Source organism: Bradyrhizobium sp. LeoB3 (assembly GCF_055456055.1).
The window spans coordinates 1-57,671 of sequence record NZ_JBVBEF010000051.1; the positions used below are offsets into that span (position 1 = coordinate 1).

The window sequence follows — 57,671 nt, forward strand, 5'->3', positions numbered from 1 at the left end:
CCAAGGCTTCCTCCTAAAAGAAAGCCTTGAATCACGTTCCATCTGATTTGAGAATCCCAAGAGTCCACACGACCTAGGGCATGATGCCATTTGGTTGGATCGGAAGCGAGTTCACTTCACCTCTCCCGCTTGCGGGGGAGTTCGGCGCACCCGGATCGGCGCTTCGCGCCGTCCGAGTACAGGCTCCGCGCCGGGTGGGGGCTCTCTCCACACGCTCGGACAGCGTGAATTGTGGAGAGAGCCCCCACCCCAGCCCTTCCCCGCAAGCGGGAGAGGGAGCGCAGCGCACATCGCGGGCGCAGTTCGACCTGATCTCGTCATGCTCTAGCTAGCCGGTTCCGGCAGGTATTCGGAGAATGAAATGAAAGTGATCGGACTCGCAGGCTGGAGCGGTGCCGGCAAGACCACCTTGCTGTCGCGCGTGATTCCGCATCTGCTGGCACAGGGCCTGCGCGTATCCGTGATCAAGCATGCCCATCACGAATTCGACGTCGACGTGCCCGGCAAGGATTCCTGGGTGCACCGCCAGGCGGGCGCGACCGAGGTGCTGGTCTCCTCAAGCCGGCGCTGGGCCTTGATGCATGAGCTGCGCGGCGCCGGCGAGCCGCGGCTGGCCGAGCTGCTCGCCAAGATGTCGCAGGTCGATCTCGTCGTGGTCGAAGGCTTCAAGCGCGAGCCGCTGCGCAAGATCGAGGTGCATCGTGCCGCCAACAACAAGCCGCTGCTGTTCCCCGATGATCCCGGCATTGCCGGGATCGCGACGGATGCGACGATTGAAACCCGGCTGCCGACCGCCCACCTCGATGATGTCGCCGCCGTTGCAGCCATGATGCAGCGCGCCGCCGTTGCGGTGGACGAAATCCTGGCGAAGAGCGAGACCTGAAATGGCGCAACTGTCCGACGATTGCTTTGCCTTCAGCGGGCCGATGATGTCGGTCGATGAGGCCGTGCGCCTGATCGCGACTCGGGTGACGGCGATAGCCGATATCGAGACCGTCGCGCTCGCGGAGGCCGACGGGCGCATCCTCGCCAATGAGATTTTGGCGCCGTTGCCGCTGCCGCCCTTCACCAATTCCGCCGTCGATGGCTATGCGGTCGCAAGCCGCGATCTTCCCACAGGTTCGGAACAGGCGTTTCCCATCAGTGGACGGGTGCAGGCGGGCACTGCTGCGAATGCGCCGGTCGAGCGCGGTCATGCTGTGCGCATCTTCACGGGCGCGCCGATGCCTGACGGTGCCGACACCGTGTTCATGCAGGAGGACGTCCGCGTCGAGGGCGACAAGGTCGTGTTGCCCGCCGGCCTGAAGCCGGGCGCCAATGTGCGGCCGGCCGGCGAGGACATCCCGCTCGGCCACGCCGCGTTGCAGGTTGGAAAGCGGCTGCAGCCGCAGCATGTCGCGCTGGCCGCCGCGTTCGGTCTTGTCAGGCTCGAGGTGATCAGGCGGATCCGCGTCGCGGTGTTCTCGACCGGCGATGAGCTGGTTTCTCCCGGCGAGCGCCGCGCCGGGCCGCAGCTTTTCGATTCCAATCGCTTCATGCTGATGGCGATGCTGCGGCGACTTGGCTGCGAGGTCAGTGATCTCGGCATTCTGCGCGACGAGCCTGCGAGCCTCGCACGCGCGCTGAAGGACGTCGCAGGCCAGCACGATCTGATCCTCACCACCGGCGGCGTCTCAACTGGTGAGGAGGATCACGTCAAGGCCGGCGTCGAGAGCGTCGGCCGCCTGGTGCTGTGGCGGATGGCGATCAAGCCGGGGCGTCCGGTCGCGATGGGCATCATCGGCGGCACGCCGTTCATCGGCCTGCCGGGCAATCCCGTCGCGAGCTTCGTCACCTTCGTTCACGTGGTGCGGCCAACCATCCTGGCGCTGTCCGGCGGCGCGCCGGAGCCGCTGGTGCCGATGCCGGTGCGGGCCGGCTTCACCTACAAGAAGAAGGTCGGGCGCCGCGAATATGTCCGCGTCAATCTGCGTAAAGCGCCGGATGGTATGCTCGAAGCGATCAAGTTTCCGCGCGAGGGCGCGGGGCTGTTGTCGTCGCTGGTCGACACCGATGGCCTGGTCGAGCTTGGCGAACACATCACACACGTCGAGCCCGGCCAGACCGTCGGATTCCTGTCCTATGCAAGCCTGATCTGAAGCCTTCGCGTAGCGATTGACGCTGTGCGAATGCTTCGCCATGGTCGGAAACATGACGACGACAAAACTCGATCTCACCGGTCTCAAATGTCCGCTGCCCGCGCTCAAGACGCGCAAGGCACTGAAGGCGGTCAAGCCGGGTGATTTTCTCGAAGTGCTCTGCACCGATCCATTGTCGGTGATCGATATCCCGAACCTGATCCGCGAGACCGGCGACAAGGTCGAGATCACCGAGCGGAGCGAGAGCCGCATCGTGTTTTTGATCGAGAAGACAAATGGGACGATAGAGAAAATCAATGATGCCTCGTCCGCATAGCAACAATAGCCGTGCGCTGCAATAATCGCTCTGGTTGATACCTACCTTTTTCCTATCGACACATTTTAGCCCTTCTGTCCCAATTGAACCTCTCCGCGGTGTCGCGGAGATCAACGACGCTCGGGCTACACACGAGCGACTCCGGGCGGGGCACGTCTTCATTTATCAGGTTGGCGCCGTCACTGAGCATATTGTGTCGCGTCGGGGGTTGGGAATTCCGAAAAGCGCTTGATGATCTCTGGCGCACAGAAAGAAGTCGTGGAGCGGCAGCGCCGGTTTCCGCGACGACAATTTGGTTGGGTCAACGAAAGCGAGCACGCTCGATTGAAGAGCGGCCGCAGGGAGGATCGGATGACGACGATTAGCAGCACCGGCAATGTGGCCGGCGCGGGGCTTGGTTTCCTCGACAAGGAGCACACGATTGCGACGGCCGGCTTCAACCGTTGGCTGGTGCCGCCGGCCGCACTCTGCATCCATCTGTGCATCGGCATGGCTTACGGCTTCTCGGTGTTCTGGCTGCCGCTCTCGCGCGCGATCGGATTGAATGCGCCGAAGGCCTGCCCCGACATCTCGCTGTGGCAGGAATTGTTCACCACCACCTGCGACTGGAAGGTGGCGAGCCTGGGGTGGATGTACACCCTGTTCTTCGTGCTGCTCGGCGTCTCCGCCGCGATCTGGGGCGGCTGGCTCGAACGCGTCGGTCCGCGCAAGGCCGGCTTCGTCGCGGCACTGTGCTGGGCCGGCGGACTCGTGATCGGCGCGCTCGGCGTCTACATCCATCAGCTCTGGCTGATGTGGCTGGGCGCCGGCGTGATCGGCGGAGTCGGCCTCGGGCTCGGCTATATCTCGCCGGTGTCGACATTGGTGAAATGGTTTCCCGATCGCCGCGGCATGGCGACCGGCATGGCCATCATGGGGTTCGGCGGCGGCGCCATGATCGGCGCGCCGCTTGCGAACCTCTTGATGAACTATTTCAAGACACCGACCTCGGTCGGCGTCTGGGAAACCTTCCTGGCGATGGGCGTGATCTATTTCGTGTTCATGATGATCGGCGCCTTCCGCTATCGCATTCCGCCGACAGGCTGGCAGCCTGAGGGCTGGACGCCGCCGGCCAAGGCCAACAAGATGATCTCGACCAACAACGTCCATCTCAAGGACGCGCACAAGACGCCGCAATTCTGGCTGATCTGGTGGGTGCTCTGCCTCAACGTGTCAGCAGGCATCGGCGTGATCGGCATGGCCTCGCCGATGCTGCAGGAGATCTTTGGCGGCAAATTGATCGGGCTGCCTACCATGGGCTTCAACCAGCTTGATGCGTCGCAGAAGGCGCAGATCGCCGGCATCGCGGCAGGCTTCGCCGGGCTGCTGTCACTGTTCAACATCGGCGGCCGTTTCTTCTGGGCGTCGCTGTCGGACAAGATCGGGCGCAAGAACACTTACTATACGTTCTTCCTGCTCGGCATTGCGCTCTATGCGCTGGCGCCGACCTTCGCGGCGATGGGCTCGAAACTTCTGTTCGTGCTCGGCTTCGGCATCATCCTGTCGATGTATGGCGGCGGCTTTGCGACCGTGCCGGCGTATCTCGCCGACATGTTCGGAACGCAGTTCGTGGGCGCCATTCACGGCCGGCTGCTGACGGCGTGGTCGACCGCCGGCATCATCGGCCCGGTCGTCGTGAACTATATCCGCGAGTTCCAACTCGCTGCCGGCGTTCCGCGCGACCAGCTCTACAACACCACGATGTACATCCTCTGCGCCATGCTGATCGCGGGCCTGATCTGCAACTACCTGGTCAAGCCGGTCGATGCGAAGTGGCACATGAGCGAGGCGGAAGTGGCAAAACTGCAGGCGGCGAGCGCGAGTGCGGATGCGGCCGGTCCGCATGGTTCCTACGGCATCGGGTTCGGCGGACTGGATGCCAAGGCCGCGCTGTTCTGGGCCTTTGTCGGCATTCCCCTGGCTTGGGGCGTCTGGAAGACGCTGGAGAGCGCGGTCAAGATCTTCTGATTGAGCTTGGCGCCGCGGGCGATGCGTTCGCCCGCGGCGCCTTTTTTCATCCATTCAATTCAACGAATAGAACAAGGGAATTTTCGCGATGTTTCGTATCGGAACTGGTGCCGCCGCCGCGTTGTTGATCATGGGTGTACTGACTGTAGCTTCCGCTCAAACTACCGCGCCCGCGCCTTCCGCGCCTGCTGCTTCGAGCGAGGCGAAGCCTTCCAGGGCGAAGCTGACGGCGCAAAAGCTCAAGGACATGAAGGCCAAATGGAGCGCCAACAGGGGCAAGTTGAAGACCTGTCGCCAGGAGGTCAAAGCCAAGGGATTGGCGGGCGACGACCGCTGGTTCTACATCGAGGACTGCATGGGTAAGACCTGAGGACAGGTTTGTCGCGGGGGAAACGGAGCGGGGGCATGCGCCGGCGGCATGCCCCTTAAATGCTTCTTCGGACGCGATAATTTTCTCTTGGCATTGGTCTTGGCATCTGGCATGCCAAAGATTAGAGTTGATCTAAAGCGTGGTAAGAACGGATGCTTCAATGACTGTCCATGACGTGCATGAGGTTCGCGCGTTCGAGCACCCTGGCGCCGGGCGGCGCAAGGCCAAGGCGACGCCGAAGGGACGCCAGATCGATCCGACGGCCGCGCATGACGTCGAGCAGTTGCTCGGCGACCGGCCGCGCCGGCGCGACCTGCTGATCGAATTCCTGCACCTGATCCAGGACAAGTACCACCAGATCTCCGCCGCGCATCTCGCCGCGCTCGCGGACGAGATGAAATTGTCGTTCGCGGAAGTGTTCGAGACCGCGACGTTCTACGCGCATTTCGACGTGGTGAAGGAAGGTCAGCCGGATGTCGCGCCGCTTACCATCCGCGTCTGCGACTCGCTCACCTGCGCGATGCTCGGCGGCGAAAAGCTGCTGGAGCAATTGCAGGACTCGGCCGGTCCCGGCGTCCGCGTGGTGCGCGCGCCCTGCGTCGGCCGCTGCGACACCGCGCCGGTCGCGGAAGTCGGCCACAACTTCGTCGATCAGGCGACGGTCGAGAGCGTGCTGGCGACGGCGAAGGCTGGCGAGACGCACGCGCATCTGCCTGATTATGTCGGCTACAACGCCTATGTTGCCGGCGGTGGCTACCGATTGCTGAACCGGCTGCGCGCGGGCGAAGTGTCGAACGACGAGATCCTGAAGGCGCTCGACAACGCCTCGCTGCGCGGACTCGGCGGCGCGGGATTCCCCACCGGGCGCAAATGGCGCGCGGTGCTCGGCGAACCCGGGCCGCGGCTGATGGCGGTCAATGGCGACGAGGGCGAGCCCGGCACGATCAAGGATCGCTATTATCTCGAGACCGATCCGCATCGCTTCCTCGAGGGCATGCTGATCGGCGCCCACGTGGTCGAAGCCGCCGACGTCTACGTCTACATCCGCGACGAATATCCGGCGGTGCGCGAAATCCTCGCGCGCGAGATCGCAAAGCTTCCGGCCGGCGGTCCACGCCTGCATCTGCGTCGCGGCGCCGGCGCTTACATCTGCGGCGAGGAATCCTCGCTGCTCGAGAGCATCGAGGGCAAGCGCGGATTGCCGCGGCACAAGCCGCCTTATCCGTTCCAGGTCGGGCTGTTCGGCCTGCCGACGCTGATCAACAATGTCGAGACATTGTGGTGGGTGCGCGACATCGTCGAGAAGGGCGCCGACTGGTGGAAGAGCCACGGCCGCAACGACCGTCAGGGTCTGCGCAGCTTCTCGGTCTCGGGCCGCGTGAAAAATCCCGGCGTGAAGCTGGCGCCGGCCGGCATCACCGTGCGCGAGCTGATCGACGAATATTGCGGCGGCATGGCCGATGGCCACACCTTCCATGCCTATCTGCCGGGCGGCGCCTCCGGCGGCATCCTGCCGGCGACGATGGACGATATCCCGCTCGACTTCGGCACATTGGAAAAATACGGCTGCTTCATCGGCTCGGCCGCGATCGTGATCCTGTCGCAAGCGGACAGCGTGAAGGCGGCAGCGCTCAATCTGATGCGCTTCTTCGAAGATGAGAGCTGCGGGCAATGCACGCCTTGCCGCGTCGGCACGCAGAAGGCGGCGATGTTAATGGAACGGCCGGTGTGGAACCGGGCGCTGCTCGAGGAACTGGGCCAGGCGATGCGCGATGCGTCGATCTGCGGTCTCGGCCAGGCCGCCTCGAATCCCCTGACCTCCGTGATTAAATACTTCCCCGACGAGTTCAAGGAAGCTGCGGAATGACGACGATCCAGTTCGAACTCGACGGCAAGCAGGTCGAAGCGAAAGCAGGCGAGACCATCTGGCAGGTGGCAAAACGCCAGGGCCAGGAGATCCCGCATCTCTGCTATTCGCCGGCGCCGGACTATCGCCCCGACGGCAATTGCCGCGCCTGCATGGTCGAGATCGAAGGCGAGCGCGTGCTCGCCGCCTCCTGCAAGCGCACGCCGTCTGTCGGCATGAAGGTGAAGACGGCCTCTAGCCGCGCCGTTGCCGCGCAGAAGATGGTGATGGAGCTTCTGGTCGCCGACCAGCCGGCGCGCGAGACCTCGCACGATCCCGATTCGAAATTCTGGCACTGGGCGGAGAAGACCGGCGTCACCGAGAGCCGCTTCCCGGCGGCGGAGCGCTGGGAGGGCGATGCCAGCCACCCGGCGATGCGCGTCAATCTCGATGCCTGCATCCAGTGCGGCCTGTGCGTGCGCGCCTGCCGCGAGGTGCAGGTCAACGACGTCATCGGCATGGCCTATCGCAATGCCGATGCCAAGATCGTGTTCGACTTCGACGATCCGATGGGAGAATCGACCTGCGTCGCCTGCGGCGAATGCGTGCAGGCCTGCCCGACCGGCGCGCTGATGCCCGCCGTGATGCTCGACGAGAAGCAGACCCGCGTTACTTATCCCGACCGCAAGGTGGATTCGCTCTGTCCGTTCTGCGGCGTCGGCTGCCAGGTGACCTACCAGGTCAAGGACGAGAAGGTGATCTATGCCGAAGGCCGCGATGGCCCGGCCAATCACAACCGGCTCTGTGTCAAGGGCCGCTTCGGCTTCGACTATATCCACCATCCGCATCGCCTGATGAAACCGCTGGTTCGGTTGCCGAATGCAAAGAAGGACCCCAACGATCAGGTCGATCCGGCCAATCCGTTCACGCATTTCCGCGAGGCGAGCTGGGAAGAGGCGCTCGATATCGCCGCGCGCGGCCTCGTCAAGATTCGCGACGAGAAGGGCGTGAAGGCGATCGCCGGCTTCGGTTCTGCGAAGGGATCGAACGAGGAAGCCTATCTGTTTCAGAAGCTGGTGCGCACCGGCTTCGGCTCCAACAATGTCGATCACTGCACGCGGCTGTGCCACGCGTCATCAGTGGCGGCGCTGACGGAGGGCCTGAATTCCGGCGCGGTGTCGGCGCCGTTCTCGGCGGCAATGGATGCCGAGGTGATCATCGTGATCGGCGCCAATCCGACCGTGAACCATCCGGTGGCCGCGACCTATATCAAGAACGCGGCCAAGCGCGGCGCGAAATTGATCGTGATGGACCCGCGGCTGCAGTCGCTGTCGCGCCATGCCGATAAGCATCTCGCCTTCAAGCCGGGAAGCGACGTCGCGATGCTGAACGCGATGATCAACACGATCATCACCGAGGGCCTGACCGACGAGCAGTACATCGCCGGCTACACCGAAGGTTTCGACGAGCTGAAGGCCAAGATCGTGGACTTCACTCCGGAGAAGATGGAGCCGATCTGCGGTATCCCGGCCGAGACCTTGCGCGAAGTGGCGCGGCTCTACGCCCGCGCGAAATCCTCGATCATCTTCTGGGGCATGGGTATCAGCCAGCATGTCCATGGCACCGACAATGCGCGCTGCCTGATCGCGCTGGCACTGATCACCGGCCAGGTCGGCCGTCCCGGCACCGGCCTGCATCCGCTGCGCGGCCAGAACAACGTGCAGGGCGCGTCCGATGCTGGCCTGATCCCGATGTTCCTGCCGGACTACCAGCCTGTCGGCCGCGTCGATCTGCGCGGCAAGTTCGAGGAGCTCTGGCAGAAGAGCCTCGACCCGGTCCGCGGCCTGACCGTGGTCGAGATCATGAACGCGATCCATGCCGGCGAGATCAACGGCATGTATATCGAGGGCGAAAATCCCGCGATGTCCGATCCCGATCTGCAGCACGCGCGCGAGGCGCTTGCCATGCTCGATCACCTCGTGGTGCAGGATCTCTTCGTCACCGAGACCGCGTTCCATGCCGACGTGATCCTGCCGGCTTCGGCGTTTGCGGAGAAGTCCGGCACCTTCACCAACACCGACCGCCGCGTGCAGCTCGCGCGCGAGGTGATCAAGCCGCCGGGCGACGCGCGGCAGGATCTCTGGATCATCCAGGAGATCGGAAAGCGCATGGGCCTGCCGTGGAACTACAGCGGTCCGGCTGATGTCTTTGCCGAGATGGCCGAGCTGATGCCTTCGCTGAAGAACATCACCTGGGAACGCCTGGTGCGCGAGGGCGCGGTGACCTATCCGGTCGACGACCCAGATAAGCCCGGCAATGAGATCATCTTCACCACCGGTTTCCCGACCGAAAGCGGCCGCGGCAAGATCGTGCCGGCGCATGTCATCCCGCCGGATGAACTGCCCGATGCCGAATATCCGATGGTGCTGTCGACCGGCCGCGTGCTCGAGCACTGGCACACGGGATCGATGACCCGCCGCGCATCCGTGCTCGACCAGATCGAGCCGGAGGCGGTCGCCTTCATGTCGCCGAAGGACATGCGGCGCATGCAGCTCTGGCCCGGCGATTTCATCCGGCTCCAGACCCGCCGCGGCGCCGTCGAGGTGAAGGTGCGCTCCGACCGCGACGTGCCTGTCAACATGGTGTTCATGCCGTTCTGCTACGCGGAAGCTGCGGCCAACCTCTTGACCAATCCGGCGCTCGATCCGTTCGGCAAGATTCCGGAATTCAAGTTCTGCGCCGCGCGCGCGGAAAAGGCCGAGCTCCGCTCGGCCGCGGAGTAGGCGCTGCCGCCTTTATGCCGCTTCTATGCGGGATGGCGGCTGCGCAGCAGCGAAATGACACGATGGGCCAAGTGCGGACATCTGGCCGCAGCACGATTGGCCGATGGATTGATCTATCTCAAGGCTCTTTCCGAAACGCGGGCCCAGCTTACCTTCGCAAGGCAGCGACAATCGGGAGGTGAAGCATGTACCGGCATATTCTCATTCCGACAGATGGGTCGGAACTGGCGGAGCATGGGGTGGCGCATGGGTTGGCGTTGGCGAAATCCCTTGGAGCCAGGGTATCTGTCATCTTCGTTGTGGAACCGTTTTCAGAGATGTCAGGGCGGTTCCTTGAAGCAGTCGCAACATATGCCGAGCTGCGCAAGGAGCAGGCCACGAGCGCGTTGGATCGCGCGGCAAATGCAGCCAAGGAGGCCGGTGTCTCCTGCGAGACGATTCAAGCAGAGAACGGGCAACCCCATCAAGCCATCATCGCAGCAGCCGAGGACAAAGGCTGCGACCTCATCGTCATGTCATCGCATGGACGCAGCGGGCTTTCCATGCTTCTCATCGGCAGTGTGACAAACAAGGTGCTGGCGCACGCGAAAACCCCCGTACTGGTTTGTCAGTAGCGACAAGTCGCCGGGGCGCACCAGGCCAGTAGGGTCGAACAATTTACGGCACCCGCAATTCGACCTGAGACACTTGTTGGGACACTTGGGTTCAAATACAGGCAGCATCCCTTCCTCCTATAGGAACGGATCGCCTACTCAGGACGCTTCCCGAACGCTGAAGAGGCCTGCCTGTATATCCGTTCTGGGTCATTCGCGTCGATTGGGCGATGCCGCAACCGCGTCCGGTCTCCCCCTTAGCAGCAGGCGCCTTGGCGGCCGCCTCTGGCCACGAACGCACCGCCGCGGGACCCCGCGGCCTTACTTCGAGGCTTTGGTGATCTTGTGCTCCAAGTGGCCGGTCTCATGATCACGGCGGAGCTGGCTCAACGATGTCTCGTTCAGCTTAAGTAGAACCTCGCGGAGCTTCTCCGTGTCAGGATACCCAGCCGCGAAACTCTGGCCGTACACCTTGCGCAACGTGCGAATGAGGGTGTTTCCGTGTTTGGCGCTGATTTCTCCGTCCTTGTTGCGGTGGCGATTGTCAAGAGTTGCCTTGCTCATGCTGCCCTCCATTGTGTCCGCGCCAACAGCATCCACCCGCCGAGACCAAATCGCAACAACGCGTGCTCGGGAGATACACTTTGCGCTCCATAGCTTTTGGTAGTAGCGGGCGATTGGCTCGCGGAGCGCTTGTTTAGCTGGTCCCGCCTCCGTTCAATGCGACCACGGATACTAAAGGCATGTTCGGGAGGTATTAGGTCAAGGTTGCTGACGCGCTCTTAGACCGCGAGTCCCTCTGCCACGGCGCTCTTTTTTGCTTTCACCAGCCTGGGCCGGGAGCAACAGGATACATTGCATTACGGCAAGCTCCACGCTAGAGCAGCCGTAACTTCTAGAGGTAAACACATGTCATATGCCTATAAGCTGAATGAAGACGTTCACCACCAGCCCCAAGGCCCGCGAGGACGTGCCTCAACTGAGGCGCCAATGATTTATACCATCGTTCAACTTATGCCCATCGAGGCAGATGGACGTCTTAGATACCGCATCAAGAGCAAGTCGGAGAATATCGAGCGAGTCGTTACGGAAGATCAGCTTTCGTATTCTCAGTGATTTAGCGCGCTTGATGACGGTAGGAGCCTAGTCGTGCTGAATGATCGAGAAAATATCCTGCGTGCGCTCCGCGAGAAGCCGCTCAAAGTGTACGAGGTCATGAAACGCGCCAATGTCGTGAATGAAGAAGCTTGCCAATCCCTCCTGTTGAAAATGCGAGACGAAGGCCTGGTGAAGTTCGATATCAACAAAGGGCGATGGCGCATCGGATGATTCGTGAATCGCGGGCGACCGTCCAGCGTTGATCACAGAAGACTCGCTGCGGCGATTAGGAACACGTTCAGACTTGAAGGACTGAGCGTCCCGCAGCACCCGATGGCGGCAGATCAGCCGCGACGATTCTTCCTTGCCTTCTTTCCGAATGCGGCTTTCGCAGGCGACGCGTTTGCCGGCTGCCGCTGTCCAGCATGGCCGGACTTGTTCCGGTGTTTCTTTTTCTTCCCGAAACCCGGCTCGCTGGCAAATTTCGACCCGCTTTCGCGGTGAGGCTTGCCGCGTTGCTTCTGTCCTGTCGCGTCACGAGAATTGTCGCTTCGACGAGCATTGTGATCGAAGTCGCCGGCTTCGCGCCAAGGCGAGTGTGACTGCTTTTCCAAAGGCGCCTGATCTGGGGGAGTGTCTGCCAGCGGCTCGATGCGGATGTTGTCTTCCTTATCCGGACGTCGGATCTTGGCGGCGAAGGATCCTGCGACCCGCTCGGAAATTTCGAACTCGGTGGTGGTGTCCAGAATCCGGATGGCGCCAATGTCACGCTTGTCGATGCCGCCACGACGGCAAATCATCGGCAAGAGCCAGCGCGCTTCTGCATTCTTTTTTCGTCCGATGGCGGCCCGGAACCATACGCTGGCCTCCGCCATGCCGTGACGCGACGATGATCTTCCCGTTTTCGATCGGGGCCCGGTGGGGCGTTCATCGCCGCGCGATGTCCGGATGTGTTCTCGACCGCGGTCGTCACGAGGTCGGCTGCGATCCTGGCCGGGATCGAGAATGTCTTCGGGCGAAGGAAGCCGCGCGCGATAAAGCCGCGCGAGCGCCGCGGCGATATCCTCGGCCGACCGCTCGGCAAGCAATGCCCGCGCCAGCACCAGATCGTCGGCGGTCGTCTCCTCGGTGAAAACGGCATCCGTGAGCATACGTTCATGATCGAGCCTGCGGATTTCATCGGCCTGGGGAGCCGTGCCCCAGACGACGTCAATGCCGGCCAGATTCAGCAGCAGTTCCGCGCGTCGTTTTCGGGCGGGCGGCACCAGCAGGATGCTCACGCCCTTGCGGCCCGCACGACCGGTGCGGCCCGAGCGGTGCTGCATGACCTCCGCGTCCTTTGGCAGATCCGCATGAATGACGAGGTCGAGGCTCGGCAGGTCGATACCGCGCGCCGCCACGTCGGTCGCCACGCAGACGCGGGAACGTCCGTCGCGCAACGCCTGCAGCGCCAGGGTTCGCTCGTTCTGCGTCATTTCACCGGAGAGAGCGACCACGGAAAACCCACGCTCGAGCAGCGCCGCCTGCAAATGCCTGACCGCATCTCTCGTGTTGCAAAACACAAGTGCGCTCGGCGATTCGAAAAAGCGCAATACGTTGACGACCGCGTGCTCGACATCATCAGGAGCAATCCGGATGGCGCGGTACTCGATATCGGCATGACCGCCTTCGTCGCCCGCGACCTCGATCCGGGAGGCCTGTTGCTGGTACTGTTTTGCCAGCGCAACGATGCCGCGCGGAAAAGTCGCCGAGAACAACAACGTGCGGCGCGTATCCGGCGTGGTCTTGAGGATGAATTCCATATCCTCGCGAAAACCGAGATTGAGCATTTCATCGGCCTCGTCGAGGACGACAGCCTTCAATTCCGAGATGTCGAGATGGCCGCGCCGCAAGTGATCGCACAATCGGCCGGGCGTCCCGACCACGATGTGAGCGCCCGCGGCAAGCTCGCGCTGTTCGCGGCGCGGATCCATGCCGCCGACGCAGGAGACGACGCGCGCATCCGCGTATTGATAAAGCCATGCGAGTTCGCGATGGACCTGCAAGGCGAGTTCGCGCGTTGGCGCGACGATCAAGGCAAGCGGCGCGGCCGCCCGCTGAAACCGCTCGACGCTGCCCAAAAGATCCTTTGCAATTGCCAGCCCGTAAGCGACGGTCTTGCCTGAGCCGGTTTGGGCCGAAACGAGAAGGTCGCGGTCGACAGCTTCTGCCGCAAGCACGGCGATCTGGACAGGGGTCGGCCGATCGTAGCTGCGCTCGGCTAAAGCTCGGGCGAGCGGCGGACTTGTGGTCGGGAATGACACGAGATGGAAACCTTTGTTGGCTCAGGCGCAGAACGTCGAGCCGAGTGACTTGAAGCTGCGTGCCCGGCAGACGGCACAGCCGCACGCGCGGCGATCTGATTCAGATGCTTTACGCCAAGAGAAGCCAGATCGCTACCCCAGGATGAGGTTGACGGTCAGGGATGAGCCGGCGCGACTTCCGCTCCGGGTCATTTTCGACCGGCTCTATCGGCTTTGCCTGCGATGTAATGTCCGTTTGTCCCCAAAGCAACCAATGCCGGGACTCAGCCAAGAACCAGCGTTTGGCCGGATGCCCGTGCTTCAAACATCCCTACACAACTTGCGACGACCGCTTCGTTCGCTGGTGGCGCACCGGTGCGGCGGGCAAAGTATCCCGCACGCCAGACCATTCTTCGTCGTCGAGTTCGGCGATCGCCTTCCTGACCTCGGCCTTGGCGGCGTCGTTCAACTGAACGATCGGGAGGCGCGTATTCGGCTGGATCAACCCAAGCAGCGACAGCGCATACTTCAGCGCCGCTGGATGCTCGGTGGCGAGCAACCCGGCAATCGGGACCAGGCGGTTGAACAGATACCCGGCCGATTGCGGTCGTGCTTCCTTGAGGCTTGCAAGAACCGCCTGGCACAGTTCCGGTACGAGGTTCGCGACTGCCGAGATGCAGCCGTGTCCACCGACGGCCATGAACGGCAGCGTGGTCAAATCGTCGCCTGACAGCAGGCGGAAATGCGGCGGCAGCGACGTGCGTATGCGGACCAGGCGTCCGACATCGCCGCTGCTGTCGCGCAATCCGATGAACTGCTCGGATTCAGCTAGGCGCTCAAGCGTTGCGTCGGAGAGTTCGCGAAGGGTGCGCGAGGGAACGTCGTGCAGGATAACCGGAAGCGCGGTCGCCTCGGCCACTGCGCGGAAATGCGCGAGGAGTCCAGCCTGCATCGGCTTGTTGTAATAGGGGACGACCGAGAGCACGGCATCGGCGCCGGCGGCCTCCGCCTGCCGCGTCAGTTCGACGGCGCGGTCTGTTGCGTTGGATCCGGCGCCGGCGATGATGCTGATACGGCCATGCGCGACCTCGACGGCGCGGCGAACGAGGCCGGCCTTCTCTCCCGTCGTCAGGGTCGGCGCCTCGCCCGTGGTCTCGCCGACCACGATCGCACTGGCGCCGGCTGCGATCTGACGCTCGCATAGTTGCACAAAGGCGTCGAAATCGACTTCGCCATCTTCGTCGAACGGCGTCGGAAGGTCGGGGATGTAGCCCGCGAGCCAGTCCTGTTTCATGTGTCGTCCTTCGGAATAGGCACCGCATTCAATATCTGGCGGCGCGTGAGCGCGTGCCGGGGAGTGGAGCATTGCTGCGCGGTGCCAATCCGCGCCACAGCCAGTTGTTGACCTTGGGCTTTCTGATGCTCGGCGGCGCCGTATCGATTTCGATTTCGACGGCGCTTGCAAATGCCCGCTTCAGGCGCGGATTCTCGATCCGCTCAAGATACTGACGTAAAGCGGCATCGGCGGCGTCGTTCTGCCGTGGAATGGCGCTGCAGAGGTCGGCACTGATCTTGCGGAAGAAGCTGAAACTCGGCTGCTCCTCGGAGCTGTGGCCGCCGCGATCAATCTCGGCGGCTATCGCCATCACGTTCAACCGATCGGCATTATCGAGCGTTACGGCAAAGCGCAGAAGCGCCAGTTGCCAGGCGCGCAGCAGTCTGTTGTGCCATTCAACCGGATCCTGCGATTCCATTGGTAACGCCTTCCCAGCCGCGCAAATGCTTCGCGGTTCACGCCGCTCTTTCCATTTGCACGAAACCCTGCCGGTGAGCGGCAAGCACGAGGCCGCGTTGGCACCTCACGCCTGCCTCGATCCGGAAGCCCATCTGCTCCAGCCTCCTTCGGATGTTGAGGCAGAATTCGCCTTCACGAGAGTCGATCAGGATCGCAATGGTGGCGTTCGTGCTGAGGAACTGCGAGACTTCCAGGAGCGCCGCCTCGATCGCCGCCAGGGATTTGTCTCCCGTGAGCAGGCCGATGCTGTGCTGTCTCCTGGGCACCCGGCAGGTTGCGGTTGTCGCGACCTGAACGAAGCCGCGCCTGCGCAGCGAAAGATAGAGCTCCATGGCTCCGCTTCCCGCGATGATCGTGCGGTGCAGGTTGGACAGGTGCGTCAGCGTAATCATCGTATCGACGACCTGGTCGCGGTCGGCAACTAAACAAGGCTGCATCATCTGACTCCTCCTGAATGTAGGCCGCGAATCGGATCAGGCGACGCGTCGCGCGGCTGTTGCTTGTGACGGCGCGGCGGAGGAACTGCGGTTCATGTCAAGTTCGAATTCGCGCGACAGTTCGACGATGGTTTCTGGATGATGCCCGTTCTCGAACAGCGCGTATTTGACTGCCTGGGAGCGATTGACGAACAGCCCGCCGTAGAGACCGTTCTGTTCCTGGGCGACCCACTGGCCGCGCCGGTTCCGTCCGATAAAGACGATAGGCGAAGCAGAGCTACACGATGGAGGTTCGTCGAGTTTGATGTTCACGAGTTTCATTTTTGTGATTCCTTCACGAGACTTGGTAACGCGTTCAATATCTTTGCGGGTGGATATGAAATCGAGGAGGGCGGGCAATCGATCTCATAAGAGACCTATAAGATCGCGAGGACTGTCGCGGGATCACCGGCCGGTTGCCGAGGCGAGCGCGCAAAGCGCGGCATAGGCTGCCATCTCGTCCCAATGGTTGAGATCGGCATCCATGAATTGCTCCCGCCGTATCAGGGCGATGACGGCACAGAGCACGGTGGACATCCAGAGCAGCGCGATGAAGCTGCGGCCAAAGCCGATGCTCCCGAACAGCGCGAAACCGCTCAGGATCAGCAACCGAAACACAAATCGAACCAGGACCTGGGCGGATTTCAGCTTTTGCGGCAGGTTTGGCAGTGGCTGCACGGCGCTGCTCGCTCAGGCGAAATTGTCGCTCAGCATCGGCTGGTAGAGGCCGTCGGCATGACGTTCGACGCTCGGCACGCTGGGCCGGCTCGACGGCGCAGTGATCCGCTGTGCCTCGACGAACGCGCTCAAGATGGCGAGCGCCAGATCGGCATGATGGGTCTCGATCGATTGATCGAGCCAGTCCGGCAGTTCGCGCTCGCGCGATAGCGCGCAGTACCATTCGCCGTCGTCATAGGCGAGGCGACGAACCTGCCATTGCGGCAGTTTGAGGTCGAGCAGCGCCAGCGCTGCATCGGTCCACGCGCCGAGTTTGATCAGTGCCTCGACGCGCGCCGTCTTGTCGCGTTGCCCCTGCGAGGGAAAGCGTCGGCAATAGTCGCGGATGAGGTCGGACATCAGTTCGACTGTCACGCTACCGGCGTCCCGCAGCCGAAGGCCGAAGTCGGCGGTCAAGGGTTCTGAAAGCAGTGACATGGCGAGACCTATCAATCATGCGGTTTGACGAAATGCCGCAGGTCAAACGTGGTCAAAACGCCATTTGAAAACGAGATGGGGCGGCGGCCGGAAATATAGGGATTTCATAAAGATGGACGGGGCGCGCGATGCCGAACCTCACGCGTCGTCCCGACAAACGCCAGGACCCAGATCACCATTCTGTGTTTGGAAGCGTGCTGTGGCGGCCCCACCTCTTCGATACCGATACCGGAGGTTGTGGGTCCCGGCTAGGCCAAGGGCTCGCCGCGGCGTGCAAGCCTGAGAAGCGGATCTTTATAAGATTCCTATAACGACGCCGCAGCCTACATCTCGAAAACCTATGCGGCGGGTGGCACCTCACCTCGGAACCAAAACGGGCCGTTTGTTGGCCCGCTATGCATAGGAGCCTCCAATGCTTGATCTCGTCATGCTGGTGCTCGCCGCGGCATTTTTCGCAGCCGGCATAGGCTACGCCTACGCCTGCGAAAGGCTGTGAGGGGGCGCGCCATGATTTTCGACTATTCGCTCGCCGGCCTCGTCTCGCTCGGCCTTCTCTTCTACCTCACCTATGCGCTGCTGCGCCCTGAGCGGTTTTGATCAAAGCCATGTTCATGCTCGGCCAGCTTCTCGTGGCAGATGCGGCGCTGACCACCCTGCTCGTCGGCGTGCTTGCCGTGCTGCTGCGCTCAAAGCCCATTCGAAAGGTTTAATGCCATGACCGCCATCGGCTGGTTCCAAATAATCCTCTTTTGCGCCGTCGTCGTCGCGCTGGTCAAGCCGCTCGGCTGGTACATGACGCGCGTCTTCAACGGCGAGGCGACTTTGCTGTCGCCGGTGCTGCGCCCGGTGGAGCGCGGGTTCTACTGGATCAGCGGCGTCGACGAAAGGCGCGAACAGCACTGGCTGACCTATACGGTCGCGATGCTTCTGTTTCATATCGGCGGCTTCCTGATCATCTACGGCGTGATGCGGCTGCAGGCCGTGTTGCCGTTCAATCCGGCGGACCAGGCCGCCGTTGCCCCGGATCTGTCGTTCAACACCGCGGTCTCCTTTCTCACCAACACCAACTGGCAGAACTACGGCGGTGAAAGCACGGTGTCGTACCTGGTCCAGATGCTCGGCCTGACGCACCAGAACTTCCTCTCGGCTGCGACCGGCATGGTGCTCGCTGTGGCGTTGATCCGCGGCTTCGCCCGCGCCTCTGTACGCACGATCGGCAATTTCTGGGTCGATATCACCCGCTGCACGCTCTACATCCTGCTGCCGATCTGCATCGTCTATTCGCTGTTCCTGGTGTCGCAGGGCATGCCGCAGACGCTCGGGCCCTATGTCGACGCAACCACGCTCGAAGGCGCCAAGCAGACGATCGCCGTCGGTCCCGTAGCGTCGCAGGTCGCGATCAAGATGCTCGGCACCAATGGCGGCGGCTTCTTCAACGCCAACGCCGCGCACCCCTTCGAGAATCCGACCGCGCTGTCGAACTTCGTGCAGATGCTCTCGATCTTCGTGATCGGCGCCGCGTTCACCAACGTGTTCGGCCGCATGGTCGGCAACCAGCGCCAGGGCTGGGCGATCCTCGCCGTGATGGGCGTGCTGTTCATCGCCGGCGTTTTTGTCTGCTACTGGTCCGAGGCCAACGGCACCACCGCGCTGCAGGCGCTGGGTCTGTCCGGCGGCAATATGGAAGGCAAGGAAATCCGCTTCGGCATCGTCGCGTCCTCGCTGTTCGCCGTCGTCACCACCGCGGCGTCCTGCGGCGCCGTCAATGCCATGCATGACAGCTTCACCGCGCTCGGCGGCATGATCCCGCTGATCAACATGCAACTCGGCGAAATCATCGTCGGCGGCGTCGGCGCCGGTCTTTATGGCATGCTGCTGTTCGTCGTGCTGGCGATCTTCGTCGCCGGCCTGATGGTCGGCCGTACGCCGGAATATGTCGGCAAGAAGATCGAGGCGCGCGAGGTCAAGATGGCGATGCTCGCGATCCTGGTGCTGCCGCTGATGTATCTCGGCTGGACCGCCGTCGCCGTGGTGCTGCCGTCCGCGGTTGCTTCGATGGCCAATGCCGGCCCGCACGGCTTCACCGAGGTGCTCTATGCCTTCACCTCGGCGACCGGCAATAACGGCTCGGCCTTTGCAGGTCTCACCGGCAACACCTTCTTCTACAACCTCACGCTCGCCAGCGCGATGTTCGTCGGCCGCTTCTTCATGATCGTGCCGGCAATGGCGATTGCGGGTTCGCTGGCGCAGAAGAAGTCGGTCCCGCCGTCGGCCGGCACGTTCCCGACCACCGGCGGCCTGTTCGTCGGTCTCGTCGTCGGCGTGATCCTGATCATCGGCGGCCTCACCTTCTTCCCGGCGCTGGCGCTCGGACCGATCGTCGAGCATCTCGCCATGAACGCCAACACCCTGTTCTGATCGAATTAATTGGAGTCACATCCATGGAAACCATGAAACTGCAAAAGCAGGTGAGGGCGTCGACCATGCTCGACCCCAAAATCCTGGTACCTGCGATCAAATCGTCCTTCATCAAGCTCGATCCGCGGCTGATGGCGAAGAACCCCGTGATGTTCGTGGTCGAGATCGTCGCCGCGCTCACCACGGTGATCTTCCTGCGTGACCTCGTCACCGGCGCGGAGAACATCGGCTTCACTTTCCAGATCATCCTGTGGCTCTGGTTCACGGTGCTGTTCGCCAATTTCGCCGAAGCCGTCGCCGAGGGCCGCGGCAAGGCGCAGGCGGATTCGCTGAAGAAGACCCGCACCGAGAGCCAGGCCAAGCTGCTGGAAGGTTCGGGGCGGAACTACCGCCTCGTCCCCGGCACCACGCTCAAGGTCGGCGACATCGTTCTGGTCGAGGCCGGCGACATCATCCCGTCCGACGGCGAGGTGATCGAAGGCGTGGCCTCGGTCAACGAAGCCGCGATCACCGGCGAGTCCGCGCCCGTGATCCGTGAATCCGGCGGCGACCGTTCGGCGGTGACCGGCGGCACGCAGGTGCTGTCGGACTGGATCCGCGTCCGCATCACCGCGGCGCAGGGCTCGACCTTCATCGACCGCATGATCCGGCTGGTCGAAGGCGCCGAGCGGCAGAAGACGCCGAACGAGATTGCGCTGAACATCCTGCTGGCCGGCCTCACCATCATCTTCGTGTTCGCGACCGTGACGATCCCGAGCTACGCGGCCTATGCCGGCGGCTCGATCTCGGTCGTGGTGCTGGTGGCGCTGTTCGTGACGCTGATCCCGACCACGATCGGCGCGCTGCTCTCGGCGATCGGCATCGCCGGCATGGACCGCCTGGTGCGCTTCAACGTGCTGGCAATGTCCGGCCGCGCGGTGGAAGCCGCCGGCGACGTCGACACGCTGTTGCTCGACAAAACCGGCACCATCACGCTCGGCAACCGCCAGGCGACCGCGTTCCGCCCCGTGCGTGGCGTCACCGAGCAGGAGCTTGCCGATGCCGCGCAGCTCGCCTCGCTCGCCGACGAGACGCCGGAAGGCCGTTCCATCGTCGTGCTGGCCAAGGAGAAATACGGCATCCGCAGCCGCGACATGCATGAGCTCGCCGCGACCTTCGTGCCGTTCACCGCGCAGACCCGCATGAGCGGCATCGATGCCGGCTCGTCCGCGGTCCGCAAGGGCGCGGTGGATGCGATCCTCAACTATATCGGCGGCGGCACCGCGCAGACGCTGGCGAGCGGCAATGCTGTCCGCGCCCTCCAGGCCAATGTCAACACCGACGCCGCGCGCGAACTGCAGAGCATTGCCGACGAGATCGCCAAGGAAGGCGGCACGCCGCTCGCCGTGGCCAAGGACGGCCGGCTGCTCGGCGTCATCCACCTCAAGGATATCGTCAAGGGCGGCATCCGCGAGCGCTTCGCCGAGCTGCGTCGCATGGGCATCCGGACCGTGATGATCACCGGCGACAATCCGATGACCGCGGCGGCGATCGCGGCCGAAGCCGGCGTCGACGACTTCCTGGCGCAGGCCACGCCCGAGGACAAGCTCAAGCTGATTCGCGACGAGCAGGCCAAGGGCAAGCTGGTGGCGATGTGCGGCGACGGCACCAACGACGCGCCGGCGCTCGCGCAGGCTGACGTCGGCGTCGCCATGAACACCGGCACCCAGGCCGCGCGCGAAGCCGGCAACATGGTCGACCTCGATTCCAACCCGACCAAACTGATCGAAGTGGTCGAGATCGGCAAGCAGCTCCTGATGACCCGCGGTGCGCTGACGACGTTCTCGATCGCCAACGATGTCGCGAAATATTTCGCAATCATCCCGGCGATGTTCCTGGCGTTCTATCCGCAGCTCGGCGTGCTCAACATCATGGGCCTTTCAAGCCCGCAGAGCGCGATTCTGTCGGCGATCATCTTCAACGCGCTGATCATCATCGCGTTGATCCCGCTGGCGCTGAAGGGCGTGGCCTATCGCGCGATAGGCGCCGGCGCGCTGCTCCGCCGCAACCTGATGATCTACGGTATCGGCGGCATCATCATCCCCTTCATCGGCATCAAGGCGATCGACCTCGCGGTCGCAGCCTTGCACCTGGCTTAATGGACACCGTCATTGCGAGGAGCGAAGCGACGCAGCAATCCACGATCTTTGCCCCGCGGCCCGATGGATGGCTTCGCTTCGCTCGCAATGACGAGAATTAGGAGAGACAACATGCTTAGAGAAATTCGTCCCGCCATCGTCCTTCTGCTGTTGTTGACGGCAGTCACGGGCCTCGCCTATCCGCTCGCGATCACCGCCATCGCCGGCGTGATCTTTCCGTCAGAGGCGCAGGGCAGCCTGATCGAGAAGGACGGCAAGGTCATCGGCTCCGCCCTGATCGGTCAGGAGTTCAAGGAGGACAAATACTTCCACGGCCGGCCGTCGGCGACGCTGGCGCCGGATCCGAACGATTCCTCCAAGACGGTGCCCGCGCCCTACAACGCGGCGAACTCCGGCGGCTCCAACCTCGGCCCGACCAGCAAGGCGCTGAACGACCGCGTCAAGGAGGATGTCGAGAAGCTGAAGGCGGAAAACCCGTCCCAACCGGTGCCGATCGACCTCGTCACCACCTCGGGAAGCGGCCTCGATCCCGACATTTCGCCGGAGGCGGCGCTCTTCCAGGTGCCGCGGGTGGCAAAAGCGCGCAACCTGCAGGAAGCGCAGGTCCGCCAGCTCGTCGAAGCCAACACCAAGGGCCGTTTGATCGGCGTGCTCGGCGAGCCGCGGGTGAATGTCCTGGCGCTTAACCTCGCTTTGGACGGCGCTTCGAAATAAAGGCGGCTAGGCCGAATGACGTGACGCGACTATATTTGCTCTATGGCAAATGAGCATCGCGACCCTGAGAAGCGACCCTCGCCGGACGCGCTGTTGGAAGCCGCCCGGCGAGAGAACGATGCGTCCGGACGGCTGAAGATCTTCGTCGGCGCCGCTCCCGGCGTCGGCAAGACCTACGAGATGCTGCAGAGCGCGCATGCCAAGCTCAAGGGCGGCACCGATGTGGTGGTGGGTGTTGTCGAGACCCACGGCCGGGCCGAGACCGAGGCGCTGCTGCAGGGGCTCGAAGTGATCCCCCGCAAGCGGATCAATTACAAGGACCAGGTGCTCGAGGAGATGGACCTGGATGCGCTGATCGCGCGCCGGCCGCAGCTTGCCATCGTCGACGAGCTCGCCCACACCAACGCGCCCGGCAGCCGGCATCCGAAGCGCTATCTCGACGTCGAGGAACTGCTCTCCCACGGCATCGATATCTACACCGCCGTCAACGTCCAGCACATCGAAAGCCTCAACGACGTCGTCGCCCAGATCACGCATGTGCGGGTGCGCGAGACCGTGCCGGATTCGATCTTCGACCGCGCGGATGCGATCGAATTGATCGACCTGCCGCCCGACGATTTGATCCAGCGATTGAAGGAGGGCAAGGTCTATGTGCCCAAGCAGGCGGAGCGGGCGCTTCAGCATTATTTCTCGCCGGGCAACCTGACCGCGCTGCGCGAACTGGCGCTGCGGCGGACCGCCGAGCGGGTCGACGAACAGTTGCTCAATCACATGCAGGCCAATGCCATCGCCGGTCCCTGGGCCGCGGGCGAGCGTATATTGGTCTGCGTCAGCGAGGATCCGCGCGCCGCCGGCCTCGTGCGCTACGCCAAGCGGCTTGCCGATCGCCTGCACGCGCCCTGGACCGCGATCAGCATCGAAACCCGGCGCAGCCTGCAGCTCTCTGACGAGCAGCGTGACCGGCTCGCCGATACGATGCGGCTTGCCGAATCGCTTGGCGGCGAGGCGCTGACGATTCCCGCCGTGCATCGCCGCATCGCCGATGATCTGATCAGTTTCGCGCAGTCCAGCAATGTCACGCATGTCGTGATCGGCAAGTCGTCGCGCTCGCGGTGGTTCGAGATCCTGCGCGGCTCCGTGGTGCACGATCTGGTGCGGCGCGCAGGCAATATCAGCGTGCACGTGATCGCCGGCGAGGATCTGCCTGCCGGCCTCGACAAAGGGCCGGCGGTGCAGACGGCGGCGCGAACCGAGCCGTTCAACCTCAGGCCTTATTTGTACTCGCTCCTGATCGTCGGCCTCGGGCTCGGCGCTGCCGAACTTGTTCACCCCCGCTTCGGCGTCGAGAACGTCGATCTGGTGTTCCTCACCGCCGTCGTCGTGGTGGCCGTGCGCTATGGCCTGTGGCCGTCGCTGCTCACCAGCGTCATAGCTTCGCTGTGCTACAATTTCTTCTTCCTGCCGCCGGTCTACACCTTCACGATCACCGACCCGACCAATATCGCGGCGTTCTTCTTCTTCATGCTGATCGCGCTGCTCGTCTCCAACGTCGCGGCGCGGGTGCGGGTGCAGGCCGATACCGCGATCAGCCGCGTGCGCATGACCGAGTGGCTTTACGCCTTCAGCCGCAAGCTCGCGGGCACCGCGACCCTGGACGACGTATTATGGGCGACCGCCTACCAGATCGCACTGATGCTGAAGGTGCGCGTGGTGCTGCTGCTGCCGGAAGAGGGCTTGCTCGTCGTCAAGGCCGGCTATCCGCCGGAAGACCAGCTCGACGACGCCGATCTTGCCGCCGCGAACTGGGCCTGGTCGAACGATCGGCCGGCTGGCCGCGGCTCGGACACGTTGCCGGGCGCCAAGCGCCTGTTTTTGCCGATGCGGACCGGCCGCGGCCTGATCGGCGCCATCGGCATCGACAATGACAAGACCGGCCCGCTGCTGACGCCGGACCAGCGGCGGCTGCTGGATGCGCTGGTCGACCAGGGCGCGCTCGCGATCGAGCGCGTGCTGCTGGTCGAGGACATGGACAAGGTCAAGCGCACCGTCGAATCCGAGCGCCTGCGCTCAGCGCTCCTGACCTCGATCTCGCACGACCTGAAGACCCCATTGGCCTCGGTACTCGGCGCCGCCTCGACCATGCGCGATCTCGGCGGCAACCTCACGGATGCGCAGAAGCACGATCTGCTCGCGACCGTGATCGACGAGTCCGAACGGCTGAACCGCTTCATCGCCAATCTGCTCGACATGACCAAGCTCGAATCCGGCGCCATCGTGCCGAACACGGCGCGGCATGATGTCGGCGAAATTGTCGGCAGCGCGCTGCGCCGCGCCGGCAAGATCCTGGTGCGGCACAAGGTTTCGCTCGATCTCGCCGCCGATCTGCCGATGCTGGAGCTCGACGCGGTGCTGTTCGAACAGGTGCTGTTCAACCTGCTCGACAACGCGGCCAAATACGCTCCTGCCGACACCACGATCTCGATCCGCGGCCGGCGCGATCGTGATTCGATCGTGCTGCAGGTCATGGACGAGGGCAGCGGCATTCCGCCGACCGAACTCGAAAGCATCTTCGACAAGTTCTACCGTGTGCAGAAGGGCGATCATGTCCGCCCCGGCACCGGCCTCGGTCTTGCGATCTCCCGCGGATTCGTCGAAGCCATGCATGGCACGATCTCGGCCGCCAACCGCACCGACCGGAGCGGCGCCGTGCTCACCATCCGGCTGCCGATCCCGGCGGCTACCGCTGCGCTGGATACCGCTGCATGAACGCGACACCCATCAAGGTCCTGGTCATCGATGACGAGCCGCCGATCCGCAAATTGTTGCGGATGGGGCTGAACACGCAAGGGTACGAAATTCTCGAGGCCCCCAACGGCAAGGCCGGACTGGAGATGCTCGCGCAGGGGCCTGCGCTGATCATCCTCGATCTGGGCCTGCCTGATATCCAGGGCCACGACCTCCTACGCATGATCCGCGCGCGCAACGAAAGCGTGCCGATCGTGGTGCTGTCAAGCCGCGGCGACGAGGCGGGCAAGGTGCAGGCGCTCGACCTCGGCGCCGACGATTATCTGACCAAGCCGTTCGGCATGGATGAGCTCTTGGCACGACTGCGCGCGGCGCTGCGCCATCAATTGCAGGTGCAGGGTGAACGGCCGGTGTTTCGCACCGGTGATCTCTCGGTTGACCTCGTGCGCCGCATCGTCAAGGTCGGCGATCGCGAGGTGAAATTGTCGCCAAAGGAATATGAGCTGCTTCGTGTGCTGGTGCAGCACGCGGGCAAGGTGCTCACACATCGTTTCCTGTTGAAGGAATTGTGGGACGAACTCACCGATGCGCAATATCTTCGCGTCTATGTGCGTCAGCTTCGGCAGAAGATCGAGGCTGATCCCGAGCGTCCGCAATTCGTGCTGACAGAGACTGGGATAGGCTATCGCTTGCGCGCGGCGGACTGAAGCGGGTTGCATAGACGGAACTTTCTTCGGGCAAGGAAATTAATCTCCCTCAACCGGGAGATACGCCAATGGCACGCAAGTATTCCAGGAAAGCATCCGGCGACGTCAAGCGCGCGATGAAGAAGCGCAAGGCCGGCACGTTGAAGAGCGGCCGCTCGGGCCGCAAGGTCAAGAGCCGCAAACAGGCGATCGCGATCGGGCTTTCGGAAGCACGCGCCAAAGGCAGGAAGGTGCCGAAGAAGGCTTCGAAGAAGAAAGCTTCCAAAAAGAAAACGACGAAGAAGCGGAAGAGCAGCAAGAAGCGGAAGACGAAGCGCTAACTTAAGCTCCCGCCGCTCTACCTGTTTGCTCCGTCGTCGTCCCTGCGAAAGCAGGGACCCATAACCACAGGGAAGGGTTGTGGTGCGAGCAAGCAGTTGGAGCGGAGCACATAACAACTCCCTGTGGTTATGGGTCCCGGGGCAAGCCCGGGACGACACCGGAATTGTGGAGACGGCGCCATTCCAAACCGCGACCATTTCAATGGCTGCCTGGCTCGACGGTCGCTATGACTACCCCGCCTTGCGTGCACGCGCGGTCGAGCGATGCGCTTTTCGCGCTGCGCGGCGGCGGGCGGGCTGGCGGCGGGCGGTGGAATGGCTGCGTTTCTTGGCTGCCGAGCGGCCCTTCAGGCTCTGCTTCAGCGCATCCATCAGGCTGACGACGTTGCTCGGCCGCTCCTCGGGCTCCGGGGCCTCGATCGGCTTGCCGGCCGCCTTGCGTCGCACCAGTGCCTTCAGTGCATCCTCATAGTCGTCCTTGAATTTCGAGGGGTCGAAATGCGCCGCCTTGCTGTCGAGGATGTGGCCGGCGAGCTCGACCATGTCCTTGGTGATCTTCGGCGTCTTGATGTCGTCGAAATAATCGGCCTCGTCGCGCAGCTCATAAGGGTAGCGTAAGGTGGTGCCGAGCAGGCCCTTGCCGAGCGGCTCGATCGCCATGACGTGCTCGCGGTTGGTCAGCACGATCCGCGCCAGCGCGACGCGGTCCTGGTCCTTCATCGCGTCACGGATCACAGCGAAAGCGTCAGCACCGGCCTTGCCGTCGGGCGCGATGTAATAGGGGTGGTTGAGATAGCGCTTGTCGATCTCGTCGCTGGGCACGAAGCTTTCGATGTCGATTGTGTGGTTGCTCTCGATCTGGACGGATTCGAGCTCCTCCGGTTCGATCTCGACATATTTCCCTTTCCGTAGCTCATAGCCGCGCGCCTTCTGGTCGGCTTCGACGATGTCGCCGGTTTCGGCGTCCACCATCTGCTGCTTCAAGCGGTTGCCGGTCTCCTTGTTGATCATGTGGAAGCGGGTTTTCGCGACCGACGTCGAGGCCGGATACAGCAGCACCGGGCACGCCACTAGCGACAGCTTCAGGGTGCCTTTCCAATAGGCGCGAGGGGCCATTTCATTCTCCGGATATCTTGGAGTATGGGAACTTCAACCGATGCGAGGGGTTTTGGTTCCTGGTATATACCGCCGCAAGGCGGCGGCCATTTGCGTGAGGTGCACCCGTGCTGCAGAGAAACCTGTCCACCTATCGCAAGAAACGCGACTTCTCCAAGACCGACGAGCCCTCCGGCGAGGTCAAGGTTGCGCCCTCCAAACAGCGCCGCTTTGTGATCCAGAAGCATGACGCCACGCGGCTGCATTACGACCTCCGACTCGAAATGGACGGGGTGTTCAAGTCGTGGGCGGTGACCAAGGGTCCCTCGCTTGATCCGCACGACAAGCGGCTTGCAGTGGAGGTCGAGGACCATCCGCTCGACTATGGCGATTTCGAAGGCACCATTCCGGAAGGCCAGTATGGCGGCGGCACGGTGATGCTGTGGGATCGCGGCTATTGGGAATCGGACGATCCCGCAGCCGGGTTCAAGAAAGGCGATCTGAAGTTCACCCTGGATGGCGACAAGCTGCATGGAAGCTGGGTGCTGGTGCGGATGCGCGGCGATCGTTTCGGCGGCAAGCGCACCAATTGGCTGCTGATCAAGCATCGTGACGAATACGCCAGCGAGGACGGGGAAAGCATCCTCGATGAGGACCGATCCGTCGCCTCCGGCCGCACCATGGAGCAGATCGCGGCCGGCAAGGGCAGGGCGCCAAAGCCGTTCATGCTGGCGAAGAACGGCCGCGCGAAGGCGAAGGCCGATGCGGTCTGGCAGTCCAATCGGGAGGAGACCGGCGCGGCGCGTCCGAGGACGAAAGCGCCGGCGCCTAAAACGCTGGCGTCGAAGTCGCGCGCTTCCGCCAAAGCCAAAGCAAAGAAGATCGAGCCAAAGAAGGTCGAGGCGATGCCGGACTTCGTTGCGCCGCAGCTCTGCACATCTGTCGACCGGCCGCCCGGCGGTGCTGGCTGGTGCCACGAGATCAAGCTCGATGGCTACCGCGTACAATTGCGGGTCGAGGACGGCGAGGCCACGCTCAAGACCCGCAAGGGTCTGGACTGGACCGACAAGTTCGGTGCGATCGCGAAAGAAGGCGGCAAGCTGCCTGATGTGATTGTTGACGGCGAGATCGTCGGGTTGGACAAGAACGCCATACCGAATTTCTCGACGCTGCAGGCGGCGATCTCGGACGGCAAGACCGATGATCTGATCTTCTATGCCTTCGACCTGCTGTTCGCCGAGAATGAGGATCTGCGCGCGCTGCCGCTGGCCGAGCGCAAGGCGCGGCTGAAGCGGCTCCTGGAAGCACGAAAAGGCAAGGGCAAGTTGATCCACTATGTCGAGCATTTCGAGAGCGGTGGCGATGCGGTGCTGGAGTCGGCCTGCAAATTGGAGCTTGAGGGCATCGTCTCCAAGAAGTTGGACGCGCCCTATCGCTCCGGCCGCTCCGAACTGTGGACCAAGGCGAAATGCCGTGCCGGTCACGAGGTCGTGCTGGGCGGCTGGAAGACCACCAGCGGAAAATTCCGCTCGCTGATGGCCGGCGTCTATCGCGGCGATCATCTCGCATTCGTCGGCATTGTCGGCACCGGCTTTGGCCAGGACAAGGTCCGCCGGCTGTTGCCGGTGCTGAAGGCGCATGAATCCGACGAGAGCCCGTTCGGCGGCGAGAATGCGCCGCGCAAGGCGCGCGATATCCATTGGCTGAAACCAGACCTCGTCGCCGAGATTGAATTTGCCGGCTGGACCGAGGGCGGCAATATCCGGCAGGCTGCTTTCAAGGGACTGCGGCAGGACAAGCCGGCCAAGGAGGTGGAGGCCGAAGAGCCGGCCAAGACCGAGATCGCCGAGCCGAAGCCGGGCAGGGCCGCGGCGAAGGCTGCGAAATCGGCTGCGGATAAATCCTCTGTTGTCATGGGCGTTGTGATCTCCAAGCCCGACAAGGAGCTGTGGCCCGACGCCTTCGACGGCGAGGGCGTGACCAAGCTCGATCTCGCGCGCTATTTCGAGGCGGTCGGCGAATGGATGATCGTCCATCTCAAGGGCAGGCCGTGCTCGATCGTGCGCGCGCCTGATGGCATCAATGGCGAAAAGTTCTTCCAGCGCCATGCGATGCAGGGCATGTCGAACCTCTTGGAGCTCGCAAAGGTCTCCGGCGACCGCAAGCCCTATGTGCAGATCGATCGCATCGAGGGACTGGCGGCGGTTGCGCAGATCGGTGGGCTCGAACTGCATCCCTGGAATTGCGCGCCCGATATCTACGATACGCCGGGGCGACTGGTGTTCGATCTCGATCCCGCGCCGAACGTCGAATTCTCAGACGTCATCGAGGCCGCCAAGGACATGCGCCAGCGACTCTCAGCCGTCGGCCTCGAGAGCTTCTGCAAAACCACCGGCGGCAAGGGCCTGCATGTCGTGGCGCCATTGCTGTATGGCGCAAAGGACCGCGTGACCTGGAAGGAGGCCAAAGCGTTCGCGCAGGCGATCTGCCAGTGGATGGCCGATGACGACCCCGAGCAATATCTGCTCAACATGTCGAAGAAGCTGCGCAAGGGAAAGATCTTCCTCGACTATCTGCGCAACGACCGGATGTCGACTGCGGTCGCCCCGCTGTCGCCACGCGCACGCGAAGGTGCCACCGTCTCGATGCCGCTGACTTGGGCGCAGGTGCGCGGCGATCTCGATCCGAAGAAGTACACGGTGCGCACCGTGCCGTCGCTGGTCGCGCGGAGCAAGGCCTGGGATGGCTATGACGATGCCGCCACGTCGATCAAGGCGGCGATGAAGAAGCTGGCAGCGAAGAAGTAGCGATGAGGTAGGTGGGCAAAGCGCAGCGTGCCCACCATTTCTTGCGGAGTGTGGATGGTGGGCACGCTCCGCTTTGCCCACCCTACAGCCAGCGTCGTCATGCTCCGCGAAGGCGGGGCATCCAGTATGCGGCGGCCTCTCGGCTTATGCATCGACGTCTCCGGAATACTGTCATCACCCGCTTTCGCGGGTGATGACAGCGGAGAAACAGCGTCAGATTCTCCCGAGCAATAGCAGGATCAGCAGGATGACGATCACGAGTCCGAGCCCGCCGCCGCCGTAGTAGCCGGTGCCATAGAACGGCCCGCCGCCTACGCCGCTGAAGCCGCCCAGCAGCAGGATGATCAGAATGATGAGTATGATCGTTCCAATTGACATATAAGTCTCTCCTCAGCCCGGAGGGCCTGGTTGCCGCTTCTGCCCTTCGTGAGGAAAACGAACCTAATTCATGAAGGTTCCGGCTCTCGCGCCGCACGTATCGGCCTTCTGTTTAGCTGACGTGGCACTACATGCAGTTGATCAGAGGAGGAATTTTGCAATGTCTGCTCCATTGGTCGTTTCGATTCCGCATAGCCTTGGCCGCGAGGAAGCCATGCGTCGCCTGAAGACGGGACTCTCGCGCGCTGCGAACAGCGTGCCGGTGCTCAAGGTCGATGAGGAGCGCTGGGAGGACAATCGCATGATCTTTCGCGTGCGCGCGCTCGGACAGGCCGCAACCGGTCACGTCGATGTCAACGAAGATAATGTCAATGTGGAAGTGACATTACCCTGGCTGCTGCAACGCTTTGCCGAAGTCGCGCAAACCGCGATCCGCAATCGGGGCCGTCTGCTGCTGACCAAACGCAATTGAAGCGCGGCGTATCCGCAGTGAACGCTGCGCTCCCTCTCCCGCTTGCGGGAGAGGTGGCGTCCCTTATTCAGGCGCGGACGCGCTTTCGGGTTGGCTTTAAGACGGCGGCGACTTTCGCCTTGAGGACGGCAACAGGCATATGCCTGAAGAGCGTGGAGAGCTGCAGCTCGTTCTCGCCGGCGTCGGTGACATAACCTTTAATCGTGACCGCGCCGTCGAAAGCCTCTGCTTTCGGCCAGACACGGCCGACTTCGGTGAAAGGCGCGAAGGACTTTGCAACGGCGACGATGACTGCATCCCGTTCCCATTGTCGCGCAAAGGCGATGATGTGATCGCGGTGTGCTCCACTCGTCTCCAGCGGCAGATAGTTGCCTTGCGTGAACACGTCGGGGAATTCGCTGCGAAGCCGCAGCAGGTGCCGGGTCCAGGCGAGCTTCAACCGACCGTCGGGCCATTGCTGGACAAGCTGCGCCCAGTCCGGCTCTTCCAACACGGCAAGCGCGGATGTGCGCGCGGCGAAGTCGACCGGACGGCGATTGTCAGGATCGACGAGGGAAAAATCCCAGAACTCGGTGCCCTGGTAGAAGTCCGGCACGCCGGGAAGCGTCGCCTTCAGCGTGAGCTGGCTCAGCGAATTCAGCGCGCCCAATAGCGACAGCCGCCGTGCCAGGGCTTCCAGCGCGTTCAGGAAGTCGGCCGAGCGGGAACGGTCCAGGATGCGCTCGAGGAACGTCTTGACGCCAGCCTCATAGACCTCATGCGGATTGAGCCAGCTCGTCTCCTGCTTGCCTTCGCGCGACGCTTTCAGCGCATAGGCCTGCATGCGCTCGAGGAAGCGGGGATCATCAGGTTGCCAGGCGCCGAGCATCGCCTGGTAGAGCATGTATTCCGATGTCGCCGATGGTGCGCGAAATTCCCCTTCGACCACAAGGTGCGGCGCGTTGAGGACTTTCCAGCGCGATACCGCGCTGGTCCACTCACCGGGAATTTCAGCCAGCGCCAGGATGCGGGCACGAGCATCCTCGCCGCGCTTGGTGTCGTGGGTCGCGGTCGCGGTTATGCCGTGTGGCCCTTCATTGGCGCGCCTCTGCATCATCTGGTGAAATGCGTCGACCGACAGCGCTTTCGCGGCCGGATCGCCGCCGACTTCGTTCAGCGCGAGCAGGCGATGATAGCGGTAGAAGGTGGTGTCCTCCAATGACTTTGCCATCATCGGACCGGTGAATTGCTGCACCTTCTGCGCAAAGCGCCGGACGCGCGGCGCGCTGTGAGTGGCGCGGCCGGGCTCGATCAGGTCCATGGTCAGCGCGTCCTGGAGGAAATCGAAAATGCCTTCGTCGGCGGCGAACCAGTCGCCGCGCGCCCGCTCGATCGTGTGGGCGATCAAGGCTCGATCATGCGGCGTCGGGCCGGAGGCAGTGAGATAAGTGCGATAGACCGGGAAGTGCAGCACATAGAGCTCGAGCGCCTGCCGCAGGCTGTCGGCGGAAAAATCGCGCGTCGAGTAGTGGCCGTTCGCGATCCGCGCGAGCAGCCGCCACAGCACCGTGAACTCGCTGGTGAGCAGCGTCTCGAGCACGCGGCGCTTAGCTTCTTTCAGCACCGGCGCGAGCCTCGGCGAGCGGTTGCTGATCTGCCGCCAGATCTCGTCGAGCGGCGCCAGGCCCTTGCCGTCGACCAGGACTTGGGCGATCGCGTTCATCCATTCATAGCCGGTGGTGCCGTGAACGCCGGCAAGCGCGGGCAGCTTCTCATGCTCGCCGAGGATCTTTTCGATCACAAGATAGAACGGCCTGCCGCCGCCTTGCGCATGGCGGATCAGGCGGCGCAGCCGCTGGCAATATTGCGCGGGATCACACAAGCCGTCGATATGATCGAGCCGCAATCCCTGCAGCTTGCCTTCGGCGATCAATCGCTGCACGAGCAGGTGGATCGCCTCGAATGTGGCGGCATCCTCGACGCGGATGCCGGCGAGATTGTTGATGTCGAAGAAACGGCGATAGTTGATGTCGCTGGAGGCGAGCCGCCAATGGCCGAGCTTGTAGTGCTGGCGTTCGAGCAGATGATGCAGCGCGAGCGTTTGCGCCGGGCGGCCCTCGCCGGCGCGGTAGGCCGATAGCCCGCGCGCGATGATCTCGGCGGCATCTGCGATTGCCGTCAGTTCCGCCTTGAACCCCGGGGCTTCCTTCCGATTGGGATGCCGCAGTCCCGTGTAGCGCGACGCCAGCGCGAGGATGCCCTTGCCGGCATCGCTCTCGGCGGCGTCAGCCTCGCGCACGATCGTTCGCAGCACCTCGCCATAGCGCTCGGGTGCGATCGGCAGGCGGTGCTCGAAATACCAGGCGGAGAAGCTGCCCTCGCCGGCATCGTAGCGCAGCTCGATCTCGCCGCGCTCCAGCGCTTGCCCATAGGACGAACCTAGGATCGGCAGCAGCACGCCGCCGCGGGCGCGGTAGGGCAATTGCTCCCAGTCGATGTCGAAGGAGGCGGCGTGCGGCGAGGTGGGGCCCCACTCGAGCACGTCGAGCCACCAGGGATTGTCGTCGAAATGCACGCCAACATGATTGGGCACGAAGTCCAGGATCAGCCCGATATCGTGCTGCTTGAGCGCCGCATTTAAGCGCTCGAAACCGGCTTCGCCGCCGAGTTCCGGATTGAACTTGGTGTGATCGACGATGTCATAGCCGTGGGTCGAACCCTTGCGCGCCTTCATGAAGGGCGAGGCATAAAGATGCGTGATGCCGAGCGCCTTCAGATAAGGCACGACTTCGGCGGCGGCATCGAAGTCGAAATCGGCGGTGAGCTGCAACCGATAGGTCGCGACCGGAATCGCGGGGGGCATTCTTCTATCCGATGTGCCAGCACACCGACCAAGCGGGGATGTTATCGCCCAACGCGCTGCCCCAGATCAAAGTTCCCGTGGACCGGTCTTTTGGCGTTGCAATCTCTCGGTTGCCGAGATTGGCGGTCAGCGACAGTTGCCTGCCGTCGCCCATGCGCCAATGCGCCGTCAGCAGGTCGGCCTCCGCCTGCGCGTCGCCGAAGCTGGCGCCGGCAAGCCGTGGCATGATTTCGCGGCGGCGCATCGCAAGCAGGCTCCTGACCAGCGCCAGCCGTGTCCGTCCCGGCTCGCGGTCGCGCTCCGTCCAATCCAGCACGGCCGACTGAAAGGTCGATTGCTGCAGCGGATCGGGAACCTCGTCGCCATATTTGGCATAGGCCCAGGCATATTCCTCACGCCGGCCCTTGCGGACGGCGTTGGCGAGATCGCCGTGGAAATCGCAGAAGAACGGAAACGGCGCCTTCGAGCCCCATTCCTCGCCCATGAACAGCATCGGCGTCATCGGCGCCAGCAGCGTGATCGCCAGCGCGGCCTCGATGGCTTTTGGATCGGCGAAGCTCTCGAGACGGTCGCCGAAGGGGCGATTGCCGATCTGGTCGTGGTTCTGCAGGAAGTTGACGAAAGAGGTCGGCGACAGCGCGCCGCTCGGCTCGCCGCGGCGGATGCCGCCCCAGAACGTCGAGACCTCTCCCTGGTAGACGTAGCCGGACGAGAGCGCGCGGGCGAGATCGTCACGCGGCGAGCGCTGGTAGTCGCCGTAATAGCCTTGCGCCTCCCCGGTCAGCATCACGTGCCAGACGTGATGATAGTCGTCGTTCCACTGCCCGCGATATTTGCCGCGCGGCGGGTCTTCGGTAGCATCGAGCAGGCTCGCACGATTGTCGCTGTTCTCGAGCACCAGGTTGATGTGCCGGCCGGCCTCCGCCGCAAGCCTGCCGACAGCGATGCTGAGATCATGCAGGATCGGAATTTCGCCTGTTTCCACGATGGTGTTGACGGCGTCGAGCCGCAGGCCGTCGAAGCGGTAGTCACGCAGCCAATGCACCGCGTTCCCGATCGCGAAGTCGCGCACTTGCTTGACGCGATAATCGATAGCGCTGCCCCAGGGCGTGTGCGCGTCGGTGAAGAAGCTGGGCGCGTAGCGGCCGAGATAATTTCCTTCGGGGCCGAAATGGTTGTAGACGACATCAAGCATCACCATCAGCCCGCGCTGATGGGCGGCGTCGATCAGCGCCTTCAAATCCTCCGGCCGGCCATAGGCGCTGTCGGGCGCGTACCACAGGACGCCGTCATAGCCCCAGTTGCGTGTTCCTGCGAAATCGGCGAGCGGCATCAATTCGAGCGCGGTGATGCCGCTCTCCACGAGATGGTCGAGCCTGTCGATGATCGCGCGATAGGTGCCTTCGGGTGTGAAGGTGCCGACATGCGCTTCGAGGACAACCGCCTCATGCCACGGCCGCCCGCGCCAGTCGGTGGCGCGCCACGGGAAAGCTTCGTGATCGATCACCTCGCTCGGGCCGAAGACGTCGTCGGGCTGGAACGCGGAAGCCGGGTCGGGGACGTCGATCTCATCATCGATGCGAAACCTGTAGCGCGCGCCAGCGGCGACGCCAGGGATTTCGACCTTGAACCAGCCATCGTCGCCGCGGCTCAGCGCATGCGGCTTGTCGAGCAGCACGTCGACGCGCTTGGCCGCCGGCGCCCACAGGCGGAACAGCGCGCCGTCCTTCGTCAGCAGGGGACCGAAATGCCGCTCATTCATGCCGAGCCCGCAAAGGCGAGCACCGAGCGGGAAGGCGCCTTGGTGTCGGCGCCCGACGCGAAATCAACGGGCATCTGCTTGTTCTCGGTGGTGTTGAGCACCTGGCGCCAGTTCCTGTACTCGGGCATCACAGGCATCTTGAACGCGATCTCTTCCGGTGCGGCATTCAGCACAATAAAGATCGGCGCCTGCCCTGGTTCCATCGGTCCGAGCACATAAGAGAGAAAACGCCCTTCCGGGAAATTCCAGTCGGACTCCTTCATCTCTTCCGCCGCCGGCGTCAGCCACAGCACGCCGTAGGAGCCGTCGGCGCGGCGGCCATCCAGCCAGCGCTGCGAGCGAAGCTGGGCGAACTTGCGGCGCAGCTCGGTCAAATGGCCGACGAAATCGGTGAAGTCCTCGACCTCGTCGCCGAAATTGTCCCAATTGACCCAGCCGACCTCGTTGTCCTGGCAGTACGCATTGTTGTTGCCATCCTGCGAATTGCCGACCTCGTCGCCGGCGAGCAAGAGCGGCGTGCCCTGCGCCAATAGCAGGCAGGCGAGCTGGTTCTTCCGCAACTGGCGGCGCAGCGCGATGATGTCGGGATCGTCGGTCGGACCCTCGACGCCGCAATTGTTGCTGTGATTGTCGTTGGAGCCGTCGCGATTGTCCTCGCCATTGGCTTCATTGTGCTTCTGGTTGTAGCTGAAGAGGTCCATCAGCGTGAAGCCGTCATGCACGGTGATGTGATTGACACTGGCGCGCGTCGCGCGATTGTCGTGATTGAACAGGTCCGATGAGGCCGTCATGCGGCGCGAGACTTCGCCGATCAGGCTGCCTTCGCCGCTCCAATAGCGCCGCATCGCGCTGCGATAGCGGTCGTTCCATTCCGACCATTGCGAGGGGAACGCGCCGACCTGGTAGCCGCCAAGGCCGAGGTCCCAGGGTTCGGCGACGAGCTTGACGGTGGAGAGCACCGGATCCTGCCTGACCGCGGTGAGGAAGGACGCGGCGCGGTCATAGCCGTTCGGTACGCGCGCCAGCGTGGTCGCGAGATCGAAGCGGAAGCCGTCGACGTGGCACACCTCGACCCAGTAGCGCAGCGAGTCCATCACCATCTGCAGCACGCGCGGGTGGGTGAGCCTGACCGAATTGCCGCAGCCGGTGAAGTCGTCATAGTAGCGCGGATTGTCCGGCTTCAGCCAGTAATAGGAGGCGTTGTCGATGCCGCGGAACGACAGCGTCGGGCCCATATGGTTGCCCTCGGCGGTGTGGTTGTAGACGACGTCGAGCATCACCTCGATGCCGGCATCGTGCAGTCGCGCCACAGTGGTGCGGAAGGAATCCAGCGCATTGTCCTGCGCGTAGCGCGGCTCCGGCGCGAAGAAGGCGAGCGTGTTGTAGCCCCAATAATTGGCGAGCTTCTTCTCGACCAGGATGCGGTCGTCGATCAGGCCGTGGATCGGCAACAGTTCGATCGTGGTGACGCCGAGCCGCCTCAGATGATTGATCATCGCGGGCGAGGACAGTCCGCCATAGGTGCCGCGCAGGTTCGGCGCGACGTCCTCGCGCTTCTGCGTCAGTCCCTTGACATGAGCCTCGTAGATGATCGTGTCTTCCCAGGGGATGTGGGGACGGATTTCGCGGCGGCCCCAGTTGAAGGTCTCGTCGACCACGACCGCCTTCGGCATGCCGCGGGCATTGTCGCGCCGATCAAAGGATAGGTCCTCGCGCGCGCTGCCGGTGCGGTAGGCGAAATGCGCATCGCTCCACACCAGCCGCCCCGCGAGCCGCTTGGCATAGGGATCGAGCAGGAGCTTGTTGGCATTGAACCGGTGGCCGCGCTCCGGCGCGTAGGGGCCGTAGACGCGATAGCCGTAGAGCTGGCCCGGCGAGACGTCGTTGAGATAGCCGTGCCAGACGTCCTCGGTGCGCTCCGGGAGTTCGATGCGTTCGAGCTCGCGCCGGCCCTGGCTGTCGAACAGGCACAGCTCGACCTTCTCCGCATTCGCAGAGAACAACGCAAAATTGGTACCCCTTCCGTCCCAACTGGCGCCCAGCCGGGACGACGTTCCCCCAGTCAGTCGCATACGTCAGCTTTCAGGTACGAGGAAGATCGCAGCCAGCGGCGGAATGGTCAGGCTGAGCTCGGGCACAATGCCTTCATGCGTGACCACCTCACCGATATTGCCGACATTGCTGCCGCCATAGTGGGAGGAATCCGAATTCAGCACCTCGCGCCATTTCCCGGCAAAGGGAACACGAATGCGATAGTCGTGATAGACGTTCGGCGAGAAGTTGACCACCACCAGGCAGCGCGAACGCGCGCTGTTGCCCTTGCGGATCCAGGCGAACACGTTGTGGTCGGCGTCATCGGTGATGACCCATTCGAAGCCGGCCGGATCGCAATCCAGTTCATGCAGCGCGGGGAGCGCGCGATAGAGCCGGTTGAGATCGCGGATCAGCGCCTGCACGCCGGCATATTTCGGTTGCGCGAGCAGATGCCAGTCGAGCGAATGTTCGTGAGCCCACTCGCGCTCCTGGCCGAACTCGCAGCCCATGAACAACAGCTTCTTGCCGGGATGGCCGAACATGAAGCTGTAATAGGCGCGCAAATTCGCGAAGCGCTGCCAGTCGTCGCCGGGCATGCGGCCCAGGATCGAGCGTTTGCCGTGCACGACCTCGTCATGCGAGAGCGGCAGGATGAAGTTCTCGGAGAAGGCGTAGTGCAGGCCGAACAGGATGTCGCCGTGGTGATACTTGCGGTGGACAGGCTCCTTGCCGATGTAGCGCAAGGTGTCGTGCATCCAGCCCATGTTCCACTTGTAGCCGAAGCCGAGCCCGCCGAATTCGACCGGGCGCGACACCTGCGGCCAGGCGGTCGATTCTTCCGCCGCGGTCGTCGCCTGCGGAAAGCGCCCGAACAGTTCGGTGTTGAAGCGGCGCAGAAAGTCGATCGCCTCCAAATTCTCGCGGCCACCATATTTGTTCGGGATCCAGCCGCCCGGCGGACGGCTGTAATCGAGATAGAGCATGGAGGCGACCGCATCGACGCGCAGTCCGTCGATGCCATAGCGGTCGAGCCAGAACAGCGCGTTCGAGACCAGGAAATTGGTCACCTCGGTGCGCCCGTAATTGTAGATCAGCGTGCCCCAGTCGAGATGGCGACCCTGCAGCGGGTTGGCGTGCTCATAGAGCGCGGTGCCGTCGAAATGGCCGAGGCCGTGCGGATCGTCCGGGAAGTGTCCGGGCACCCAGTCCAGCAGCACCCCTAACCCTTCGCGATGACAGGCATCGACGAGCGCAGCGAAGTCGGCCGGCGAGCCGAACCGGCTGGTCGGCGCGAACAGGCCGGTCGGCTGATAGCCCCAGGAGCCGTCGAATGGATGCTCGCTGACGGGAAGGAATTCGAGATGGGTGAAGCCCATGTCGCGCGCATAGGCCGGAAGCTGCTCGGCGAGCTCGCGATAGGTCAGCCACTCATTGTTGCCTTTGCGGCGCCATGAGCCGAGATGGACCTCGTAGATCGAGATCGGCGCGCCAATGCCGTTGATGCCTGGTGGCGCTGCCTGCGGATGCGGAATGTGGTCGAGGTCGACCACGATCGAGGCGGTCTTCGGGCGCAGCTCGGCGCCGAATGCCACCGGATCGGACTTCAGCGGCAGATGTTGGCCATTGGGGCCGATGATGTCGAATTTGTAGTGGTCGCCGGCGCGGGCATGCGGGATGAACAATTCCCAATAGCCAGGGCCGCGGACCCGCATCGGATGCCGCCGCGCATCCCAGAAGTTGAAATCGCCGACCACGCTGACCCGCCGCGCGTTCGGCGCCAGCACCACGAAGGCGACGCCCTCCACGCCATCGAGCGTCATCGGATGCGCACCGAGCTTGTCGTAGATGCGCTGGTGGGTGCCTTCGCCGAGCAAATAGAGATCGAAGTCGCTCAACACCGGCGGGAAGCGATAGGGGTCGTCGAGATCGACGACATGGTCGCCGAAGCGGGCGCGGAGCTGGTATCGGCGCGAGCCGTTCGGCAGCGCGCCGGCGAACAGGCCAGCATCATGAATGCGCGCGAGCGGCGCGGTTTCGCCATGCTCGCCGATCGCCTCGACATTGGAGGCTTCCGGCAGGAAGGCGCGCACCACGCTCTGGTCGCCCTCGGAGTGGAGCCCGAGATAGCGGAAGGGGTCGGAATGGCGGCCCTCGATGATCGCGTAGGCTTCAGCAGGCAATCTGGTCATTGCGGCTCATGCGGTTGTTGCGCCAGGATACGGAGCATCCCGGTCAGCGGGACGCGCAGCCAGTCGGGCCGGTGCGCCAGCTCATATTCGATCTCGTAGAATGCTTTCTCAAGCAGGAAGAAGTTGAGCATCCGCTCCGCGGCTTCCGGATCGGCCGGCCACAAGGGCTGGCCCGCCATGGTCTCGCGATAGACGGCCAGGAACGTCGCGGTAGCCCGATCCCGCCAGTCGGCGAGCGCCAGCGCGAGCTTGCTTTGTTCGTCGGGTGCGACCTTGAGCGCCCGATCGAGCGCAGCGGTGACGGAGTAGTCGATCGAGCGGACTAGCCCGGCGACATCGCGCGCCGCCGGCGCCTTGCGCCGCCGCTCAGCGATGCTCCGCCGCGGCTCGCCCTCGAAATCGATGATGAAGATGTCGTCCTTGACGATCAGCATCTGGCCGAGATGGAAGTCGCCGTGATGGCGGATGTTGAGGCCGTCGATGTCTCCGGGCAGCAGCGCCTTCAGCCGGGCCGGCAAGCTATCCTGCTGCGCCAGAAACTGAGCCACCAGCGGGCGATCGGCCTCTTTCAGCGTATCCCGTCGCTGCGTCAGTGTCTCGAAAACGCGATCGGCACGGGCCAGGATGTCGTCGATCCAGCGCTGCACGTCTTCCGGCCTGGTCGGCTCCGGCACGAACTCGGGCAGGTCGCGGTTGCTCGCCAGCGCAATGTGCAGTTCGGCGACCCGCTTTCCCGTCTGCGCCATGTAGCGCAGATAGGAGATCTGCTGTTCGCTTTGCTTCGTCTCATGATTGGTCGCGAGCAGCCGCTGCTCTTCGACGAAGCGGTCGAGATAGGCTGATGTGACGGTCCATGCCTCGCCCTGGTTGGTGACAAAGGCGTGAACGATGCCGATCGCACTGCGCTTCTCACCCTCGACGAGCTCGACCGTGCCGAGCAGCGCCGGCGTGTTGGCGAAGCCCGCGACGTCGGTGAGGAAGCGTCCCATCTCGATCTCCGGATTGATGCCGGGCTCGAGCTTGCGGTAGATTTTGACGACGTAATCCTCGTCGACCAGCGCCGTGCTATTGGACTGCTCGGTCTCCACCGCGCGGATGCGCTGGGGCTGTTTGATCGGCTTGTCCGTGAAGCGGCTGGTCGGGCGGAATTCGAGGCGCAGCGCGATGCCGAGCTCCTCGTCCTCGACCGTCAGCGACTGCGCCAGATTGCGGAGCAACAGCGCGATGAAGATCTCGTCGGTCGCAACATCGAGCAGCGTGCCCTCGCGCGCGCCTTGCCGTACCGCGGCTAGGGCGCGCGGATTGTAGCGCTCGCGGTCGAAGCGCACCCATTCGATCCGGATCGGCAGCACGTAGCGTGAGGTGGCGCCGCGCTGAGTCGTCTCGAAGAAAGCGAGCCAGGGGCGGTTGTCGCCGATATCGCAGAAGGGAATCGCGGAGACGAGCTGCGGCTGGATCGCCTTCGACAAACTCTCCGGATACCAGCGCGCCCGCGACAGGTGGCCCGGCAGCACGTCGCGCTCGAACACGCCGCGGGCGCGCGCCAGCGACACCCAGGTCGAGTTCAGCGGTACGACCAGCGTCTCGAATTCCGGCACCGCGCGCCGCGGGATGGCGATGGACTTGTCCGGCTCCTGGAGCTGGAACCAGTAGAAGCCATACGGCGCCAGCGTGACCATATAGGGCAGTTCGCCGATCGTCGGGAAGCGCGTGCGGCCGAGCATCTCCAGGGGAATGCGTCCCTTGAAGGCGGAAAGGTCGAGCTCGGTCGCCTGCGCCGAGCGCGACAGGTTGGCGACGCAGAGAATAACCTCGTCCTGATACTGCCTGACATAGGCGAGCACCGAGCGGTTCTCGGGGCGGATGAAGGTCATGGAGCCGCGGCCGAAGGCCAGCGTCGACTTGCGCACCGCGATCAGGCGTTTGGTGGCGCTGAGCAGCGACGACAGGCTGCGCGACTGCGCTTCCACGTTCACGGCCTCGTAGCCGTAGACGGGGTCCATGATCATGGGTGCGTAGAGCCGCGCCGGGTCGGCGCGCGAGAAGCCGCCATTGCGGTCCGGGCTCCATTGCATCGGCGTGCGGACGCCGTTGCGGTCGCCGAGATAGATGTTGTCGCCCATCCCGATCTCGTCGCCGTAATAGATGATCGGCGTGCCCGGGAACGAGAGCAGGAGCGAGTTCATCAATTCGATCTTGCGCCGGTCATTGTCCATCAATGGCGCGAGGCGGCGGCGAATGCCGACATTGATGCGGGCGCGGGGATCGTTGGCATAGGTCGACCACAGATAGTCGCGCTCGACATCGGTGACCATTTCCAGCGTCAGCTCGTCATGGTTGCGGAGGAACAGCGCCCATTGGCAACTGGCCGGGATGTCGGGCGTCTGCCGCAGGATGTCGGTGATCGGAAAGCGGTCCTCCTGCGCGATCGCCATGTAGATGCGCGGCATCAGCGGGAAATGATACGCCATGTGGCATTCGTCTTCCCGGCCGAAATATTCCTGCACGTCCTCCGGCCATTGATTGGCTTCGGCGAGCAGGATCTTGCCCTTGGCGTAGGTGTCGAGCTCGCGCCGCAGCAGTTTGATGATGGCGTGAGTCTCGGGCAGGTTCTCGTTGTTGGTGCCTTCGCGCTCGCAGAGATAGGGAATGGCGTCGAGCCGGAAACCGTCGACGCCGGTGTCGAGCCAGCGCTTCATCACCTGCACGATGGCGCGCACCACGCGCGGGTTGTCGAAGTTCAGGTCCGGCTGGTGCGAGAAGAAGCGGTGCCAGTAGAACTGGCCCGCTTCGGGGTCCCAGGTCCAGTTCGACTTCTCGGTATCGGTGAAGATGATCCGCGTGCCCTGGTATTTCTGGTCGGTGTCGCTCCAGACATACCAGTTGCGTGCGCTCGAGCCGGGATGGCTGCGGCGCGCGCGCTTGAACCAGGCGTGCTGGTCAGAGGTGTGGTTGACGACGAGCTCGGTGATGACACGAAGGCCGCGCTTCTTGGCTTCATGGATGAAGCGCTTGAAGTCCTTCATCGTTCCGAAATCGGGATTGATGTCGCCATAGTCGGCGATGTCGTAGCCGTCATCACGCCCCGGGGACGGATAGAATGGCAACAACCACAGCGTGGTGACGCCGAGATCCTGCAGATAGCCGAGCTTCTCGGTCAGCCCCGCGAAATCGCCGATGCCGTCATTGTTGCTGTCGGCGAAGGCCTTGACGTGGAGCTGGTAGATGATGGCGTCCTTGTACCAGAGCTCGTCCGCCGTCTCGGTGGCCACCAGTTCCTTTGTCTCGACCGCTGAAAGCACGTTCATGGCACCGCCCCCTTCAGGCCAGGCAGCGGAACAGCACCGCCGGATCGCGCATCGGGTCAATCCGCACCCGGATGCCGCCCCAGTCGAGTGCATGGCGTTCGCCCGTGATCAGGTTCTCGACCGCAGCGACGTGGCGGCGCTCATCGCCGGTGCCCGTCTGGACATCGCCGAGCGGCAGCCAGACTTCGTGGGCGTCGCGCGACAATGCAATTGCGACCGCAACCGTGTTGCTCCCGTCGACGGATTCCTTGACGAATCCGATTACGTTGCCGTCCTCGATGGGCAGGAAACGCAGATTGCTGGTCTGCTGCAACGCTGCGTTGGCGCGGCGCGCCAGGTTGAGGTCACGGATATAGGGCTTGATGTTGCCGGGCTTGTCCCAGTCACGCACCTTGATCTCGTATTTCTCGGAATCGAGATATTCCTCCCGCCCGGGGATCGGCTCGTGCTCCAGCAGCTCGAAACCGTTGTAGATGCCGTAGGTGCCGGACAGCGTCGCCGCCAGCGCCACGCGCGACTTGAACATCCAGGGTTCGCCGCCCTGCAGATGGAAGGGCAGGATGTCGGGCGTGTTGACGAAGAAATTCGGTCGGTAGAAGTCGCGCTCCGGATAACGGGTGAGCTCGATCAGGTATTGCTCCAGCTCCCAGCGCTGGGTGCGCCAGGTGAAATAGGTGTAGGACTGGGTGAAGCCGAGTTTTGCCAATCCCTTCATCAGCTTCGGCCGGGTGAAGGCTTCGGCGAGGAAGATCACGTCGGGATGGTGCAACTGCACCTGGTGGATCAGCCATTCCCAGAACGGGAACGGCTTGGTGTGGGGATTGTCGACGCGGAAGATCTTCACGCCCTGGTCGACCCAGAACAGGATCACGTCCCGCAGCGCATTCCACAGCGAGCCTGAATCCTCGCAGCCGAAATCCGGGTTGACGATGTCCTCATATTTCTTCGGCGGATTCTCCGCATAGCGCATCGAACCGTCGGGGCGCTTCTTGAACCATTGCGGATGTTCCTTCAGCCAGGGATGGTCCGGCGAACATTGCACCGCGAAGTCGAGCGCGACTTCCATGTTGTGCTCTCTGCATGCCGCGACGAAGGCGCGGAAGTCCTGCAACGTGCCCAATTCCGGATGGATGGCGTCGTGGCCGCCTTCGGCCGAGCCGATCGCGTAGGGGCTGCCGGGATCGCCTTCCTTGGCGGTGACCGCATTGTTGCGTCCCTTGCGGTTGATCTTGCCGATCGGGTGGATCGGCGTGAAGTAGACCACGTCGAACCCCATCGCCGCGACGTCAGGCAACCGGTCGATGCAGTCGCGGAAGGTGCCGTGCTGTCCCTCGACCTTGCCCTGGCTGCGCGGGATCATCTCATACCAGGAGCCGAAGCGCGCCCGCGGCCGATCGGCGACGAACGGGAAGAGCTGTGAGCGCGTCAGGTCGGGTCGCGACTGGCTTTCGGCCATCGCGTCCTGCAATTCAGGTGTGAGCAGGGCAGCCGGATCGCCGGTCTGGAGATAGGCCTCGCACTGCTTGAGGATGATGGCCGCCGCCGCCCGTCCGCCGGCCTGCGCCTTGGTCAGCATGCCCGCGCCTTCGATGGCATCGAGCGTCACATCGGTGCCGGCCTTCTGCTTCAGCTCAAAGCCGTGCCGCCAGGTGGCGAATTCGTCGGTCCAGGCCTCGATCGCATAGAAATAACGGCCGGGCGTGTCGGGGACGAAGGAGCCAAACCAGCGATCGTTCCCGTGCATGGTCATCGGCTCGCGCCGCCATTCGTGGTCGAGCTCGCCGCGCCAGATCAGTTCTGCGGCGACGATGTCATGCCCGTCGCGATAGACGTCGGCCCAGACCTCAACGGGCTCCCCCACGATGCGTTTCACGGGGTAGCGGCCGCCATCGATCAGCGGATAGACGTCTTCGATATGGAAAGTGCCGGCGGCACTCTCGACAGTTTGAGCGGTTTTGTTCACGGTGATGCCGCCATTGACAAGGAAATGACGCCCCCGTTGCGTGAAGGATACGCTCCGGACTGATATAGAAAGCCGCTCATGGGACATTGGTTCCCATGGAACGCCTCGAAGGACAGCGAGTTAAACGTCATCTATCCCCTTCCCGCATCTACATAATTTCGTGACCCACTCTCCCGGGTCATGTGCAAAGCGCGTGCCGAATGGACCCCTACGCCAAAGCCAGAGACCTTGGAATTACGACCGAATATATCGACGGTCAGGGCCACCGCCGTGTGACAGACGCGGCTGCGTTGAAAACGATCCTTGACGCCTTGCCGCCGCGCGAGCCACGCCGGTGGATCGATCAGCCGGTTGTCGTGCGGCGCCGCTGCCCGGCGCCCTCGGAGCTTTCGATCGACGCCAAGTTGCCGGTCGGATGGACGATTTCGGCTGGTGGCAAAATGATGGCGAAGGGTGAGGCGGGCGACCGGACGATATCCTGGCCGCAGGATTTGCCGGTCGGGGTGTACCAGCTCCGCCTGAACGATGCTGCCGGATCGACCGAAGAGCTGCCGCTGATTGTCGCACCGGAACGTGCCTTTGGCGGCGATTTTGACCGCTGCTGGCTGCTTGCGGTTCAGCTCTACAGCGTGCGTTCCGCGCGCAATTGGGGCATGGGCGATTTCACAGATCTGCGGGGCTTGATCGAACTCGCCCATCAATTGGGTGCCGGTGGTGTCGGACTTAACCCGCTGCATGCGCTGTTCGATGACCGCCCCGGTGATTGTAGCCCCTATTCGCCGAACAGCCGGCTGTTCCTCAACGCGCTCTATATCGACGTCGAGAAGCTGCCGGAATTCCGCGTCGATCCCAGCGCGAAGGACAAGCTCGCGCAACTGCGCGCCGGGGACATCGTCGACTATCGTGCGGTTGCGGCGTCAAAATGGCAGGCGCTGCGCTCCGCGTTTGCGAGCTTCAAGGCGAGCCCGACGCTCGAGCGCCGTCAGGACTTCGAACGCTTCAGGAGCGAGCGCGGGCCGCTCTTGTCGCGCTTCGCGTGTTTCGAGGTGTTGCGGAAAAAGTTCAACCAGCCCTGGTGGGAATGGCCCGAAGAATGGCGGCGGCCGGACGACGGCAAGTGCAGCCGCCTGCGCAAGGGCGCCGATTTCGGCGAGATCGAATTCGTCGAGTTCGTGCAATGGAACGCTGACCGGCAGCTTGCGGCATGCAAGGCGCTGGCGCACCAGCTCGGCATGAAGGTTGGGCTTTATCTCGATGTCGCCGTCGGCGTGCAGTCCGACGGCTTCGATGCCTGGAACGAGCAGGGCGCGATCTCGCGCCTGCTCGGCGTCGGGGCGCCGCCCGACCCGCTCAACACCGCCGGGCAGGATTGGGGTCTTGCCGGCTTCAACGCCGCCGGCCTCGAAATGCGCTCCTTCGAGCCGTATCGGGAGATGCTGCGCGCCTCGATGCGCCACGCCGGCGCAATCCGGCTCGACCATGTGCTCGGCTTGAAGCGGCTTTATCTGGTGCCGCAGGGCTTTGGCCCCGAGAACGGCGCCTATGTGCAGATGCCGTTCGAGGCGCTGCTGGCCGCAACCGCGCAGGAGAGCGTGGCGCATCGGTGCGTCGTGATCGGCGAGGATCTCGGCACCGTGCCGGACGGTTTTCGCGAGCAGATGAACGACTGGGGCATCTGGTCCTATCTCGTGATGATGTTCGAGCGCGACGACACCGGGGCGTTTCGCGGCACCGACCGCTACGCCGCCAATGCGCTCGTCACCTTCAACACCCATGATCTTGCGACCTATGCCGGCTGGCGCTCGTTCAGCGATCTGAAGCTGAAGCGTTCGCTCGGCATCGATCCGGGCGAAAGCGACCAGGCGCGCTGGCATGCGCTAGGCATGCTGGACGAGGTGCTGCGCCAGAATGGCATCGACCGCCATGATCTTTATTCGGTCGCTACTTTCCTCTCCCGGACCAGGTCCCGCCTGCTGACAATCTCGCTGGAGGACCTGCTCGGCCTGGTCGACCAGCCGAACATCCCCGGCACCGTCGACGAACATCCAAACTGGCGGCGGCGGCTGCCGGTGTCGATCGAGCATATTGCCTCCGCCATCGATGTCGAAGCACTGAAGAACGCCACGCGCGCACGGTCGTCCGCATAAACCTGGAGCATGATCCGCAAAAGTGGGAACTGGTTTTCCCTCGCGACTAAGGCGCGGCGTTTGCGCGGAGATCATGCTCAAACAAGAGAGGAGCAGTCGCCACCGTGTCTTGCAGGATCGAGGATTACGGACTGATCGGCGATTGTGAGACGGCGGCGCTTGTCGGCCGCGACGGATCGATCGACTGGCTGTGCTGGCCCGCCTTCGATTGCGATGCCTGTTTCGCGGCGCTGCTCGGCAACAACAGGCATGGCCGCTGGTTGATCGCGCCAGCTGGGACCATCATCAAAACCTCCCGCCGTTACCGCGACAACACGCTGATCCTGGAGACGCGGTTCGAGACCGAAAGCGGCGTCATCGAGTTGATCGATTTCATGCCGCCGCGCGGCAATGCGTCCGACGTCGTCCGGCTGGTGCATGGCGTGAAGGGCACCGTCGCCTTGCGGATGGAGCTGATCATCCGTTTCGGCTTGGGCGCGGATATTCCCTGGGTCAAGAAGAGCGAGGACGGATCGGCGCTGCTGGCGATCGCGGGGCAGGACATGATCGTGCTCCGCTCGCCGGTCGAGACCCACGGACATAACATGACCACGGTGGCCGAATTCACGGTCGGCGAAGGCGAGAGCTTGCCTTTCGTGATGACCTATGGACCCTCGCATCTGCCGGTTCCCGGGCCGATCGATCCCGCCCAAGCCTTGCAGGACACCGAAGCGTTCTGGACCGAATGGTCGAGCCGCTGCACCTATGAGGGGTTTGGTCGCAACCTCGTGCTGCGCTCGCTGATCACGCTGAAGGCGCTGACCTTCGCGCCGACCGGCGGCATCGTCGCGGCGCCCACGACCTCGCTGCCGGAAAAACTCGGCGGCCAGCGTAACTGGGACTACCGCTACTGCTGGCTGCGGGATGCGACCTTCACGCTGCTGGCGCTGATGAACTCGGGCTACACCGAGGAAGCGCTGGCCTGGCACAATTGGTTGTTGCGCGCGGCGGCGGGGGCGCCGGCCAACATGCAGATCATGTACGGCATCATGGGCCAGCGGCGGCTTCTGGAGTGGGAAGCGGTCTGGCTGCCCGGCTATGAGGGCGCGCAGCCGGTGCGCATCGGCAACGCCGCGCATGCGCAACTGCAGCTCGACGTCTACGGCGAATTGATCGACGCCTTCCACCAGGCGCGCGTCGCGAAGTTGCAGCTCGACGATGCGAGCTGGTCGCTGGAATGCGCTGTGCTCGAACACCTTGCGGAAGAATGGGACCGGCCGGACCACGGAATCTGGGAGCGTCGTGGCGCGGGCAAGCACTATGTCTTTTCGAAGGTGATGACCTGGGTCGCCTTCGACCGCGGCATCAAGAGTGTCGAACAATTCGGCCTCAAGGCGCCGCTCGACAAATGGCGGATGCTGCGCGAGACAATCCACCGCGACATCTGCGCCAGGGGATTCGACCCCGAGCTCAATTCGTTCGTCGAATCCTATGGTTCGAAACTGCTTGACGCCAGCCTGCTGCTGCTGCCGGCGGTCGGGTTCCTGCCGCCGACCGATCCGCGAATCCTCGGCACCTTGGCCGCGACCGAGCAATACCTGATGCGCAATGGCTTCGTGATGCGGCACGATCCGCGCGAAGTCTCCGAAGAGGAGCAGCCGATCGAAGGCGCCTTCCTCGCCTGCACGCTTTGGCTTGCCGATTCCTATGTGCTCGCGGGCGAGGTCGGGAAGGCGCAAACGCTGTTCGATCGCGTGATCGCGCTTGCCAATGACCTCGGCCTGCTCGCCGAAGAGTACGACGCCATCGCCGGCCGCCAGACCGGCAATTTCCCGCAGGCGCTGACTCATATCGCGCTGATCAACACCGCGCACAATCTCAGCGACGCCAAGCGGGCGGCCGAGAAGCCGGCCGTGCAGCGGTCGAAATAGGCTACCGCGCGGACCCGCGCGAAGGAACCGGCGGGGTCAACGATCATTGTCTGCAAATATCTGGTTGGAGGATCGGCAATGGCTCGCCTGTTCGCCGCAGCGCTGCTTGCATGTCTGATGTCGGGGCAGGCGTTCGCTGCCGGCCTTGATGCCGCGGCGATCAACAAGGCCGGGTACCGGGCTCGCCCCGCGTCCGAGGAAAAGGCCAACGCGACCATCATCAAGGCCCAGGTGCTGCTCGAGCGCGCGCTGTTCTCGCCCGGAGAGATCGACGGCAAGTTTGCCGAGAATACGCGCAAGGCGCTGCAGGCGTTCGCGGAAGCTAAGGGCCTGACGTTCCAAAAGACGCTCACCCCGGAGATCTGGGCAAAGCTGAACGAGGCTGCCCAAGGCGACATCATCACGAGCTACACGATCTCCGAAAAGGATGTGAAAGGACCGTTTATCAGGAGGATCCCCGCCAAGTTGGAGGCCATGAAATCGCTGCCGGCGCTCGGCTACAAGAGCGCGCGCGAGGCGCTTGCGGAGAAATTCCACATGAGCGAGGGGCTGCTGGCCCAGCTCAACCCCGGCAAGAAGTTCGACCGGGCCGGCGAGACCATTCTTGTCGTCAACGGTCGCGATCCCCAGCTGAAGCTGAACGTGGCGCGGATCGAAGTCGACAAGTCGCGGCAGACCGTCAAGGCCTTCGACGGCGGCGGCGCGCTGGTCGCCTTCTTTCCGGCAACCGTCGGCAGCGAGGACAAGCCGACGCCGAGCGGCACGCTCAAGGTGATCTCGTCTGACGCCAATCCCTTCTACCGCTACAACCCGGCGTACAAGTTCAAGGGCGTGCACGCCAAGCGGCCGTTCGTCATCAAGCCCGGCCCGAACAATCCGGTCGGATCATATTGGATCGGGCTTTCAGGGGAGGGTTACGGAATCCATGGTTCGCCTGAACCATCGAAGATCAGCAAATCGGAATCCCATGGCTGCGTCCGTCTGACCAACTGGGACGCAACGCTGCTTGGGACGAGCGTCAAGAAAGAGACGCCGGTGGATTTTGTCGAGGGCGCGGGGAGCAAGGAGAGCTGACGGGACGGCGGTGCATTCGCCGTCACGCGGTCTCGTTATAGTTCAGCACCATCTCGATCGCCTTGGCGAAGCCGTCATGCTCGTTGCTGTCGGTCACGAACTTCGCCTGGCTCTTGACCTCGTCGCTGGCGTTGCCCATCGCGAACTGAACGCCGCTCCTCGCAAACATCGGCAAATCGTTGCGCATGTCGCCGATGGTTGCCACCGCCTCGGTCGGAATGCCCAATCGTTTTGCCATTGCCTCGACAAAGGTGCCCTTGTCGTGGCCGGGCGGGGTGACGTCGAGATAATAGGTTTGCGAGCGGACGGCGGTCGCCTCGGTGCCGACGGCCTCTTGCATCGCGCTTTCGCAGCGCGCGAGCAGCGGGGCGTCGGAAGAGGCGCCGACGATCTTGCAGGCCTGGTCGAGATAGGGCGTGAAATCCGTAACGATGGTCGCCTCGTGCCTGATGGTGTGCCGCTCGTGCGCGACATATTCGCCGTCGGGATTGGCCGTCAGCCAGCGGTCGTTGGTGAACAGCCAGATGTCGACGCCGAATTCGCGGAGCAGATCGATGGCCCGCCGCGCGGTCGCGGGCGGGATCAGGTGCTGCTCGATCGGCTTGAGCTCTGGATCGATGATCGAGCTGCCGTTGAAGGCGCCGACCGGCAGCGTGATCGCCAGCGGCTCGATCAAAAATCCCATGCCGATCGAGGGGCGGCTGGAGACGATGGTGAAGCCGACGCCCGCCGCATGCAGTTTTTGCGCGGCTGCGCGGGCGGCGGCCGTCAAAACCTTGTCCTTGGTCAATAGCGTACCGTCGACGTCGGAAACGAGCAGGGCGATGCGGGTCATGGGGCTACTTCATTTGGCGGATGATGGCGTCGACGATGGTCTCGATCGTCGCGTCGATCGAGACGGTGATCGGTTGTTCGCTCAGGGCCGGCGGCTCCAGGGTCTGGAATTGGCTGGCGAGGAGGCCCGGTGGCATGAAATGGCCCTTGCGATGGGCGAGCCGGCTCGCGATTAGCGCCTCGGTGCCGTCGAGGAAGACGATGCCGACGTCACTGCGTCCATGCAGCAGGATGTCGCGGTAGGCGCGCTTCAGCGCCGAGCAGGCGACCACCAGGCGCTCGCCAGCCTTGCAGACGCGGTCGATCTCATCGGCGATTGCCTGCAGCCAGGGGCGGCGATCGTCATCGGTGAGCGGCTGGCCTGCGCTCATTTTCGCGACATTGCTTGCGGGGTGAAAGCGATCACCGTCCTCGAAACGCCAGCCGAGCCGCCCCGCGAGCGTCTCGCCGATCGTGCTCTTGCCTGAGCCGGAGACGCCCATCACGACGAGGGCGCAGAGGGTTGCCGGATCAGCCACTAAAATTCTCCGGCCGCGCCGCCTCGTCGATCAACCAGACCGTCTCGCCGATCGATTGCGCGCGGTTCGCCGGCAGGTTCTCGCCGGCGAAGACGCGGGTCAGGATTGCGCGCTTCTCCGTGCCCGCGGCCTCGAACAGCATTTCGCGGCAGCAAGCCAGCGTCGGCAGGGTCAGGCTGACGCGCGGCACGAACGGTTCGACATTGGCCTTGGGCACGCCGACCGCCCAACGGTCGATCACCTCGATCGCGGGGTAGTTCGGAAACAGCGAGGCGGTGTGTCCATCCGGCCCGACACCCATCAGCACCAGATCGAACAGCGGACGGGCGGCGTCCAGATCTTCCGCGCCGTAGAACGATTGCAGCTCGCGCGCATAGCGCTCCGCCGCTTCATCGGGGCTGGCGGCATAGGTCGGGATCGGATGGATGTGGGGGGCGGGCGCGTAGCGATCCAGGAATGTCGCGCGCGCCATCGCCATGTTGTTCCTGGGATCGTCAGGCGGCACGAAGCGCTCGTCGCCGATGAACCAGTGCACGCGGTCCCATGGGATCCTGGCGCGGTACGGCTCGGTCGCAAGCAACCGGTAGAGCGCTTTCGGGCTCGATCCGCCGGTCAGGCAGATCGCGATCCGGCCGCTGTTCGTGGCCATCCGCGCCAGCACGCGTTCGGCGGCGGCGTTCGCCAGCGCTGCGGGATCGGCGACGGTGATGATCTGGCGGCGGCCGACGGCGGTCATGGTCAGCCGAGCTTTCGCCAGCTACGGCCGTCGCGGGTCAGAAGCGCGTTGGCGGCCTCGGGGCCCTCGCAGCCGGCCTTGTAGGGCTGCAGGCCGGCGCCGCCAGCCTTCTTCCAGGCATCGAGGAAGGGTTGCACGGCCTGCCAGCCGGCCTCGACGCTGTCGGCGCGCTGGAACAGGATGTTGTCGCCGATCATGCAGTCATAGATCAGCGTCTCATAGCCGGTGGACGGCTCGGCCTTGAAGTAGTCCTTGTAGCGGAACTTCATCTCGACGCCGTCGATGTTGATGGTCGGGCCGGGAACCTTGGTGTTGAACTGCAGCTCGATGCCCTCGGTCGGCTCGGTCGAGATCACGAGGTAGTTCTGCGAGAGCTGGTCTATCGGCGTGTCGCGGAACATTGCGAACGGCGCCTGCTTGAACTTGATGGCGATCTCGGTGCGCTTGGCGGCCAAGGCCTTGCCGGTGCGCAGATAGAACGGCACGCCGGCCCAGCGCCAATTGTCGATGATCAGCTTGAGCGCGGCATAGGTCTCGGTGGCGCTGCCGGGCTTGACGTCCGTGGTCTTGCAATAGTCCTCGATCACGGTGTCGCCGATCTTGCCGCCGCGATACTGCCCCCGCACCGAATTGTGCAGCGCTTCCTGTTCGCTCTGGAGCTGGATCGCGGCCAGCACATTCGCCTTCTCGGTGCGCACCGAATGCGCATCAAAGCGGATCGGCGGCTCCATTGCCACCAGCGACATCAGCTGGAACAGATGGTTCGGCACCATGTCGCGCAGCGCGCCGGTCGAGTCATAGAAGCTGCCGCGATGGCCGACGCCGAGCTTCTCGTCGACGGTGATCTGGATGTGGTCGATATGATTCCGATTCCAGATCGGCTCGAACATGCCGTTGGCAAAGCGCAGCACCAGGATGTTCTGGACGGTTTCCTTGCCGAGGTAATGATCAATCCGGTAGATCTGGTGCTCGTCGACGACCTTCAGCAACTCGGTATTGAGGTGCCTCGCCGAGTCAAGGTCCGTACCGAACGGTTTCTCGATCACGATCCGCCGCCAATAGCCGTTTTCGGCCAGCATGCCCGTGCGGGCTAATTGCTTGGTGATCGGCAGGAAGGCGCCCGGCGGAGTGGCCAAATAGAACAGCCGGTTGCCGCCGGTGCCGCGCGCCGTTTCCCGTTCCTTGAGTTCGCTCGCCATCCTGTCGAAGGAGGCGGGATCCTTCGGGTCGGCTTCGACCGCGGTCACGCATTCGAACAGGCGTTTGGCGACGGTCTCATCGACCGGACGGGTCGCGAACTGGCGCAATCCCTTCATCAGGCTCGCGTTCAATTCCTCGTTCGACATGCCGCCGCGGGCGACGCCGACGATGCAGAATCTGTCGGGCAACAGATTGGTCGCGGCGAGATTATAGAGCGCAGGGATCACCAGCCGGTGCGCGAGGTCGCCTGTGACGCCGAAGATGATGAAGGAGCAAGGGTCGGGTTTCTTTTGCGCGTGACCGTTCGTCATCATTAGGCCTTCCCTAGCTCTTCTTCGCGCTTTGTGGCGGCTCCCGGTGGCCGCCGAAACCGGCGCGCATGGCGGAGAGGATCTTCTCGGCGAAGGTGTGGTCCTTGCGCGAGCGGAAGCGGGCAAACAGCGCCGCCGTCAGCACTTCCGCGGGCACCGCCTCGTCGATCGCGGCATTGACGGTCCAGCGGCCTTCGCCGGAATCCTCGACGAAGCCGGAATAATTATCGAGGGTGGCGTTCTCGGCGAACGCGATCGCGGTGAGGTCGAGCAGCCAGGACTGGATCACGCTGCCGCGGCGCCAGACCTCGGCGATATCGGCGATCTCGAGATCGAAGCGGTGATCCGGCGGGAGCGCCTCGCTGCTCGCATTCTTGAGGATGTCGAAGCCCTCGGCATAGGCCTGCATCAGGCCGTATTCGATGCCGTTATGAATCATCTTGACGAAATGCCCGGCGCCGACCGGGCCGGCATGGATGTAGCCTTGCTCGATACGGGGATCGCGGCCCTCGCGGTGCGGCGTGCGCGGAATGTCGCCGAGGCCGGGCGCGAGCGCGCTGAAGATCGGGTCGAGCCGGTCGATGACGGATTTCTCGCCGCCGATCATCATGCAGTAGCCGCGCTCGATGCCCCAGATGCCGCCGGAGGTGCCGACGTCGACATAGTGCAGGCCGCGTTCCTTCAGCGCCTTGCCGCGGCGGACGTCGTCCTGCCAGAACGTGTTGCCGCCGTCGATGATGGTGTCGCCCGGCTGCATCAGCTTGGACAGCGCCTCGATTGTCGCCTCGGTGATCTTGCCGGCCGGCAGCATCACCCAGGCGGTGCGCGGCTGCTCCAGCTTGAGCACGAATTCCTCCAGCGAGGCGGAGCCTAAGGCATCGTCGGCGGCAAGCGCGGCGACCGCCTTCGGATCCTTGTCGTAGACCACGGCGGTATGGCCGTGGGCCATCAGCCGGCGGACGATGTTGCCACCCATCCGCCCCAAGCCGATCATGCCGAGCTGCATGTTGTCATGTCCTTGACTGTTGCGCGTGATCCGAGAACCGGTGTCCGGTTTTTCGGGACCATGCTCTAGTTGAGGGCTTCGTTAAGTGCGGCGTCCAGCGTGGCTAGCGCCGGGCCGAGTCCGCCCTTGAGATGGACGCGCAGCGCGCGCCGGCCGCGTTCGGTCAAGACGTCGAAATCGCCGCGCGCCTGCGCCGCCTTGATGACGCCGAAACTGGCCTTCTGGCCCGGCACCGGAAGATCCTCGGCATCATCGGCGGTGATCTGCAGGAACACGCCGCTGTCGGGGCCGCCCTTGTAGGCCTGGCCCGTCGAGTGCAGGAAGCGCGGACCGAACTCGGCGCAGGTGGCAAGATGCCTGCTGTCGCGCACTGCGAGCCGCATCTTTTGCAGCGCATCGATGAACGCGTTGTCGCGCTCGATATAGGCGAGCAGGGCGACATAGTCGCCGGGGTGGGAGCGCGACAAATGCGCCTTCAGCCAGGAGCCGAGCGTGCCGTCCGCGCCGGCCTTGCGCAGCGCGGCGGCGTTGTGCTCGTCGGTGTAGAGGTCGGCCTCGGCGGTCGAGACCACCGGCTGTTCGGCCGGCAGCGATCCGGACTTCTCGAACGCTGCGGTCAGTTCGCGGGTCTTGATCTTGGCCGCCTCGACATCTGGCTGGTTGAACGGGTTGATGCCGAGCACCGAGCCTGCCACCGCCGTCGCGATCTCGAAGCGGAAGAACTCCTGGCCGATATGGTCGATCGACGGCAGGACGATCCGGACCACGGGATGGCCGGCCTGCTCCAGCGCGTCCAGCCGGGCGTCATGCTCGGCGTCGTCCTCGCCCTCGGTGCGGAGGTCGATGAAGAAGCGGTCGTCGCCATAGGCAGCCGGCTCGGCCAGCGTCTCGCCGTCAATTGGGATCAGGCCCTTGCCGTCCTTGCCGGTGGATTCGGCGATCAACTGCTCGGCCCAGGCGCCGAAATCGGCGATCTTCCTGGACGAGGTGATCGTCACCTTGTCGCGGCCTTCGAGGCCGGCGAGCCCCATCGCGAGCCCGAGCTGCACGCCCGGGTTCTCGTGCGGCGGCACGTCGGCGCCGCAGGAGCGCACCATCGACAGCGTATGCTTGATCAGGCTGCGGACATTGATGCCGGCGGCTGCCGCCGGCACCAGGCCGAAGGGGGAGAGCACCGAGTAGCGGCCGCCGATCGTGGGCTCGCCGTAGAAGATGCGGGCAAAACCCTGCCGCTTCGCCGTCTTCTCCAGCGACGAGCCGGGATCGGTCACTGCGATGAAGCGGTGGCCGGCCTTGGCGGCGCCGATCGTCTTGGAGACGCGGTCGAAGAAATAGTCCTTCATCACGTTCGGCTCGGTGGTGCCGCCGGATTTGCTGGAGACGATGAACAGCGTCTTCGAGATATCGACCGCTGCTTCCATCGCCCGCACCTGCGCCGGGTCGGTGGAATCGAGCACGTGCAGCTTGGGGAAGCCGCTCTTGTTGGCGAAGGTCTCCGCCAGCACCTCCGGCCCCAGGCTGGAGCCGCCCATGCCGAGCACGACCGCGTCGGTGAATTTCTGGCCCTTCACGCGCTCGGCGAAATCCTCGTAGTCGGCGATGTCGGCCTTCGCCGGGCTGGTCAGCCAGCCCAGCCATTTGTCCTCATCCTCGCCGGTCCAGACCGATTTGTCCTTCTGCCAAAGCCGGCGGACCTTGGCCGAGGCACGCCATTCCTCCGTATTCTCTTCGATTGCCTTGGCAAGCTCGCCGCCGACCTTGAGCTTCTGGCCGTCGATGCCGGTGCCGAGCGAGGTGGCGCGCTTGAACGCCACGGCGCCATAGAGCTTGTCGGCGGCATCGGCGAACAGCCTGACGCCGTCCTTGACCAGTTCGGCGGTGATCGCGTCCAGCGAGATCCCGGATTTTTCCAGTTCATCGAGCACGCGCCGCGCGTCCTCGATGTTCTCCTCGAGGCTGTCGCGCACCTTGCCATGGTCGCGGAAGGCGTCGAGCGTTGCCGGCGGCACGGTGTTGACCGTGTCGGGGCCGATCAGCTCCTCGACGTACAGGACGTCGCTGTAGTCCTTGTTCTTGGTGCCGGTCGAGGCCCACAGCAGCCGCTGCGGCTTTGCCCCCTTAGCCGCCAGCTTGTCCCAGCGCGGTCCGGCGAAGATCCGCTTGTAATCCTGATACGCCAGCTTGGCGTTGGCGATCGCGACCTTGCCCTTCAGCGACGCCAGCCGCTCCTTCTCGGTGGGATCGTTGGCCTTCGCGATCTTGTCGTCGAGCTGCTTGTCGACGGCGGTGTCGATGCGGCTGACGAAGAAGCTCGCCACGCTTGCAATGTGCGAGGGGTCGCCGCCGCCGGCGACGTACTTCTCCAGGCCCTTCAGATAGGCTTCGGCGACCTCGAGATAGACCTTTTGCGAGAATAGGAGCGTGATGTTGATGCTGATGCCTTCGCCGATCAGGTGCTCGATCGCGGGTAGGCCTTCCGGCGTCGCCGGCACCTTCACCATCAGGTTCTTGCGCCGAACCTCCTTCCAGAGCCGCTGCGCTTCGGCGATGGTGCCCCTGGTGTCCATCGCCAGATAGGGCGACACTTCGAGGCTGACGAAGCCGTCCTTGCCGTCGAGCTGGTCATAGACCGGACGCAGCACGTCGGCGGCGTGCTGGATGTCCGTGATGGCGAGATGCTCGAACAGTTCGGCGACCGGGCGATCGCCCTTCTTCAGCGCATGGCCGATCGCCCCGTCATATTCGTCCGAGCTGCCGATCGCCTTCTCGAAGATCGAGGGGTTGGAGGTGACGCCTTTGACGCCGTCCTCGTCGATCAGCTGCTTGAGGTCACCTTTGGCGACGAAGCCGCGGGCCAGGAAGTCCAGCCAAACCGATTGGCCGTGGTTTTCGAGTGTTTTGACGGGGTTCATGATGCCTGTTTCTGCTCGATCGGGTCGGTGGACGGGTTCCCCAGCAGCTTTCTGGGGCGAGACCGGATTGTCAACACGGGGCGGAAAGGGCTGCCAAAAATGAATATGCGCATCAAAAAGAGACAACTCCACCCTGACAGGTTCGATCCCTCGGATTTGATCCGATGCAACCGCGAACTCTGAACAATTTTATGACGGTGCAGTGCACTGTTCACGGCCTGAGATACAGGAAGCCCCGCGACTGCAGCTCGGCGAGGCGGACGACGCCGCCC

Annotated in this window: 44 protein-coding genes (1 of these 44 running past the window's edge); 21 read left to right on the forward strand and 23 right to left on the reverse strand. The window is 63.6% G+C overall.

The window, feature by feature from the left end:
• Positions 1-361: 361 nt before the first annotated feature.
• From mobB to ACZXDY_RS27490, 8 genes are all read left to right on the forward strand, one after another.
• Positions 362-883 carry a molybdopterin-guanine dinucleotide biosynthesis protein B gene (mobB, locus tag ACZXDY_RS27455; RefSeq protein WP_464347657.1) on the forward strand — a complete coding sequence of 174 codons (522 nt, stop codon included), beginning with the start codon at positions 362-364 and terminating at the stop codon, positions 881-883.
• A 1-nt stretch (position 884) separates the two neighbouring features.
• Positions 885-2,138, forward strand: a complete 1,254-nt coding sequence (locus ACZXDY_RS27460) for a molybdopterin molybdotransferase MoeA (RefSeq protein ID WP_464347658.1) — start codon at positions 885-887, stop codon at positions 2,136-2,138.
• A 52-nt stretch (positions 2,139-2,190) separates the two neighbouring features.
• Positions 2,191-2,454 carry a sulfurtransferase TusA family protein gene (locus ACZXDY_RS27465; protein ID WP_464347659.1) on the forward strand — a complete coding sequence of 88 codons (264 nt, stop codon included), beginning with the start codon at positions 2,191-2,193 and terminating at the stop codon, positions 2,452-2,454.
• A gap of 351 nt (positions 2,455-2,805) precedes the next feature.
• Positions 2,806-4,461, forward strand: a complete 1,656-nt coding sequence (locus ACZXDY_RS27470; protein WP_028166542.1) for an OFA family MFS transporter — start codon at positions 2,806-2,808, stop codon at positions 4,459-4,461.
• A gap of 88 nt (positions 4,462-4,549) precedes the next feature.
• On the forward strand, positions 4,550-4,831 hold the full coding sequence (locus tag ACZXDY_RS27475) for a hypothetical protein (RefSeq protein WP_464347660.1): 282 nt from the start codon (positions 4,550-4,552) through the stop codon (positions 4,829-4,831).
• A gap of 160 nt (positions 4,832-4,991) precedes the next feature.
• Positions 4,992-6,698 (forward strand): NADH-ubiquinone oxidoreductase-F iron-sulfur binding region domain-containing protein, encoded by a 1,707-nt coding sequence (locus tag ACZXDY_RS27480; RefSeq protein WP_464347661.1) that lies wholly within the window; start codon positions 4,992-4,994, stop codon positions 6,696-6,698.
• Positions 6,695-9,460 carry a formate dehydrogenase subunit alpha gene (gene fdhF / locus ACZXDY_RS27485; RefSeq protein WP_464347662.1) on the forward strand — a complete coding sequence of 922 codons (2,766 nt, stop codon included), beginning with the start codon at positions 6,695-6,697 and terminating at the stop codon, positions 9,458-9,460. The genes ACZXDY_RS27480 and fdhF overlap by 4 nt, the downstream gene beginning before the upstream one ends.
• 185 nt (positions 9,461-9,645) lie before the next feature.
• Positions 9,646-10,074: a universal stress protein gene (locus ACZXDY_RS27490; RefSeq protein ID WP_464347663.1), complete on the forward strand. Its 429-nt coding sequence runs from the start codon at positions 9,646-9,648 to the stop codon at positions 10,072-10,074.
• A gap of 300 nt (positions 10,075-10,374) precedes the next feature.
• Here the strand turns inward: ACZXDY_RS27490 and ACZXDY_RS27495 are convergent, their stop codons facing one another.
• Positions 10,375-10,617, reverse strand: coding sequence for a hypothetical protein (locus tag ACZXDY_RS27495; RefSeq protein WP_028166547.1), 243 nt, complete (start codon positions 10,615-10,617; stop codon positions 10,375-10,377).
• A gap of 585 nt (positions 10,618-11,202) precedes the next feature.
• Between ACZXDY_RS27495 and ACZXDY_RS27500 the strand changes: the two genes are divergently transcribed.
• A complete protein-coding gene (locus ACZXDY_RS27500) occupies positions 11,203-11,382 on the forward strand; it encodes a hypothetical protein (protein WP_035691301.1) in 180 nt (59 codons plus the stop codon).
• A gap of 113 nt (positions 11,383-11,495) precedes the next feature.
• On the opposite strand, the gene ACZXDY_RS27505 is transcribed toward ACZXDY_RS27500, so the two are convergent.
• The 7 genes from ACZXDY_RS27505 to ACZXDY_RS27535 all read right to left on the reverse strand — a co-directional run bounded on the left by ACZXDY_RS27505 (position 11,496) and on the right by ACZXDY_RS27535 (position 16,859).
• The gene (locus ACZXDY_RS27505) at positions 11,496-13,454 is read right to left on the reverse strand and encodes a DEAD/DEAH box helicase (protein ID WP_464347664.1); all 1,959 of its coding nucleotides are present in this window, start codon (positions 13,452-13,454) and stop codon (positions 11,496-11,498) included.
• Between the two features lie 310 nt (positions 13,455-13,764).
• Positions 13,765-14,727, reverse strand: a complete 963-nt coding sequence (dapA, locus tag ACZXDY_RS27510) for a 4-hydroxy-tetrahydrodipicolinate synthase (protein ID WP_464347665.1) — start codon at positions 14,725-14,727, stop codon at positions 13,765-13,767.
• Between the two features lie 28 nt (positions 14,728-14,755).
• Positions 14,756-15,271: a hypothetical protein gene (locus ACZXDY_RS27515; RefSeq protein WP_464347666.1), complete on the reverse strand. Its 516-nt coding sequence runs from the start codon at positions 15,269-15,271 to the stop codon at positions 14,756-14,758.
• Positions 15,225-15,668, reverse strand: a complete 444-nt coding sequence (locus tag ACZXDY_RS27520) for a hypothetical protein (protein WP_464347667.1) — start codon at positions 15,666-15,668, stop codon at positions 15,225-15,227. Before ACZXDY_RS27520 ends, ACZXDY_RS27515 begins: the two co-directional genes overlap by 47 nt.
• Positions 15,669-15,701: 33 nt before the next feature.
• Positions 15,702-15,971, reverse strand: coding sequence for a hypothetical protein (locus ACZXDY_RS27525; protein ID WP_035691316.1), 270 nt, complete (start codon positions 15,969-15,971; stop codon positions 15,702-15,704).
• Positions 15,972-16,109: 138 nt separating this feature from the next.
• Positions 16,110-16,382, reverse strand: coding sequence for a hypothetical protein (locus ACZXDY_RS27530; RefSeq protein ID WP_245287463.1), 273 nt, complete (start codon positions 16,380-16,382; stop codon positions 16,110-16,112).
• 12 nt (positions 16,383-16,394) lie between these two features.
• Positions 16,395-16,859, reverse strand: a complete 465-nt coding sequence (locus ACZXDY_RS27535) for a hypothetical protein (RefSeq protein ID WP_464347668.1) — start codon at positions 16,857-16,859, stop codon at positions 16,395-16,397.
• Between the two features lie 507 nt (positions 16,860-17,366).
• Between ACZXDY_RS27535 and ACZXDY_RS27540 the strand changes: the two genes are divergently transcribed.
• The 7 genes from ACZXDY_RS27540 (at position 17,367) to ACZXDY_RS27570 (ending at position 25,901) form a co-directional block, all read left to right on the forward strand.
• Positions 17,367-17,456 carry a K(+)-transporting ATPase subunit F gene (locus tag ACZXDY_RS27540; protein WP_016846764.1) on the forward strand — a complete coding sequence of 30 codons (90 nt, stop codon included), beginning with the start codon at positions 17,367-17,369 and terminating at the stop codon, positions 17,454-17,456.
• Between the two features lie 117 nt (positions 17,457-17,573).
• On the forward strand, positions 17,574-19,277 hold the full coding sequence (kdpA, locus tag ACZXDY_RS27545) for a potassium-transporting ATPase subunit KdpA (protein WP_464347669.1): 1,704 nt from the start codon (positions 17,574-17,576) through the stop codon (positions 19,275-19,277).
• Positions 19,278-19,300: 23 nt separating this feature from the next.
• Positions 19,301-21,415, forward strand: a complete 2,115-nt coding sequence (kdpB, locus tag ACZXDY_RS27550) for a potassium-transporting ATPase subunit KdpB (protein ID WP_464347670.1) — start codon at positions 19,301-19,303, stop codon at positions 21,413-21,415.
• A gap of 111 nt (positions 21,416-21,526) precedes the next feature.
• Positions 21,527-22,129, forward strand: coding sequence for a K(+)-transporting ATPase subunit C (locus tag ACZXDY_RS27555; RefSeq protein WP_464347671.1), 603 nt, complete (start codon positions 21,527-21,529; stop codon positions 22,127-22,129).
• A 42-nt stretch (positions 22,130-22,171) separates the two neighbouring features.
• On the forward strand, positions 22,172-24,895 hold the full coding sequence (locus ACZXDY_RS27560; protein WP_464347672.1) for a DUF4118 domain-containing protein: 2,724 nt from the start codon (positions 22,172-22,174) through the stop codon (positions 24,893-24,895).
• Complete coding sequence (locus tag ACZXDY_RS27565) at positions 24,892-25,581, forward strand: response regulator (RefSeq protein WP_028166557.1); 690 nt, start codon at positions 24,892-24,894, stop codon at positions 25,579-25,581. The genes ACZXDY_RS27560 and ACZXDY_RS27565 overlap by 4 nt, the downstream gene beginning before the upstream one ends.
• A 68-nt stretch (positions 25,582-25,649) precedes the next feature.
• Positions 25,650-25,901, forward strand: a complete 252-nt coding sequence (locus tag ACZXDY_RS27570) for a DUF6496 domain-containing protein (protein WP_464347673.1) — start codon at positions 25,650-25,652, stop codon at positions 25,899-25,901.
• Positions 25,902-26,132: 231 nt separating this feature from the next.
• Here the strand turns inward: ACZXDY_RS27570 and ku are convergent, their stop codons facing one another.
• On the reverse strand, positions 26,133-27,017 hold the full coding sequence (ku, locus tag ACZXDY_RS27575) for a non-homologous end joining protein Ku (protein WP_464347674.1): 885 nt from the start codon (positions 27,015-27,017) through the stop codon (positions 26,133-26,135).
• A 110-nt stretch (positions 27,018-27,127) separates the two neighbouring features.
• On the opposite strand from ku, the gene ligD reads away from it, so the two are divergent.
• Positions 27,128-29,803: a DNA ligase D gene (ligD, locus tag ACZXDY_RS27580; protein WP_464347688.1), complete on the forward strand. Its 2,676-nt coding sequence runs from the start codon at positions 27,128-27,130 to the stop codon at positions 29,801-29,803.
• A 213-nt stretch (positions 29,804-30,016) separates the two neighbouring features.
• Here the strand turns inward: ligD and ACZXDY_RS27585 are convergent, their stop codons facing one another.
• Entirely contained in the window at positions 30,017-30,181 is a 165-nt protein-coding gene (locus ACZXDY_RS27585) for a DUF3309 family protein (RefSeq protein ID WP_080663914.1), read from the reverse strand.
• 160 nt (positions 30,182-30,341) lie between these two features.
• On the opposite strand from ACZXDY_RS27585, the gene ACZXDY_RS27590 reads away from it, so the two are divergent.
• The gene (locus ACZXDY_RS27590) at positions 30,342-30,653 is read left to right on the forward strand and encodes a polyhydroxyalkanoic acid system family protein (RefSeq protein WP_130224529.1); all 312 of its coding nucleotides are present in this window, start codon (positions 30,342-30,344) and stop codon (positions 30,651-30,653) included.
• Positions 30,654-30,720: 67 nt separating this feature from the next.
• Here ACZXDY_RS27590 and treY read toward each other — a convergent pair whose 3' ends face one another.
• From treY to ACZXDY_RS27620, 6 genes are read right to left on the reverse strand one after another with little or no spacing between them, the layout of a single operon-like run.
• Positions 30,721-33,495 (reverse strand): malto-oligosyltrehalose synthase, encoded by a 2,775-nt coding sequence (treY, locus tag ACZXDY_RS27595; protein WP_464347675.1) that lies wholly within the window; start codon positions 33,493-33,495, stop codon positions 30,721-30,723.
• Positions 33,496-33,499: 4 nt separating this feature from the next.
• Positions 33,500-35,257: a malto-oligosyltrehalose trehalohydrolase gene (gene treZ / locus ACZXDY_RS27600; protein WP_464347676.1), complete on the reverse strand. Its 1,758-nt coding sequence runs from the start codon at positions 35,255-35,257 to the stop codon at positions 33,500-33,502.
• Positions 35,254-37,329: a glycogen debranching protein GlgX gene (gene glgX, locus ACZXDY_RS27605; protein WP_130224477.1), complete on the reverse strand. Its 2,076-nt coding sequence runs from the start codon at positions 37,327-37,329 to the stop codon at positions 35,254-35,256. The genes treZ and glgX overlap by 4 nt, the downstream gene beginning before the upstream one ends.
• A 3-nt stretch (positions 37,330-37,332) precedes the next feature.
• A complete protein-coding gene (glgB, locus tag ACZXDY_RS27610; protein WP_028166565.1) occupies positions 37,333-39,480 on the reverse strand; it encodes a 1,4-alpha-glucan branching protein GlgB in 2,148 nt (715 codons plus the stop codon).
• Positions 39,477-42,788, reverse strand: coding sequence for a maltose alpha-D-glucosyltransferase (gene treS / locus ACZXDY_RS27615; protein ID WP_464347677.1), 3,312 nt, complete (start codon positions 42,786-42,788; stop codon positions 39,477-39,479). Before treS ends, glgB begins: the two co-directional genes overlap by 4 nt.
• Positions 42,789-42,801: 13 nt before the next feature.
• Positions 42,802-44,751, reverse strand: a complete 1,950-nt coding sequence (locus ACZXDY_RS27620; protein ID WP_464347678.1) for an alpha-1,4-glucan--maltose-1-phosphate maltosyltransferase — start codon at positions 44,749-44,751, stop codon at positions 42,802-42,804.
• Positions 44,752-44,951: 200 nt separating this feature from the next.
• On the opposite strand from ACZXDY_RS27620, the gene malQ reads away from it, so the two are divergent.
• From malQ to ACZXDY_RS27635, 3 genes are all read left to right on the forward strand, one after another.
• A complete protein-coding gene (gene malQ / locus ACZXDY_RS27625; RefSeq protein WP_464347679.1) occupies positions 44,952-46,898 on the forward strand; it encodes a 4-alpha-glucanotransferase in 1,947 nt (648 codons plus the stop codon).
• Between the two features lie 104 nt (positions 46,899-47,002).
• Positions 47,003-48,808, forward strand: a complete 1,806-nt coding sequence (locus ACZXDY_RS27630) for a glycoside hydrolase family 15 protein (protein ID WP_464347680.1) — start codon at positions 47,003-47,005, stop codon at positions 48,806-48,808.
• Positions 48,809-48,886: 78 nt separating this feature from the next.
• Positions 48,887-49,882, forward strand: coding sequence for a L,D-transpeptidase family protein (locus tag ACZXDY_RS27635; protein ID WP_464347681.1), 996 nt, complete (start codon positions 48,887-48,889; stop codon positions 49,880-49,882).
• 22 nt (positions 49,883-49,904) lie between these two features.
• On the opposite strand, the gene ACZXDY_RS27640 is transcribed toward ACZXDY_RS27635, so the two are convergent.
• The 7 genes from ACZXDY_RS27640 to ACZXDY_RS27670 form a co-directional block, all read right to left on the reverse strand.
• The gene (locus ACZXDY_RS27640; protein ID WP_464347682.1) at positions 49,905-50,717 is read right to left on the reverse strand and encodes an HAD family hydrolase; all 813 of its coding nucleotides are present in this window, start codon (positions 50,715-50,717) and stop codon (positions 49,905-49,907) included.
• A gap of 4 nt (positions 50,718-50,721) precedes the next feature.
• Positions 50,722-51,198 (reverse strand): gluconokinase, encoded by a 477-nt coding sequence (locus ACZXDY_RS27645; protein WP_464347689.1) that lies wholly within the window; start codon positions 51,196-51,198, stop codon positions 50,722-50,724.
• Between the two features lie 28 nt (positions 51,199-51,226).
• The gene (pgl, locus tag ACZXDY_RS27650; protein WP_464347683.1) at positions 51,227-51,970 is read right to left on the reverse strand and encodes a 6-phosphogluconolactonase; all 744 of its coding nucleotides are present in this window, start codon (positions 51,968-51,970) and stop codon (positions 51,227-51,229) included.
• A 2-nt stretch (positions 51,971-51,972) separates the two neighbouring features.
• Positions 51,973-53,484 carry a glucose-6-phosphate dehydrogenase gene (gene zwf / locus ACZXDY_RS27655; protein ID WP_464347684.1) on the reverse strand — a complete coding sequence of 504 codons (1,512 nt, stop codon included), beginning with the start codon at positions 53,482-53,484 and terminating at the stop codon, positions 51,973-51,975.
• A 10-nt stretch (positions 53,485-53,494) separates the two neighbouring features.
• Positions 53,495-54,487, reverse strand: coding sequence for a phosphogluconate dehydrogenase (NAD(+)-dependent, decarboxylating) (gene gnd / locus ACZXDY_RS27660; RefSeq protein WP_464347685.1), 993 nt, complete (start codon positions 54,485-54,487; stop codon positions 53,495-53,497).
• Positions 54,488-54,552: 65 nt separating this feature from the next.
• Positions 54,553-57,399 (reverse strand): bifunctional transaldolase/phosoglucose isomerase, encoded by a 2,847-nt coding sequence (locus tag ACZXDY_RS27665; protein WP_464347686.1) that lies wholly within the window; start codon positions 57,397-57,399, stop codon positions 54,553-54,555.
• 211 nt (positions 57,400-57,610) lie between these two features.
• Positions 57,611-57,671, reverse strand: the end of a protein-coding gene (locus tag ACZXDY_RS27670) for a DsrE family protein (RefSeq protein WP_464347687.1). It continues 377 nt past the right edge of the window; 61 of the gene's 438 nt are visible here — the last part of the coding sequence; its start codon lies off the right edge, out of view — the gene reads right to left on this strand; the stop codon is at positions 57,611-57,613.

Excerpts from the sequence above, each read along its gene's own strand:
- mobB (WP_464347657.1), top strand. The coding sequence starts at position 362 with ATGAAAGTGATCGGACTCGCAGGCTGGAGCGGTGCCGGCAAGACCACC.
- ACZXDY_RS27460 (WP_464347658.1), top strand. The coding sequence starts at position 885 with ATGGCGCAACTGTCCGACGATTGCTTTGCCTTCAGCGGGCCGATGATG.
- ACZXDY_RS27465 (WP_464347659.1), top strand. The coding sequence starts at position 2,191 with ATGACGACGACAAAACTCGATCTCACCGGTCTCAAATGTCCGCTGCCC.
- ACZXDY_RS27470 (WP_028166542.1), top strand. The coding sequence starts at position 2,806 with ATGACGACGATTAGCAGCACCGGCAATGTGGCCGGCGCGGGGCTTGGT.
- ACZXDY_RS27475 (WP_464347660.1), top strand. The coding sequence starts at position 4,550 with ATGTTTCGTATCGGAACTGGTGCCGCCGCCGCGTTGTTGATCATGGGT.
- ACZXDY_RS27480 (WP_464347661.1), top strand. The coding sequence starts at position 4,992 with ATGACTGTCCATGACGTGCATGAGGTTCGCGCGTTCGAGCACCCTGGC.
- fdhF (WP_464347662.1), top strand. The coding sequence starts at position 6,695 with ATGACGACGATCCAGTTCGAACTCGACGGCAAGCAGGTCGAAGCGAAA.
- ACZXDY_RS27490 (WP_464347663.1), top strand. The coding sequence starts at position 9,646 with ATGTACCGGCATATTCTCATTCCGACAGATGGGTCGGAACTGGCGGAG.
- ACZXDY_RS27495 (WP_028166547.1), bottom strand. The coding sequence starts at position 10,617 with ATGAGCAAGGCAACTCTTGACAATCGCCACCGCAACAAGGACGGAGAA.
- dapA (WP_464347665.1), bottom strand. The coding sequence starts at position 14,727 with ATGAAACAGGACTGGCTCGCGGGCTACATCCCCGACCTTCCGACGCCG.
- ACZXDY_RS27520 (WP_464347667.1), bottom strand. The coding sequence starts at position 15,668 with ATGATGCAGCCTTGTTTAGTTGCCGACCGCGACCAGGTCGTCGATACG.
- ACZXDY_RS27535 (WP_464347668.1), bottom strand. The coding sequence starts at position 16,859 with ATGTCACTGCTTTCAGAACCCTTGACCGCCGACTTCGGCCTTCGGCTG.
- ACZXDY_RS27540 (WP_016846764.1), top strand. The coding sequence starts at position 17,367 with ATGATTTTCGACTATTCGCTCGCCGGCCTCGTCTCGCTCGGCCTTCTC.
- kdpA (WP_464347669.1), top strand. The coding sequence starts at position 17,574 with ATGACCGCCATCGGCTGGTTCCAAATAATCCTCTTTTGCGCCGTCGTC.
- kdpB (WP_464347670.1), top strand. The coding sequence starts at position 19,301 with ATGGAAACCATGAAACTGCAAAAGCAGGTGAGGGCGTCGACCATGCTC.
- ACZXDY_RS27555 (WP_464347671.1), top strand. The coding sequence starts at position 21,527 with ATGCTTAGAGAAATTCGTCCCGCCATCGTCCTTCTGCTGTTGTTGACG.
- ACZXDY_RS27560 (WP_464347672.1), top strand. The coding sequence starts at position 22,172 with ATGGCAAATGAGCATCGCGACCCTGAGAAGCGACCCTCGCCGGACGCG.
- ACZXDY_RS27565 (WP_028166557.1), top strand. The coding sequence starts at position 24,892 with ATGAACGCGACACCCATCAAGGTCCTGGTCATCGATGACGAGCCGCCG.
- ACZXDY_RS27570 (WP_464347673.1), top strand. The coding sequence starts at position 25,650 with ATGGCACGCAAGTATTCCAGGAAAGCATCCGGCGACGTCAAGCGCGCG.
- ku (WP_464347674.1), bottom strand. The coding sequence starts at position 27,017 with ATGGCCCCTCGCGCCTATTGGAAAGGCACCCTGAAGCTGTCGCTAGTG.
- ACZXDY_RS27585 (WP_080663914.1), bottom strand. The coding sequence starts at position 30,181 with ATGTCAATTGGAACGATCATACTCATCATTCTGATCATCCTGCTGCTG.
- ACZXDY_RS27590 (WP_130224529.1), top strand. The coding sequence starts at position 30,342 with ATGTCTGCTCCATTGGTCGTTTCGATTCCGCATAGCCTTGGCCGCGAG.
- treY (WP_464347675.1), bottom strand. The coding sequence starts at position 33,495 with ATGCCCCCCGCGATTCCGGTCGCGACCTATCGGTTGCAGCTCACCGCC.
- treZ (WP_464347676.1), bottom strand. The coding sequence starts at position 35,257 with ATGAATGAGCGGCATTTCGGTCCCCTGCTGACGAAGGACGGCGCGCTG.
- glgX (WP_130224477.1), bottom strand. The coding sequence starts at position 37,329 with ATGCGACTGACTGGGGGAACGTCGTCCCGGCTGGGCGCCAGTTGGGAC.
- glgB (WP_028166565.1), bottom strand. The coding sequence starts at position 39,480 with ATGACCAGATTGCCTGCTGAAGCCTACGCGATCATCGAGGGCCGCCAT.
- treS (WP_464347677.1), bottom strand. The coding sequence starts at position 42,788 with ATGAACGTGCTTTCAGCGGTCGAGACAAAGGAACTGGTGGCCACCGAG.
- malQ (WP_464347679.1), top strand. The coding sequence starts at position 44,952 with ATGGACCCCTACGCCAAAGCCAGAGACCTTGGAATTACGACCGAATAT.
- ACZXDY_RS27635 (WP_464347681.1), top strand. The coding sequence starts at position 48,887 with ATGGCTCGCCTGTTCGCCGCAGCGCTGCTTGCATGTCTGATGTCGGGG.
- ACZXDY_RS27640 (WP_464347682.1), bottom strand. The coding sequence starts at position 50,717 with ATGACCCGCATCGCCCTGCTCGTTTCCGACGTCGACGGTACGCTATTG.
- ACZXDY_RS27645 (WP_464347689.1), bottom strand. The coding sequence starts at position 51,198 with ATGGGCGTCTCCGGCTCAGGCAAGAGCACGATCGGCGAGACGCTCGCG.
- pgl (WP_464347683.1), bottom strand. The coding sequence starts at position 51,970 with ATGACCGCCGTCGGCCGCCGCCAGATCATCACCGTCGCCGATCCCGCA.
- zwf (WP_464347684.1), bottom strand. The coding sequence starts at position 53,484 with ATGATGACGAACGGTCACGCGCAAAAGAAACCCGACCCTTGCTCCTTC.
- gnd (WP_464347685.1), bottom strand. The coding sequence starts at position 54,487 with ATGCAGCTCGGCATGATCGGCTTGGGGCGGATGGGTGGCAACATCGTC.
- ACZXDY_RS27665 (WP_464347686.1), bottom strand. The coding sequence starts at position 57,399 with ATGAACCCCGTCAAAACACTCGAAAACCACGGCCAATCGGTTTGGCTG.